44 protein-coding genes, 1 tRNA gene and 2 pseudogenes are annotated in these 49,202 nt (G+C 59.6%); 11 read left to right on the top strand and 36 right to left on the bottom strand.

The features are described 5' to 3' along the window. Positions 1-402: 402 nt before the first annotated feature. Positions 403-699, top strand: a pseudogene (locus AB9K37_RS13570) (transposase); the annotation flags it as partial. Between the two features lie 359 nt (positions 700-1,058). Here AB9K37_RS13570 and AB9K37_RS13565 read toward each other — a convergent pair. After that, a tRNA-Arg gene (locus AB9K37_RS13565) sits at positions 1,059-1,136 on the bottom strand. Between the two features lie 340 nt (positions 1,137-1,476). Between AB9K37_RS13565 and AB9K37_RS13560 the strand changes: the two genes are divergently transcribed. The 3 genes from AB9K37_RS13560 to AB9K37_RS13550 are packed head-to-tail and all read left to right on the top strand — an operon-like array spanning position 1,477 to position 4,757. Continuing rightward, complete coding sequence (locus tag AB9K37_RS13560; protein ID WP_369839744.1) at positions 1,477-2,577, top strand: sugar transferase; 1,101 nt, start codon at positions 1,477-1,479, stop codon at positions 2,575-2,577. Positions 2,578-2,592: 15 nt separating this feature from the next. Next, a complete protein-coding gene (locus tag AB9K37_RS13555) occupies positions 2,593-3,681 on the top strand; it encodes a glycosyltransferase (RefSeq protein ID WP_369839741.1) in 1,089 nt (362 codons plus the stop codon). Between the two features lie 17 nt (positions 3,682-3,698). Continuing rightward, positions 3,699-4,757 carry a GNAT family N-acetyltransferase gene (locus AB9K37_RS13550; protein WP_369839738.1) on the top strand — a complete coding sequence of 353 codons (1,059 nt, stop codon included), beginning with the start codon at positions 3,699-3,701 and terminating at the stop codon, positions 4,755-4,757. Here the strand turns inward: AB9K37_RS13550 and AB9K37_RS13545 are convergent. The 16 genes from AB9K37_RS13545 to AB9K37_RS13470 all read right to left on the bottom strand — a co-directional run bounded on the left by AB9K37_RS13545 (position 4,754) and on the right by AB9K37_RS13470 (position 22,496). Further along, a complete protein-coding gene (locus AB9K37_RS13545; RefSeq protein WP_369839735.1) occupies positions 4,754-5,659 on the bottom strand; it encodes a sulfotransferase in 906 nt (301 codons plus the stop codon). The two genes, AB9K37_RS13550 and AB9K37_RS13545, sit on opposite strands and share 4 nt — an antisense overlap. Positions 5,660-5,663: 4 nt before the next feature. Then, complete coding sequence (locus AB9K37_RS13540) at positions 5,664-6,809, bottom strand: glycosyltransferase family 2 protein (RefSeq protein WP_369839732.1); 1,146 nt, start codon at positions 6,807-6,809, stop codon at positions 5,664-5,666. A 3-nt stretch (positions 6,810-6,812) separates the two neighbouring features. Then, positions 6,813-8,021 (bottom strand): glycosyltransferase family 4 protein, encoded by a 1,209-nt coding sequence (locus tag AB9K37_RS13535; protein WP_369839729.1) that lies wholly within the window; start codon positions 8,019-8,021, stop codon positions 6,813-6,815. After that, positions 8,018-9,409 (bottom strand): O-antigen ligase family protein, encoded by a 1,392-nt coding sequence (locus tag AB9K37_RS13530; protein WP_369839726.1) that lies wholly within the window; start codon positions 9,407-9,409, stop codon positions 8,018-8,020. The genes AB9K37_RS13535 and AB9K37_RS13530 overlap by 4 nt, the downstream gene beginning before the upstream one ends. Continuing rightward, complete coding sequence (locus AB9K37_RS13525; protein ID WP_369839723.1) at positions 9,406-10,593, bottom strand: polysaccharide deacetylase family protein; 1,188 nt, start codon at positions 10,591-10,593, stop codon at positions 9,406-9,408. Before AB9K37_RS13525 ends, AB9K37_RS13530 begins: the two co-directional genes overlap by 4 nt. A gap of 7 nt (positions 10,594-10,600) precedes the next feature. Next, positions 10,601-12,259, bottom strand: a complete 1,659-nt coding sequence (locus AB9K37_RS13520; protein ID WP_369839720.1) for a GumC family protein — start codon at positions 12,257-12,259, stop codon at positions 10,601-10,603. A 36-nt stretch (positions 12,260-12,295) separates the two neighbouring features. Continuing rightward, positions 12,296-13,630 carry a hypothetical protein gene (locus AB9K37_RS13515; RefSeq protein WP_369839717.1) on the bottom strand — a complete coding sequence of 445 codons (1,335 nt, stop codon included), beginning with the start codon at positions 13,628-13,630 and terminating at the stop codon, positions 12,296-12,298. 11 nt (positions 13,631-13,641) lie between these two features. Further along, complete coding sequence (locus AB9K37_RS13510; protein ID WP_369839714.1) at positions 13,642-15,078, bottom strand: hypothetical protein; 1,437 nt, start codon at positions 15,076-15,078, stop codon at positions 13,642-13,644. Between the two features lie 141 nt (positions 15,079-15,219). Next, the gene (locus tag AB9K37_RS13505; protein WP_369839711.1) at positions 15,220-16,767 is read right to left on the bottom strand and encodes a hypothetical protein; all 1,548 of its coding nucleotides are present in this window, start codon (positions 16,765-16,767) and stop codon (positions 15,220-15,222) included. Positions 16,768-16,941: 174 nt separating this feature from the next. Beyond that, positions 16,942-18,588 carry a BCCT family transporter gene (locus AB9K37_RS13500; protein ID WP_369839708.1) on the bottom strand — a complete coding sequence of 549 codons (1,647 nt, stop codon included), beginning with the start codon at positions 18,586-18,588 and terminating at the stop codon, positions 16,942-16,944. Between the two features lie 213 nt (positions 18,589-18,801). Then, positions 18,802-19,266 (bottom strand): preQ(1) synthase, encoded by a 465-nt coding sequence (gene queF, locus AB9K37_RS13495; protein ID WP_072707715.1) that lies wholly within the window; start codon positions 19,264-19,266, stop codon positions 18,802-18,804. A gap of 15 nt (positions 19,267-19,281) precedes the next feature. Next, the gene (gene queE / locus AB9K37_RS13490) at positions 19,282-19,989 is read right to left on the bottom strand and encodes a 7-carboxy-7-deazaguanine synthase QueE (RefSeq protein WP_369839706.1); all 708 of its coding nucleotides are present in this window, start codon (positions 19,987-19,989) and stop codon (positions 19,282-19,284) included. Beyond that, positions 19,986-20,339: a 6-carboxytetrahydropterin synthase QueD gene (gene queD, locus AB9K37_RS13485; protein ID WP_369839703.1), complete on the bottom strand. Its 354-nt coding sequence runs from the start codon at positions 20,337-20,339 to the stop codon at positions 19,986-19,988. The genes queE and queD overlap by 4 nt, the downstream gene beginning before the upstream one ends. Then, positions 20,339-21,040: a 7-cyano-7-deazaguanine synthase QueC gene (queC, locus tag AB9K37_RS13480; protein ID WP_369839700.1), complete on the bottom strand. Its 702-nt coding sequence runs from the start codon at positions 21,038-21,040 to the stop codon at positions 20,339-20,341. Before queC ends, queD begins: the two co-directional genes overlap by 1 nt. Positions 21,041-21,122: 82 nt before the next feature. After that, positions 21,123-21,542 carry a PaaI family thioesterase gene (locus tag AB9K37_RS13475; protein ID WP_369839697.1) on the bottom strand — a complete coding sequence of 140 codons (420 nt, stop codon included), beginning with the start codon at positions 21,540-21,542 and terminating at the stop codon, positions 21,123-21,125. 63 nt (positions 21,543-21,605) lie between these two features. After that, positions 21,606-22,496, bottom strand: coding sequence for a LysR family transcriptional regulator ArgP (locus tag AB9K37_RS13470; RefSeq protein WP_369839694.1), 891 nt, complete (start codon positions 22,494-22,496; stop codon positions 21,606-21,608). Between the two features lie 85 nt (positions 22,497-22,581). Between AB9K37_RS13470 and AB9K37_RS13465 the strand changes: the two genes are divergently transcribed. Then, entirely contained in the window at positions 22,582-23,181 is a 600-nt protein-coding gene (locus AB9K37_RS13465; protein ID WP_369839691.1) for a LysE/ArgO family amino acid transporter, read from the top strand. On the opposite strand, the gene gph is transcribed toward AB9K37_RS13465, so the two are convergent. From gph to AB9K37_RS13405, 12 genes and pseudogenes are all read right to left on the bottom strand, one after another. Further along, positions 23,173-23,838, bottom strand: coding sequence for a phosphoglycolate phosphatase (gph, locus tag AB9K37_RS13460; protein WP_369839688.1), 666 nt, complete (start codon positions 23,836-23,838; stop codon positions 23,173-23,175). The two genes, AB9K37_RS13465 and gph, sit on opposite strands and share 9 nt — an antisense overlap. Then, positions 23,838-24,392: a thioredoxin family protein gene (locus AB9K37_RS13455; protein WP_369839685.1), complete on the bottom strand. Its 555-nt coding sequence runs from the start codon at positions 24,390-24,392 to the stop codon at positions 23,838-23,840. Before AB9K37_RS13455 ends, gph begins: the two co-directional genes overlap by 1 nt. A 12-nt stretch (positions 24,393-24,404) precedes the next feature. Then, positions 24,405-25,082 (bottom strand): ribulose-phosphate 3-epimerase, encoded by a 678-nt coding sequence (gene rpe / locus AB9K37_RS13450; RefSeq protein WP_369839682.1) that lies wholly within the window; start codon positions 25,080-25,082, stop codon positions 24,405-24,407. Then, a complete protein-coding gene (gene cbbX / locus AB9K37_RS13445) occupies positions 25,079-25,996 on the bottom strand; it encodes a CbbX protein (protein ID WP_369839680.1) in 918 nt (305 codons plus the stop codon). The genes rpe and cbbX overlap by 4 nt, the downstream gene beginning before the upstream one ends. Before the next feature lie 89 nt (positions 25,997-26,085). Further along, on the bottom strand, positions 26,086-26,475 hold the full coding sequence (locus AB9K37_RS13440; protein ID WP_369839677.1) for a ribulose bisphosphate carboxylase small subunit: 390 nt from the start codon (positions 26,473-26,475) through the stop codon (positions 26,086-26,088). A 57-nt stretch (positions 26,476-26,532) separates the two neighbouring features. Then, the gene (locus AB9K37_RS13435) at positions 26,533-28,002 is read right to left on the bottom strand and encodes a form I ribulose bisphosphate carboxylase large subunit (RefSeq protein ID WP_369839674.1); all 1,470 of its coding nucleotides are present in this window, start codon (positions 28,000-28,002) and stop codon (positions 26,533-26,535) included. Positions 28,003-28,030: 28 nt separating this feature from the next. After that, the gene (fba, locus tag AB9K37_RS13430; RefSeq protein WP_369839671.1) at positions 28,031-29,110 is read right to left on the bottom strand and encodes a class II fructose-bisphosphate aldolase; all 1,080 of its coding nucleotides are present in this window, start codon (positions 29,108-29,110) and stop codon (positions 28,031-28,033) included. Between the two features lie 16 nt (positions 29,111-29,126). After that, entirely contained in the window at positions 29,127-30,332 is a 1,206-nt protein-coding gene (pgk, locus tag AB9K37_RS13425) for a phosphoglycerate kinase (protein WP_369839747.1), read from the bottom strand. Further along, positions 30,332-31,333 carry a type I glyceraldehyde-3-phosphate dehydrogenase gene (gene gap, locus AB9K37_RS13420; protein WP_369839668.1) on the bottom strand — a complete coding sequence of 334 codons (1,002 nt, stop codon included), beginning with the start codon at positions 31,331-31,333 and terminating at the stop codon, positions 30,332-30,334. Before gap ends, pgk begins: the two co-directional genes overlap by 1 nt. 7 nt (positions 31,334-31,340) lie before the next feature. Next, positions 31,341-33,335 carry a transketolase gene (gene tkt / locus AB9K37_RS13415; RefSeq protein ID WP_369839666.1) on the bottom strand — a complete coding sequence of 665 codons (1,995 nt, stop codon included), beginning with the start codon at positions 33,333-33,335 and terminating at the stop codon, positions 31,341-31,343. Positions 33,336-33,345: 10 nt separating this feature from the next. Next, positions 33,346-34,218: a phosphoribulokinase gene (locus tag AB9K37_RS13410; RefSeq protein ID WP_369839664.1), complete on the bottom strand. Its 873-nt coding sequence runs from the start codon at positions 34,216-34,218 to the stop codon at positions 33,346-33,348. An 18-nt stretch (positions 34,219-34,236) separates the two neighbouring features. After that, positions 34,237-35,235 (bottom strand): annotated as a pseudogene (locus AB9K37_RS13405) (class 1 fructose-bisphosphatase). Positions 35,236-35,339: 104 nt separating this feature from the next. On the opposite strand from AB9K37_RS13405, the gene AB9K37_RS13400 reads away from it, so the two are divergent. Both AB9K37_RS13400 and AB9K37_RS13395 read left to right on the top strand, forming a co-directional pair. After that, positions 35,340-36,272: a LysR family transcriptional regulator gene (locus AB9K37_RS13400; protein WP_369839661.1), complete on the top strand. Its 933-nt coding sequence runs from the start codon at positions 35,340-35,342 to the stop codon at positions 36,270-36,272. 42 nt (positions 36,273-36,314) lie between these two features. Further along, positions 36,315-36,824, top strand: coding sequence for a DUF1697 domain-containing protein (locus tag AB9K37_RS13395; protein WP_369839658.1), 510 nt, complete (start codon positions 36,315-36,317; stop codon positions 36,822-36,824). Between the two features lie 57 nt (positions 36,825-36,881). On the opposite strand, the gene gltX is transcribed toward AB9K37_RS13395, so the two are convergent. The 3 genes from gltX to AB9K37_RS13380 all read right to left on the bottom strand — a co-directional run bounded on the left by gltX (position 36,882) and on the right by AB9K37_RS13380 (position 39,714). Then, entirely contained in the window at positions 36,882-38,216 is a 1,335-nt protein-coding gene (gene gltX, locus AB9K37_RS13390; RefSeq protein WP_369839655.1) for a glutamate--tRNA ligase, read from the bottom strand. A 99-nt stretch (positions 38,217-38,315) separates the two neighbouring features. Continuing rightward, positions 38,316-39,098: an SseB family protein gene (locus AB9K37_RS13385; RefSeq protein WP_369839652.1), complete on the bottom strand. Its 783-nt coding sequence runs from the start codon at positions 39,096-39,098 to the stop codon at positions 38,316-38,318. Continuing rightward, positions 39,091-39,714, bottom strand: coding sequence for a uracil-DNA glycosylase family protein (locus AB9K37_RS13380; RefSeq protein WP_369839649.1), 624 nt, complete (start codon positions 39,712-39,714; stop codon positions 39,091-39,093). The genes AB9K37_RS13385 and AB9K37_RS13380 overlap by 8 nt, the downstream gene beginning before the upstream one ends. A gap of 80 nt (positions 39,715-39,794) precedes the next feature. Between AB9K37_RS13380 and AB9K37_RS13375 the strand changes: the two genes are divergently transcribed. The 3 genes from AB9K37_RS13375 (at position 39,795) to AB9K37_RS13365 (ending at position 43,625) form a co-directional block, all read left to right on the top strand. Beyond that, entirely contained in the window at positions 39,795-40,454 is a 660-nt protein-coding gene (locus AB9K37_RS13375) for an ABC transporter ATP-binding protein (protein WP_072707764.1), read from the top strand. After that, complete coding sequence (locus tag AB9K37_RS13370; RefSeq protein ID WP_369839646.1) at positions 40,432-42,024, top strand: capsule biosynthesis protein; 1,593 nt, start codon at positions 40,432-40,434, stop codon at positions 42,022-42,024. The genes AB9K37_RS13375 and AB9K37_RS13370 overlap by 23 nt, the downstream gene beginning before the upstream one ends. A gap of 104 nt (positions 42,025-42,128) precedes the next feature. After that, positions 42,129-43,625, top strand: a complete 1,497-nt coding sequence (locus AB9K37_RS13365; protein WP_369839643.1) for a phosphomannomutase/phosphoglucomutase — start codon at positions 42,129-42,131, stop codon at positions 43,623-43,625. A 63-nt stretch (positions 43,626-43,688) separates the two neighbouring features. Here AB9K37_RS13365 and AB9K37_RS13360 read toward each other — a convergent pair whose 3' ends face one another. Genes AB9K37_RS13360 through dut form a run of 3 tightly spaced genes read right to left on the bottom strand, consistent with a single transcriptional unit; the run spans position 43,689 to position 47,246 of the window. Further along, positions 43,689-45,698: a M3 family metallopeptidase gene (locus tag AB9K37_RS13360; protein WP_369839640.1), complete on the bottom strand. Its 2,010-nt coding sequence runs from the start codon at positions 45,696-45,698 to the stop codon at positions 43,689-43,691. A gap of 3 nt (positions 45,699-45,701) precedes the next feature. After that, entirely contained in the window at positions 45,702-46,754 is a 1,053-nt protein-coding gene (locus AB9K37_RS13355) for a ThiF family adenylyltransferase (protein ID WP_369839638.1), read from the bottom strand. Positions 46,755-46,763: 9 nt separating this feature from the next. After that, positions 46,764-47,246: a dUTP diphosphatase gene (gene dut, locus AB9K37_RS13350; protein ID WP_369839635.1), complete on the bottom strand. Its 483-nt coding sequence runs from the start codon at positions 47,244-47,246 to the stop codon at positions 46,764-46,766. Between the two features lie 246 nt (positions 47,247-47,492). Between dut and AB9K37_RS13345 the strand changes: the two genes are divergently transcribed. Beyond that, the gene (locus tag AB9K37_RS13345) at positions 47,493-48,380 is read left to right on the top strand and encodes a LysR family transcriptional regulator (RefSeq protein ID WP_369839632.1); all 888 of its coding nucleotides are present in this window, start codon (positions 47,493-47,495) and stop codon (positions 48,378-48,380) included. On the opposite strand, the gene AB9K37_RS13340 is transcribed toward AB9K37_RS13345, so the two are convergent. Further along, positions 48,381-48,797, bottom strand: coding sequence for a hypothetical protein (locus tag AB9K37_RS13340; RefSeq protein ID WP_369839629.1), 417 nt, complete (start codon positions 48,795-48,797; stop codon positions 48,381-48,383). It lies immediately after the preceding gene. Between the last annotated feature and the right edge of the window lie 405 nt (positions 48,798-49,202).

Raw genomic sequence — 49,202 nt, 5'->3', positions numbered from 1 at the left:
AAACCGCCAGCCGCTACATGATGGTCGAGGCATTCGCTCAGATCGACAACGAGGAGACAGACCCAATTCTCAGCATAAAAGCCGCCTGATCATGACCTCAGGCCACCCGACAAATTACACCACCTTGACGGACGTGACCCCGGAAAGGATCAACAAATGGCCGAAACCCCAGAAACATCGCACGTCGTCGGAGGCGCAGATACCCACAAGGATTTACATGTTGCAGCTGTCGTAGACCAGTACGACCGTGTGCTCGGCATCGAGAGCTTTCCCACGACCCGTCACGGCTATCGCTTGATGTTGACCTGGATGAGGTCTTTCGGGGATCTGCAACGCGTCGGCATTGAATGCTCCGGTAGCTACGACGCAGGGTTACTACGCTATTCGCAGACAGCTGGCGTCGAAGGTTCGCAATTCACCAGCACCGATTTCACAGACGTGTTGCGCGATGCGAAGGTCAAAATCTCGATGGATGGTCGGGGGCGCTGGATCGACAACCGAATGATCGAGCGGCTGTGGCGATCACTCAAATACGAATGCATCTACCTGAATGCTTTCGAAACCGGCTCCGAAGCCCGGAACGGGATCGGCAACTGGATCACTTACTACAACGAAAGACGTCCGCACTCATCACATGGGATCATGACGCCGGACGAGGCCTATGATAGACGATCTCCGGACTTGAAGGTTGCCGCCTGAAATGAAACCAATGCTATAGCTTAGCACGGCGGCAAACTGGTCGAATTTCCAGGACCACCTCTGTTCACCCTCCGAAAATGCTGCGTGAAGGACGAGTGGCCGGTCTGGTGAAGCTGCACCGCGGAGATCGGCCAAGGCTGAAAGGCAGGTCTGGGCCGGAAGTACCGATGCGGCAACCCGCGGCTTTCACAGACAGATATCTGGCAAACGCGCAAACCTGATTGTTCTCGAAGCACCAACCGCCCTTGCCACCGTAAATAACCACAAAACACGCGTAGATTTCTCTTGACAGGCTTTGCGCACGCTTTTGGTTTCGTTTGCGCATTCATCTGGTTTTTCTGACTACAACTTGATGAATGTGGCGAGCCGTGGAGGACTCGAACCCCCGACCTGAGAATTAGAAGTTCCCTGCTCTAATCCAGCTGAGCTAACGGCCCTCACGGTTGGCTGTATCGGATAAGTCGTCCTCTAATGTCAACAGAGCAACAATTCGGGAATCGCACCTTCGCAGTTTTGTGGATTGCAACTCTGAGACACCGGACAGGATGAATAAATCTCCCGAGAGCGGCCATCTTGACGGCGCATTCCCGTCACAATTCCAAGATCTCAGCGCGCCCCTAAGGCAAAACCACCAAGAATATTGGAATTTCGGGGCGCAAACCGATGGGCTCCGAAAACTCACGCTTAGGCGCAATCTGTCCCAAGTAAAGCCAGATTTGTTAACCATAGTTACAAAAAAGCGGCGAAGACCGTGTGTACGAGTTTTGGAGAGCGATGATGAGTTTCCTTGCCCATGGGCGTGCCTTTGGCACTGCGTCCAGGCCGGTAGTGGCCCTACCCTTATCTGAAGATGCCCCGATGCGCCGCGGGATCACGACCGGTTTTGCGCCGCGCAACCCTCGGATTCACCGTGTTTACAATGCCTCGCTGGTTATGGTCGTCATACTCGTCTTTCTACCGCTCATGGCGATGATCGCCGCGGCGCTGTTTGTGACGCAAGGCCCGAGGATCATTTATTCCGGCAAGCGCATCGGCAAAGATCAGAAACCCTTCAACATTCTGAAGTTCCGTACTTTGGATGACAAAAAGGCGGCGGAACTCACCGCCAATCAGGTTTTGCCAGCCGGAAGCAACATCGAGACACCTCTTGGCCGTTTCTTGCGGGCATCCCGGTTGGACGAACTGCCCCAGCTTTTCAACGTGCTGCGCGGCGATATGAATCTGGTGGGCCCCCGCCCTGTCCGCGAGGCAATCGCGCAAATCGAGCGCGAGCGGGTTCCTGACTATGATCGGAAGTTCGCAGTGAAGCCCGGGCTTGTGGGGCATTCTCAGGCCTACATGACTCACGGCACCACCAAGCGGATTCGGTCGCGCTACAACAACATGCTGATTGATGCGCCGGTGAATTATCGCGCCGAGGTCGTCCTCTTTGGTAAAGTTGGTCTCAACGTTCTGCGCCGTGCAATTCAAGAAACTCGCAAGCGCTTGACCGGCAAACGTTCGGATCAACTGGCAAATGAGCGCGCGTCTCGGATGGGGTTGCGGCTGCTGGATCGCCGTACGGGGCTCTCGCAATCCGTCGCAGCTCTTGATGGTCGGACTATCGTTCTGGCGCGGCCCATCGCGCTGCCCTTCACACACGATCTGCAAGTTCGGATTATCCTTGGGAATGGCCGCATTCGGAATGCGCGGGTCGCGCTGACCCCCCTCGACGAAATCGGTGCGCGTTTCGCCTACGACTGCAAGACCGATGCAGGCCAGTACACCATCGAACGCTATGTCCTCGATTTGGCGGTCGTTGGCCCGGCATGCCCGCCCCAACGCCAAAAGCCAGCCCTGATCGAAGGGCAGCCCATTTCGCCTCGCGCGTTAGCCTAAGTCCGGTAGATCGACATGGTACAACGTATTGCATTCATTCTGCCTCACTTCCAGATGGGCGGCGCCGAGCAGGTCATCTTGCGCCTTCTCACCTCTCTGGACCGGAACCGCTTTCAGCCCACCCTGATCTTGCAAAGGCGTGAGGGCACCTTGCTAGACCAGATCCCCACAGACGTCCGCGTTCTGGATCTGGCGGGCGCACGGGCCAGCCGCGCAATCTTTGGCCTTGCCCGTCTGCTGCGTCGCGAGCGGTTCGACCTGACGTATACCGCGACAAACGCGGGTAACCTGTTGGCTCTGGCCGCGCTCCGCTTGTCAGGCACCAAGACTCGTGCCGTGATTTCCGAGCACACACCCTTGAACGGGTTTTTGGCTCAGGTGGGGGCACGCAATCTTCGGGTCGCCCTAATGCGGGCGCTTTACCCCTCGGCTACTGCACTGGTGGCCCCCCTCCCCCAGATCGGCGAGGAACACCGCACACTGCTGGGTGCAAAGGTTCCGCGTTTCACCTGCTTACCAAACCCTGTGGTGGATGCATTGGCAGATCTGACTGCCCCCAAAGGCCGCCTGACCCGCTTGGTGAGTGTCGGACGCCTTGCGCCTGAAAAACGCTTCGACCTAATGATCGACGGGTTCTCTCTGGCACATGCCCGCAACCCCGATTTGCGTCTGACGATTCACGGCGAAGGGCCATGCCGCGAGGCACTTGAGGCGCAGGTGTCGGCATATGGCCTCAGCGGGGCCGTCTCTCTGCCCGGATTGAACCGCGACATTCCGGCCGCCTTGGCAGATTCAGACATGTTCCTGTGCACATCTCAGCTCGAAGGGTTGGGCAACGCAATTATCGAAGCAATGGCTGCCGGTCTGCCGGTCCTAAGCGTCGATTGCCCCTACGGCCCACCGCATCTGCTGGAAAATGGCCAGAGCGGCGCTCTTGTGCGCTCTGACGCGCCCGAGGATATCGCTGCTGAAATTCTGGCCATGACAGCCGATCCTGTCCGTCGCCAAACCTACCGTCAACGCGGACAAGCGATGGCGGCGCGTTATCAACTCGGGGCGTCGATCCGCGCCCACGAGACCCTGTTTTCACTTGCATGCCAGTGACCGAAGGAGGAGCCCGCATGTCCCGCCCTGCAATGTTCGAATTCGACAACACCCGTCGCGATGACTTCGTCACCCTAATGCGAGACGTCTTTTCCGCAGAAAGCGCGGCCCGAAAAGCCGTCGCATGGGAATGGCTATTCAAAAAGCCAGATGCGAGCGGCGCGCGCACCTTTGGCCGCGGCACCCAAAAAGACGGCGCAATGGTCGGTGCCTGCCTGATCCTGCCCCACACCCTGTGGATCGAGGGCAAGGAATCGCAGTCATGGTGGCCTGTGGCCGTCGGCGTCGATCCGCGCCACCGCGGCGCTGGCCTGCCGATTGTTCGGAGTTTCTTTAACAATGGGCCCTACTACGGTGGGATGCCCGCAAACGATGAGATCGCCAACCTGTATCGCAAGCTAGGCATGACAGGCGAAGTCATGCTGCGGAACTACTTTGCGCCTTTGCGTCCAGGTCGGATGCTGTCTCGCCGCAAAGGTCTGCCCGCGCCGATGGGCAGCGCATTCGACGGCTCGTTCCGGATTGCTCGTAACATTTCACAACGCAGTGCCCCCTCCCTTCGCGAAGACGAGCGGATCACCAATGTCCTGCATTTCGGCGCTGCCTTTAACGACCTGTGGAGTCGCGCCAAATACGGATACCGCATGACTCTGGCGCGCGACGCGGACTACCTGAACTGGCGCTTCCATCAGTTCCCGCTTCATGATTACGACACGCTCGCTCTGTGGCAGGGCGAGACCCTGCGCGGCTATGTCGTCACGCGTCTCGAAGAAAAAGAAGACCGGACCAACGGCCTGGTCGTCGACATCTTTACCGAGAGCGGAGATTCACGCTCTTATGCGTTGCTCTTGCGCGCTGCGAACCAGTTGATGGAACGTCAGGGCGCGGAACAATCGATCCTTCAGCTGCCCGAATGTGCATGGCCAGTGTCAATGCTCAAAGGCCTTGGTTTCTTGCACAGCAAGCCGATGACGCTGCTCCAGCTCCACGCCGAAGACACAAAGATGAATGCGCAGATGCCCTCGCTTCATCGGCATTGGTATTTCACACGCGCCGACAGCGATCAGGACTACTAAGGGCGCGTCACCCCGGCGTCTTGTACATCGGGGTGAAAACCGGTTCGTTTCCAACACCAGTCGGGCCAGACAATCCCGCGCACCGCACCGCGAAGACGGTGCGCCAGCACCAAAAGTGTCAGTGGCATCAAGTACGCCAAAATCCCAGCGACGACCATGACCGTTAGATCCTTTTGGCTCAGAGGTTTGCGCGGCGCACGGTCGAAACTGGTGTTGGCCTCATACTGACTCTCCATCTCGTCGACACTGCCAGACACGCCTAGGAACCGCAGAAGGGATGCTCGGAGGCGCCCGTCATCTTTGTGCAGATCCTCGTACCGCAGATAGAAACAGTCCCTGCGCCGCGACAGCCGCTTCAGATATCGACCATACAGCGTGTTCACGACACTGGCTCGAGCGATATCTGCATAGCGCCGGAAACCCTCGGTCGGGGTCCGGCCAAAACCCGACAAGCGTGACAGGATCATCCCTTCGGTCCGGCGGTGCACCAGTACGAACTTCGCATCGGGAAACGCGCGCTTCAGCCGTCGATACATCATCGTGTGGTGCGGAGATTTCTCGACCCATGCCTCGGCACTCTGCGCCCGCGCATGACGGTCCATTACGATCCGAAACAGGTCGGCATAGCTCTTGGCTTCGCGCATATCGACCGCCAAAAGCTCTGGCGTCAGCCCCAAGAGCTGCCCGTAATCAGACAGTACAAAAGCCTGCGCGAAGCGCACGCGGCTCTCTAAGCGGGACCAAGGGCCGAACGCTTTGGCGAAGTGCGAAAAATAAATGCTTTCGTGAACACCGCGATGCTCGGGGGCCTCAACAGCGGCGACCGACGGCAAGGCCGCCAACTGGTTCGCCATCCAAGTGGTACCAGAGCGCTGCAGGCCCAGAACAAAGATCGGTGTCACAGTGTCAGCCCTCTCTTACAGGTGTCCAAAGCGAGCTTTCCCGCCCACGCCAGTACCGAACCAGCCCGAGAAACATGGCCAGATTGCCCATCACAAAGAACATGGCTGCGCCCACCAGCGGCAGTTTGCGCAACGCAGGTATGGCCCAAGCCAACGCAACCAGCACGTATCCAGCGATCTGTCCCAGTCCCGTCAGAGCATAAAACCATCCCTGACCGATCAAGAAAAGGTTAGATAGGAACACAAGAGCCAAGGCAAAGGGCGCCATGCGGCGCATCCCTTTGTGGGACAAAAGCTGCCACCCATACCATCCGGTCCGCAGCGGGTTCATCAACGCACGATATCTCATCAGTGCCCGCCACCCCATTTCGGTTGATCGAACTCTTCGGCCCATCTCTTTGGTGGCCTTTTCCGTGACCACTTCCTCAGTCAAGGCATTGGGTGCAAAGGCCAAACGGTATCCGGCTTCGACAGCCGCGACCGAGATATAGAAATCATCAGCAGCGCCGGGCGGCACATCGGGAACCAACTCCCGACGCATCGCATAGATCGAGCCTTGCGCCGAGCACACGCCGCCCAAGCGGGCTTCGGCGGCTTTCATCGCCTGATCGTACCGCCAGAACAGCGACTCGGCCCGGCCAATCTGACCAGCGGTTTTCGCATTCACGCTGATCTGCCCGCAGACACCCCCCACTTCGGGGTCGGCAAAGGGTGCAACCAAGGCCTCTAGTGTTTCGGGCAGAAGCATTGCATTTGCGTCCGTGAAAATCACAATGTCTCCGCTGAGCTGCGGGACGACCAGATTCATCGCGGCCAGCTTGCCCAACCGTCCCGGCGTTTCGATCAACTCTACCTGAGGAAGCGCCAGCCTGCGAACAATCTCTGCAGTGCCATCGGTCGATCCGTCATCGATGACAATGATGCGCACCAGATGATCCTGCGGGTTGTTCAAATCCAGCGTATTGCGCAGCTTTTCCGCGATGCAGGCGGACTCGTTGTGGGCAGGGATCAGAATATCGACCCGCTGCGAGTTCGCAGAGTTCGTGGCTGGCCTTGCAGACGCGAGTCGCGAGAAGCCCAGCAACAGAAGCCCGTAGCCAAAGATCACATAGGCCAGAAACACAACGGCGGCCCAGAACACAAAAACCATTCCCTAGTCCCCTTCGATCAAGGCCAGCAATTCCGCCGCGTTTTGCTCTATGTTGTAGTGCGCCCGAACGCGGGCCTGCCCGGCGGCAGCCAAACCCAAAGAACCTTGGTAATTCCCAAAAACCTGTTCGATCCGGGTCGCCAAGACCCGTGCATCTCCGGGGAGCACCAGCCAACCGGTCAGTCCCTCTTCGACCAGTTCCGGGATCCCCGACAGCCGCGACGCAATCACCGGCCGCCCCTGCGCCATCGCTTCCATCAGAACAACCGGGATTCCTTCGCTTCGGCCTCCCTCGCCTTCGATCGATGGCACAACCACAAGATGCGCCTCTGCCATCGTCTGCTGCACCTGATCCGAGGGCAGCGCGCCAAGGAAATCCACGCACCCATCGGGCAAATCCTCAGCCGCGACGCGCAAAGATGCCTCCTGAGAGCCACCGCCAACAATGGTCAGTCGCCAGTTCAGCGTTTTGGGTAGATGGCTGAGCGCTTTAAGCAGAACATCTACACCTTTTCGCGGCAGCAAAGCGCCGACGAACACGATGTGGAACGGCTCTCCTTCTGTTGGCGCGACGGGCAAGGCGCTTTGCGTGCGCTCTGGTGCAACACCGCACCGGATCACATGGATTTTGTCCTGTGAAACGCATGCCTTCTGCACCAGAAACCGGCGATTGAAATCTGAAATCGTCCGCACAAAACTTGCGGCGCGGGCCTTCACGTCCAGCAGTCCTTGGGTAATGAAAATGTCATGGGCATGTGCCGAGAAGCCAAAGGGAATCCCGCTGGTGCGCGAGGCAATCCAGGCCACCGTCGCCGGATACCCCGCGAATTCAGCATAGAGCCGGTCCACCCCGCTGCGACGTGCAAGTTGCCCTAGCGCCAGCCCCTGAGGCAGCAGCATAAGCGAGATACCAAGGTGCCGCGGCTCTGCACGAAAGGCCCCGACAATTCGCCGGATCACCCGTGCGGTACGCAATGGGCTGCGGATGGCGGCCAGCGCAGCCAGCAACACCGTGCGCGGCGCGGCATACCCCAGATGCAACGCATCATCGACGATGCCACGCGCCTCGGGATGCACAATTTCCGCTGAGCGGAACGGCTTTATATGAAACACATCCGCCTTGTGCCCCGCATTGCGAAACGCCTGTACATTGGCGAGCGCAAAAGTCTCGGTCACTTTGGGGAAGTCGCTGACAATGGCCCAGATCTTCATAGGACCTCCTTGCGGTTCACGCGCGGCAGGGCGGCCCCGAGGCCGAGCATGATCCATGTGTATTTGTTGTACTCATTCGGGACAAAGACGCTGACCAGCATATAGGCCGTAAGGGCATAGAAATACGCCGTCGCCAGATGGCCGATGTCATTGTCCGCCGGTGCGCGCATGACCTCTCTCGCGCCGCGAAATGCCGCGATGACCATCCCGTAAAAGAAGGTCGCGCCGATCAGGCCGTATTCGACCATGATTGATAGGTGCATATTATGCAATTGGCGCCCATACATCGTCCGACCCGGCAGATAACGATAGGCGCTGTCCACGAAGTGCTTTTTGAAGTTGCCGGGGCCGACACCGAACAACGGGTTCTCTGTCAGCAGGTTCACCCCGATCACATTATAGGTCATGCGCCGCCCAAGGGTCCAATCCCCTCCGCCCCCGCCGAAAATCGAAGCGATCCGCTCGTAATAGCTGGCTGGTAGAAACGGCAGCATCATCAGCGCAAACATCCCGCCAATCACCAAGACCGGAATGATCAGGCGATGTTGCCGGTAGCGATAGAAGAGAAAGATCGCCGTGATTGTATAAACAAGAAACGATGACCGCGCGAAGCTGAAGATCAGCGCAAGCGTACCGATCCCCGCCGCGGCCATGTAGAACCGTTTGTAGCGATCTTGCTCGATGTACATGACGACAGCGATGATCACGCCCGTCAGCATCATCGTGGCCGCCGTGGTCGGGTTATATTGCGATGCCCCCGACGACCGCTCGAACCCTTCGGCTGTTCGCGCCGTTGTTGCCGCATCAGACGTCGAAATCAGCGTCATTCCAAGCTTTACGTCAAGGATCAGAATGACGCCCGAGATCAAAGACGTCAGCGCGAGGATCATCATCGCCCGCTCGAACCGCGCCCGCGTGTTCACCAAAATGATGATCAAATACATAAAGATGATCATGGCCAGCAGGCGGCGCAGGCTGTTGGCGGCCATATATTTGCTCTCGGCCCCAAATGCGCTGACGATCATCGACAGTCCCAAGAGCATGCCCATGATCGCGATGGGCTGCATCAGCGCTTCGCGCACCATCCCGCGCTGACGGAACGCCGTCACCATCACGCCGACCATCGTGCCCAAAGTCATCAACTTGAACCCGTCGCCGGGAAAGATCTTGTCCTGAATGCCATCAAGTTGCGCAAAGAAGAGCAGTGCGCTGATCCCCACAAACGGATGCGCGGCAAAGGCCAGTCCGATCACCGCGGCGACAGGCAGGATCAGCGCCAATTCGGGATGCCCTAAAATAGTAAAGGCAAGCGCCAGAATGGCCGCTGCACACCCCGCTGCCAAACCAATCGCGAAGTCGCTCCAGAGCGAGCGCGTCCGGATGATCATGCGCCTGGTCCCTTGGGAGAGGGCAAAAATCTGGCCCGCCGCCGCCGCGCCAGAGCCGTCACAGGCATCCACCAGTAATGTCCGGCTGCGACGCCAAGTTTGGCGCGGAATACCAGTTCCTCGACCCAGAGAGAGCCCGGACCCGCCGCGAAATCATTGATGTGCGTGCGCGACAGCAGGCAGGGGTCCTCTCCCTCTCGGTTTTCGCCTCGTCCGCCGGTCAACGTCTCGAAGCCGACTTCTCGGGCAATCAAGGCCGAGGCGTTCGTCACGCGATCATAGGGCCAACACAGGAAATCGATGTCGCGGCCCAGAACATCTTTCAGCAGATGACGCGCACGGATCAGGCTGGCGCGAACGCGTGCTTCGAAAACCGCTTTGGTCTCGATGCCCGCTTCAGTCCAAGAAGGTGACGTCAACGCGGAGTCATTTTGGCGAACCAAATTACCATAGGGGAGTGCGGGCTCAGTTGCCTCGAACCAGCGGGATTTGTCTTCTGAATTGTTCCAGAACAATGGTGCGTGTTGCCGCCAGTTGGCCTCACTCAGCGTGTCGACAATGTCAGAAGACACCGCAACCCTTGCATGGTCCGCCCCATGACACGCGATCTCGATCAAAGGATCGGCATCCAGAGCGCGAAGTTCGGCGGCGTTCATGTACCCACGCCAATCAGTTGGTGTTTCGTCGATCGTGGGACGACGCGATTGGGATGCGTCGATAAAATCGGACGACACAAAGATGGTCGCGGGTGCACCGTATTTCCGCAGGATTGGAACTGCCGCGACCCAGTTGTCCAGATAACCATCATCGAAATGGATCATCACACTTTTGGCGGGCAGCCGAAGACCTCGCGCTCTTGCTCCTTGGAAGGCCTCGCGGCTGAGCACGGTCCATCCCATGCGCGCCAGCACGGTCATATGCCGCTCGAACACCTCTGGCCTGACCGAGGTGTTCTGACTCCACGGCAGCCAGCCTGCGTCCGGTGAAATGCTGTGATAAACAATCACAGGGACGGCACCCGCGCGGTGCAGCGCAATGCCAGCCCCCCACACCATTGCGACCAGTGGCAGCATAGCAAACCACCCGGCACCAAACGACGCCATCGCAGCCGCAAGCGCCATGCCGACCAGCAGCGCAAGGCCTGCACGTTTCCAAGCGCGCTGGCGATGGATCTGACGGTCCACCACGGCGTTAGTTCCAGATCAGCATAAAGGGTTTACGGGGATTGTCTTGCCCCACGGCCTGCAATTCGCGAATTTCCAGCGCATCGACCTGCGCAGGCGGCACGCCTAGGATAATCGGGCCATCGGGAAGTTCGTCCCAGTCCTGCACAGAGGCAACCGGTGCAATCGCTGTAATCACATACGGCATATCGCCGCTACGGCGGGGATTCGAATGTTCGACCGCCATCGCAACCACATCGCGCAGGCGCTTGATCTCTTCATAAGGCAGGAAGCCGGTGACAAAGATATGCTCTTTGGTCCAATGGTCTTCCTTGCTCATCCGTCGGCCGAACTGTTCCGAGAAGTTCCGGAACTCGCGGCTCAGGCCAGACATCCGGCCTCTGCGCCACCGCGCCAGTCCCGGACGTTCCATGCCTTTGCGGGCGGACGGTAGCGCGTGCCCACCTAAGATGGCCTGCAAATCAGAGTAGGTCCGCACGCGCATCCCAACCACATCGATCAGGATCACCGGCATCACAACGGCCAGAGCTCCAACAATTGTGGCCATAATCGTGTTTACAAAGACCTTGGGGAAAGACGGATAGAGCGCAGGTGTCGCTGGGTTGATCACCTGCACCTGAGACAAGATCGTCGCTTCGCTCATTTCTAGGTTCACCAGACGATCGCGCAACTCGTCCAAGTCCATTTCGACGGCTTGGTAGCGCGCTTCCAACTGCTTAAGACTGCGCTCTTTTTCTGCCTGCTCAGACAGTTCTTTGTCAGTCCGCGCCAGAGCCTGTCGGCGCAGCACCAACCGCGCCTCGCGTTGGCGGATTTCTTCTTCGAGGCGCGCCACCGGCTGCGAGGCACGCCCACCGTCCAGCTGTTCCTTGAGCTTGGCCAACTCGTTCTTGCGCAGTTCCAGATCAATGACGTCTTCGTCGATGTCCTGCTGCGTCGCGCTACGGGACAGAAGCAGGACATCCGCCTCTTGCCACAGATCGTTAATGCTTAGCTCTTCACGCACCTGCTCGCGTTCGACCAGAAGGCCGCGCAATTCCTGTTCACGCTCGTTCTTGAGGTTCCGGACCAGGTCCGCCAGTTTGGTTGCCCCGTTCGAAAACTCCTGCCGCGTGAGGTCCACGTAGGCCTGTGCATAGGCGTTCGCCATGCGGGCCGCCAGCATCGGAAACTCGGACTGTGCCGTCAGGTTCAAAATATAGGACCCCTCCACAAACTCGACCTGGACAGACTCTCGCAGCAGATTGATCATCTGAAGGCGCTCGGACGCCTCAACGAATTTGCCGTAATTGAGGCGTGCATAGCTTCGCCACAGAAAGCCTTTGAACTGGTCAAAGATGCCTGCCTCGGGCATCTCGTTCTCGCTATCGGCTTGTTCCAGCAGAATATCGAGCGTCCGCTCGGCCACCGGTCGGCTCAGGAGAACCTCGATGTGGGTCTGCGTGATGATCGTTGCTGGATTGAACTGACTGACCCCCATAAAGGTCCGGTTAAACGCCAGTTCCTCTTCCGAGGGCTGCATGTTCAACGTCACCGTCGATTTATAGGCAGGTGATGTTTTCAGCAAAATGGTGCTGCCTGTCCAAGCAAGGACAGCCGCGCAAAACATGCTAATCAGTATGGTCCGCTTGTACAGGCGGAACAGATCCCGGTAGTGGTCCAGCATTGGCTGCTCTCCAGCTGGTCTATGGGCTTTGCCCTTTTATTTTGTCAGAGCATTTCTAACCAGATCGCCTTTCAAAACAAGCATTGCGTTAGCACAACTTTCATAATCCGTTGCGGGCAAGACACGATCTAGCGCCTTTTCCAGCACGCAATGGCTGATCGCGCCAGCGCCCGCACCTCCCTTGCGCAACAGTTGCAGGCTGCGCCCATCAGCAATGGTGATTTGCCATCCGTTTTCAATCAGTGAAACGCGAGCACCTTTGGGCAGCATTCGCGCAAGCAAGCGGTAGGCGTAGACCCCCGGTTTCGGCTGACGTTGCAGATCATAGAGCGGCACCCGGGCGTTCCCGACAGTGGTCTGCATCTCTTCGCCAAGGCCGAACCACAGGCACGCTTGTCCGCCCTGAGCAAACACATTCAGATTGCGGCTAATCACTACCATGAAATGCGCCTTGGGGCTGTACTCTGCCCCGTAGTCCAAATTCGGGCCACCGCACTCTGTCGAGACCACAGGGCGGCCACCGGACCACGCTTTCAGCGCTTCGATCCGCTTGGGGTCGCGCTCTTCGGGGCCATACAAGTGAATGTCGGCAACATCATAACGTGCCTGCGACAGTACGAATTTGAGCCGGCCCTCGACCATCGCGGTTACCCTGTCCGACTTTGATGTTTTGGGCGAGTAAACCAACTCGGACCCATCATTCCAGAACTGGCGCACGGTCCAGTCCGCATGGCCTTGATTGACCAAGGCGACATCCATCACAAAAGCTGCGGTTCCCCCCAAGACAAAGGTCGCTTTGGGATCAGCCGATTTAACGGCGTCATGCGCTGCGTTGATATAAGCCAGCAAAGCTGCATTGCCCGCCGCCCATCCGCCAGAAGCATTTGTGTCGCTCACATACTCGTTCGCGGCCTGCCAATAGCGCAGAGGCGCCCGCAAACCCGGCATGTCCCCCTGACCATCTCCATCGTAGCGCTCTACCACTGTGGTCACAAATCGCTGCCACGCCCCTAGATCCAACGGCGCTGCATTCTTGACCCTGTGGGTTGCGGGGTCGGTTGCCCAATCGGCATCGCTTTCGAATGTCACGAACGGGATTAGTCCGTTCGCCTGCAATCCGGCAATGCGCCTATCAATCTCTGTGAAGTCAAACGATCCGTCTGGCTTGCCAATTGCCTGCCAAGAGGCACTGATCCGCGCCCAACTCATACCCGCGTCTGCGAGCAATCCGTAAAACTCAGGCTTATTTCCAGGAAAGGCCAAGCCAAGCATCGGGGATTGCGCTGGTGCTGGAGCGGTTAGGTCCACCCCCTCTGCCAAGGCAGGCGAGGCCATTGCGACCATAATCATTGCACAAAGACGCCCGGTCATCCTGCACCTCCTCAAAACTTGAAAACCCACAGAGCATTGCGCCACCAAATCCACAGGACAGTGACGGCCATCCCAATCACGCCACTTACAGCGATTAGAACAAGTGTGGGCACAGCCTGTGTCGACCCGAGCCAAGGCACCACGACGGCGAGTACAATCCCAGACCCCACCACTGCCAGCAGACCCAATCCGGCCCCCAGCAGAGGCGCCAGCGAAAGGCGTGCTGCACGCAAATCAGCTTTGTTCTGCGCCCAAAGCAGCAGCGCCACCGCACTCGGCCCCAGAACCATCCCAAGCGCAACTGCACCCACACCCAAGCTCGGCAACAGCCAGACTCCGACACCAGCGCGTACCGCCAGATCAATCAGCACCGCCAGTGCAACAATCCCGAGCGCGTTTTTTCCCTGTCGTGTCAACACCCAGATCAAAAAGGCCCGCGACAGGAAGGTAGCGAAAGGCGCAAATCCCATGACGATCAGGATCGGTGTCAGCTCGGCTTGCGCAGCGGCCCCGAGCGCCCCCTGCCCCAAGATGTGATCAACAATCTTTGGCGCGTTGTAGATCACTGTCCCCTGCACGAGGATCAAGACCGTCAAGCCACCTGCCACAGTTCGCCAGAAGTTCAGAGGGGTGCGCAGTTTCGGGGATCCTGTCCACTTGGCAAAAACCGGCACCAACACCGCCAAGGCCAGCGTGTTTCCGAGCAATGCTCCGACCCGCTGCGCCATTTCCAATAGAGCAACCCCGCCAACGCCCGTACGCGCAGCCAACGCCGACTCGAACCAGAGCGCCGCCTGCGCTCCGACAACCAACAATAGGGCTGCTCCAATTTGGGGACGCGCGCTCGGAACAACCGGCCCAGAGCGCACGAAAGGCACCATAAGCAAGAGCGCGACCGCATTGCCCCCGACAAAAGCGAACGCAGCCCACGTCACGCTGGCTTGTGCGCCAAGGGCCAGCAGAAAGACCGTCAACACCAGCACGCGGGGCAACAGACGTAGGATCGCGGGCCACGCAAACCAGCCAGCCAAATTCAACGCCGACCCCGCGAGAACACCCAGCAGAGCAAGGGGAAGTGATGCTGAGAGAACGATTATGACCCGCTCGGCCAAGACAGCTGCGTCCCCTGTCAACGTCGGAGCAATCGCAGCAACGACAAAATGTGCACTGAGAGCAAAGACCAATGCGATCGCAATCCCGCCAAGCGCGACCCACATCGCAAGTTTGGCAACGCCGCGCGAGCTGGCCTGCATGGCGACCATTGGCAAAAAGACCAATGACAGCACTTGCACTAGGATCTCCTGAAGACCGGTGACCAATCGCCGCCCCAGATAGAAGGCGTCAGCCTCGGGAGAGGCTCCGAGGCGATGGCTGATGACAACAGAAATCCCGACCGCTAGCGCCAAACCGACCAGCTGCGCCAACGCTTGCACGGCCCCTGCTCTCATCGAGAGCCTCGGTCATGGACAAGAAAAGTCGGGGGATATGCGCGCCAAACCTGTTTCACCAACACCCTTCAAATCGACACAATGATTTACACGTTAACCATTTCCTAAATACGCAAATTGGGCCGATTTTGTGGCGATTGTTCAGAATTCGAAACTAAACGCATATTCGTATGTGGGTTTGGAGCGGTCGTTCATACCAAGGCTCGTGCGCACATGTCCTCCTGCCGAGTCCAGCGCGACTGTCCTGGACACTGTCACACCGCGCCACCGGCTGGTCCGGTCTGCCTGCGCGTCGAGCCCCAAACTGTAACGTGTCTGGGAAACGGTGTGCGCGGCATCAAACTGCATCTTCAATCCGCTATCACAGTTCAGATCCCCTTGGACGACATCGGACAAACACCCCAGACGGGGCGCAACCCAGATCGCGCGATCCCACCCAACGGACGCGAGCGAGGGGTGATCGAATTCAAACCCGAGCTCCAACCCGCTGCGCAATCCCTGATAGGCAGGCATATCCAAGTTTCCAAAACTCTGGGTTGGCCCTTGTGTCGCGCGAACCCGACTGGTGGATGCTTCTCCGTAGGTCAGGCGGAGGTCTGCCTTGGGGTGCAAAACAAATGGGCCAGCGGAGCGCTGACCAGACAGCCCGATACCCGCGAGGGCAGCCGCATAGTCGTAGGTGCCGCTTGCGTCGATCGCGCCACCGCTGTCAGGGAATTGCAGATCATAGGAGTGGTGCCCCAGAACCGCAGAGGCAAAGTAGGACAACAGCAGGATCTTTCGGAACCGCTGGACTCCGTATAGCCCGGCATGGGTGCCTGCCCCCGAAATCGTCCCCATAGCGAGCTTTTCGACGGCTGCCTCACTCCCGTAGCCGCCGACAAAGCGCCCCTTCAGCGCTCGGGGAGAGTGGGTTTCGACCATATGCGTGTAGCTCAGCAACGACTGGCGCCCCAATGTATCAGACTCGGACAAGGCAAACCGCCCTGAGCCGATCTGGCGCCGCGCCCCGTGGCAGGCCACAGTCTCTTCGCCGAAGGTGCCGCGCACTGCACGCGAGGTCTTCTTGATTTCAACGTGACCAGAAATGTCAAAGGGCTCTACCACGCCGCATTTGAGGCCGTAGTAGCCTCGGGTCAATCGGCGCGTTGCATCTGTCATGATGCCCGAGATGATCGCCTGTTGTTGCACAAGCGTGCTTGAGAAGTCTTTGCGCAGGATCGTCTCTAGTCGCTCGGAAACGGCGTCGACTGGGGCGTCCTTAATCGCAACCGATGGAAGCGTTGCGGCAATGGCTTTGTAGGTCCGGTCCTCTGTTTCGATGCTGATCCGGGGCTGACAACGGTGAAGCCCTTCGGCCGCGGCGTCAGGTATTGCAAGAACAGAAAGGGTCTGCGCGAGATCCCAATTCGAAGAGCGGTAGGTTAGTTTATTCGGAGAGACACGGCATTCTTTGTCCCCTTGCAGGTTCAACGTCACCACAGCATCCGGCTGCTGCGAAAGTGACAGCCTTATCACCGCTGGGTCACCAGTCTCGGAGGCCTGAAGATCATCAGCAGAGATCAGAATTTCTGGCAGCAGCGGCACGGCACTTTGCGCGGCAAAGCCCAATGACGGCATGGTCAGGAGTGCACAAAGGCCGACTGCCTTGCACAACGAAACTGACCGCTGCTTTGTTTGATCTGCCATATGCCTGCCCTGTTCGATTTCGACGCGGGCATACTCTCATTTTGAGCCAAGGCATCTCAGCTATCCATGGGGTCAATTCAGGCAGACTTTTTGCTAGAATGACGACAATCCGGAAACGCAAAGGCCCCGACCGGAAACGATCGGGGCCAAGAGATGTTTGAAGAGAGCGAGCCCTTATTCGGCAGGCTGCGAGGCAGCATTCCCCACGCTCGGCTCTGCGCCATAAAGCTCACCGGGGAGTTCGGGGGGCATGGCGTGGTCAGCCTCCTCATCGTTCCGGTACTGCTGATTGTGGCGATAGATAATGAGCGTGTCCCAACGCAGGGCTTTGACCAGACCGATCAGGATCAGCATACACACCACCGCAAAAGGGAAGCCCGCCACGACCGCCGCCGCTTGTAGCGCGTTCAGACCGCCTGCGACCAGCAGAACCGATGCGACGGCACCTTCGGTTACGGCCCAGAAGATGCGCTGAACCTTGGGTGGGTTCGGATCGCCACCGGCAGTCAGCATATCGATCACAAAGGAACCCGAATCCGACGACGTAACGAACCACAGGACGATCAGAATGATGGTCAGACCCGACAGGATCTCGGTCCCCGGCAAATACTGCAGCAGGGCGAACATCGCATCGCCATAGCTGTTGCGGGTCGCTTCGACCAACGCGGGGTCACCACCCAGCGAGATGTTCAGCGCTGTGCCGCCAAAGGCCGCAAACCAGAAGAACATGATCGAGGTCGGCAGCAGCATCACACCCAGCAGGAATTCACGGATGGTGCGGCCACGCGAGATACGGGCAACAAACACACCGACAAAGGGGCTCCAGCTGATCCACCATGCCCAGTAGAAGATGGTCCAGCCGTTCTGCCAGGTGCCTTCCTCGGTATATGCCTCGGTCCAAGTCGCCCAAGAGATGAAGTTCGCCAGATAGTCGCCATAGCTTTGAACAAACAGATCAAAGATGAAGACGGTGGGGCCAACGATCAGCAGGAAGAGCAGGAACAGCAGGCTGAAGCTGACGTTCAGGTTCGACAGACGCTTGATGCCCCCGTCCAGACCCGCCACAACCGAAATCGTCGCGGCCAGAGTGATCAGCGCAATGATGATGATCTGGACAGTGGTCGACTGACCGATGCCAAAGACTTCACCCAGACCAGAGTTGATCTGCATCGCACCAAGTCCCAGCGACGTCACGATACCAAACATGGTACCAAAGACCGCCAGAATATCGATCGCATCACCCCATGGGCCGTAAATCTTGTCACCCAGCAGCGGGTACAGCGCGGACCGGATGGTCAGCGGCAAGCCCTTGCGGAAGTGGAAATAGGCCAGCGCCAGCGCAACAATCGCGTAGATCGCCCAACCGTGGAAACCCCAGTGCAGGAACGAAATGACCATGGCCTGCTTGGCTGCGGCCTCGGTTTCGGGATCGCCCATGGGCGGCGCGAAATAGTGATAGAGCGGCTCGGCCACCCCCCAATAGATCAGACCAATCCCGATGCCCGCCGAAAACAGCATAGCCGTCCAGCTAAACAAATCATACGCCGGTTTTTCGGTCATCCGCCCGAGGCGAATATCCCCGAACTTGCCGAACGCCAAATAGATCGTCGCGATGACAAAGATGTTCACCTCGATGATCATCGCCCACCCGAGGGTGTCTGCGAACCATGTCTGGATACCGCCGAACAGAGCATTCGCCTGCTCGTTGAAAAATGCGCCAAAAATAATGAACCCAACGATCAGCAAGGCCGAGATCGGGAACACGCGTTTGTGGACTTTGGGAAAGAAAAGCAGCTGGTGTTGCTGCATCTTGCTACTCATTGGGTTGGACCCTCCGTTTGCACGGTTACTTTCTAGTTCTAGCTCCACTAACGAGTATCAAAGGCATCGGTTCCCGCCTTTCGGACAGCAGGTTCCCGCTGATCACGATTTCCTGATTGATAACAGTTCGATAACCCCACAGAAAATTTATGCATATTCTGCGTAGCAAAAGAAAAACCCCCGCCTTTGCAGGCAGGGGTTGGGTCAATTCCCTTAGCCGCGACCGCGGTACGGGGGAACGCCTTGGTCGGGGATCCAGACGCCCTCGGGGATGGGTCCGGTCTGGTAGTGGACGTCAATCGGAATGCCCCCGCGCGGGTACCAATAGCCGCCAATCCGCAGCCATTTCGGGTCTAGGAAATCGGCCAAACGGCGCGCAATGCTGATTGTGCAATCCTCGTGGAACGCACCGTGATTGCGGAACGAGCCAAGGAACAGCTTCAGCGATTTGCTTTCGACGAGCCACTCACCGGGCACATAGTCGATCATCAGGTGCGCGAAATCGGGCTGGCCCGTCATCGGGCACAGCGAGGTGAATTCGGGCGCGGTGAAACGCACGTTGTACAGAACGTCGGCTTGGGGGTTCTGCACACGCTCCAGCTCTGCCTCTTCGGGGGACTGGGGCATGACGGTCGCGCCGCCAAGCTGCTTGAGGTTGCTGTAGATGCTGTCGGTCATGTCATTCGGTCCTGTTCAGACGCCGCGTTTGTTGCCCCAGATCAGGACATGCAGTTGCGGCAGAATGCGGGGGGCAAACCAGCGGTCCGCCGTGGTTGTCTCGGTCAGCCAAAGCAAACGGTCGGCCAGCGCCTGCGGGTCCACGGGCAGATCCGGGTCCACTTCGGGATTACCCGGTTGCAGATAGAGCGGCAGATCGGGATGTCTTGCGTGCGCGTCCTTGGCCCAAGCGTAGTCTGCATCGTCAAAGATGACGATCTTCATCACGGTCTGGCCCGCGCCCTGCCCTGCCTCTACACAAGCGTCAAAGGCGTCCCAGTCTACAGTCTCGCCGCTGCTGGGGGGTTTGGGTGACAGAACCAGCGTGTCCAGATCCGCGAACCAAGGGCGGCTGATCGACCCTTGGGTTTCACAGGCAAAGCGATAGCCTTCGGCCTTGCCCATCGCGATGACGGGGGCAAAGTCCTGAATCGCCGGATTGCCTCCACTGATGCTGATGGTCAGAGGCTGGCCGCCGGACAGCTCTTCGACCTGCGCGAACACCTGTTCGGCAGACATCGGTTTCCACGTGTCGCGATAGGCGCTGTCCACCGCGTGCAGACTGTCACACCAGCTACACCGGTAGTCACACCCGCCCGCGCGAACGAATACCGTCGGCTCCCCGATCAAGGCGCCTTCGCCTTGGATCGTTGGGCCGAAAATTTCGACAATGCGCAGGGTCATGGCCGATATTCAGCCCAAGTCTTCGGCGTCTCGCTGACTTTGACTGCAGTCACTTCGGGCCAGCAGGCCTTGCACCAGTCGTAGAAGTGCTTGGACATATTCTCGGCGGTCGAAGGCACGTCCATCACGTCATTCAAGTGACGGTGGTCGAACACATCATCGATGTACGTCTTGAGCGGCTTGAGCTCGTGGTAATCGCGGACGAAGCCATCGCTGTTCAGCTCTGCCGCCGACAGTTCGACAACCACGATGTAGTTGTGACCGTGCAGACGCGCGCACTGATGATCATCAGGCAGATGCGTCAACTGGTGCGAAGCCGAGAAGTGGAATTCTTTGCTGATACGGAACATCACTCGCCCTCGTGTGCTGAAATAGCGGCCTGCCAGAAATCGGGATCGTCATAGACCGTGGGGTCCGCAATGCCCGCCAAATGGAAAGCCTCGCGACGTTCAACGCAGGTGCCGCAGCGCCCGCAGTGAAGTTCGCCGCCCTTGTAGCATGACCATGTCTCGGCAAATGGGGTGTTGTGCTTGGCGCCTTCGGTCACGATATCGGCCTTGGTCCGGTGCACAAACGGCGTGTACAGCGACACGTCCGCATACCCGTCCAGCGCGGCCTTTTGCATGGTATTGAACGCCTCGGTAAAAGCGGGGCGGCAATCGGGGTAGATAAAGTGGTCCCCGCCGTGCACCGCTGTGGCCACGGCCTGATCCCCATTCGCCGCCGCCACGCCAAAGGCGATGGTCAGCATGATCGCGTTGCGGTTCGGGACCACGGTGATCTTCATGGTTTCTTCGGCATAGTGACCATCGGGCACGTCGATATCATCGGTCAGGGCCGATCCTGTCAGCGCCGCGCCAATGGTCCTCATATCGATGATGTCATGGGGCACCCCAAGCCGTGTCGCGGCTATGGCAGCATAGTCCAGTTCTTTGCGGTGGCGTTGACCATAGTCGAACGACACCAGTCGCGTCAGCTCGTGCTGATCGGCGACCATGTGGGCGAGAGATACGGAATCCAGTCCGCCCGAGCAGATTACAATCGTTTTCATCAGTGTCCCTTGTTTTGATGTACCGGGTAGGCTGCGACCGGTTGGGCGTGCGTCTACGACTGATCGCCCATTTTGGCAAGCCTTACGCCCCGACAGGGATCATCGTGCCCTGCAAGATCGCCACGTGCCTGCGTTTGCCATTGTCCACGGACCAGACATCCGCCGCCACGACCACCAGCCTGCGGCCAGGTTTGATCACACGTCCAATGGCCTCGAGCTGGCCCGATCCGGGGGCCAAGAAGTTGATCTTCACCTCGGCCGACATGACCTCTGCATCCTCTGGCAACACGGTCAAAGCGGCATAACCCGCCGCGCTGTCCGCAATGCTGAACAGCATCCCGCCGTGGGCAAAACCCTGTTGCTGCTGGACCCCTTCGGACACAGGGGCCGTGATTGTTACGCTGCCCTCTGTGATCTCGGCCAAATCCGCGCCAATGGTCTGCATCATTGACTGCTGCGCAAAGCTGGCCCTGATGCGTGCCTCGGTTTTTGTGAAATCCATGTCGCTCTCCCCTCTGCCCGATTACGCAGCTCGGTTCGGGGTTTCGCAACTGTGACGTCCCGTTCAGTCGGGCGGCAAAAGCACCTGAGCTGCAGCCGCACGCACAGCGGCTGTCATCGGGGCCAAAGCCTCTGCGGTCAGCCGGTTGAACTGCCAAAAGAGCGGGGCATCGTGGGGTGCATCGACATACAGATGCAGCAGCCGGCCCGCCGTCAAATGATCGGCGACCAGATATTCTGGGTTCAGCGCCCACCCCAAGCCCAAAATACACGCCTCGACAAAGGCTTGGCTGGAGCCGATGCGGTGACAGGGCAGCCCGCGCGGGCGCACCGCATTGCCAAAGTTTTGCGCCACCCACTTTTCCTGCAGCTTATCCTTGTCCGAGAACATCAGCGCGGGCGCTTCGGCCAAGGCTTGTGCGGTCAGCCCGTCTGGCATCCAGCGGCGCATGTAGTCAGGGCTGGCCGTCGCGACATACCGCAGATGGCCAAGTGACACACTCTCGCAGCCCTGCAAAGGTTTGGCGTGGGCCGTCACAACAGCGGCAACTTCGCCCCGCTTCAGCCAGTCTTGCGAGACATCCTCATCATCAATGACGATGTCGAACAGGACACCTTCAACCGCTTGCAAGGCAGGCAGGAACCAAGTCGCCAGACTGTCCGCGTTGACGGCGATCCGAAGGGTGCTTGGCCCCTGTGACCCCTGCCCCAAATCCCGCCGCACGGCCGTCTCCATCAACATCAGCCGATCGAAATGCCCGATGATGGTTTGCCCCGCCTGCGTGGCAAAACAAGGCGTCCCGCGCACCAGAAGCACGCTTCCAATCTGGTCCTCAAGCGCCTTGATCCGCTGGGATACCGCCGATTGGGTCAGATGCAGTTCCGCCGCCGCTCCACCAAAGGAACCGCGCCGATGGACCGCCGCAAGCGCCTGAAGGTGCAGTGGATCTATCATTAGAAACTCTAATCAAGATGAAATTCTTTGAATTAGACTAATGCGACAGCGCCCCATAAGCAACGGGCGAACCAAAGGAGAGCCCATGACCGCCCTGATCCACGGATACCTTGTGTCCCTTAGTCTGATTGCCGCCATCGGCTCGCAAAACGCCTTCGTCCTGCGCCAAGGGCTGCGACGCGAACACGTGGCCGCTGTGGTCGCCGTCTGCGCACTGTCGGATGCGGTACTGATCACGGCGGGCATCGCGGGGATGGGCACGCTGATCGCCTCGATCCCGTGGCTGGGGCCTGCAATTCGCTGGTTCGGCGCGGCGTTTCTGCTGGTCTACGGCGCGCTCCGGTTTCGCGCGGCACTCCAAGGCGGCGAAGCCTTGCTGCCCGCGAACAAACCCTCTGTCCCGCTGATCAAGGTCCTGCTGATCTGCCTGACCCTGACTTGGGCAAATCCCCACGTCTACTTGGACACAGTGCTGTTGATCGGATCAATCGGCAGCCAATACGCGCCCGATCACTGGAGCTTTGCCGTCGGCGCCATCCTTGGATCGCTGTCCTTTTTCGTGGCCCTAGGGTTCGGCGCGCGCCTGTTGTCTGGCCTGTTTGAAAATCCCAAAGCGTGGGTCGTGCTAGAAATTATTGTCGGCTGCACCATGTGGGCGATTGCCGCGTCCCTGCTGCTAGGATGACTTCGCGGCCTCGGCCAACAGCGCATCAATAATCGCGCCAAGATCGTCGAAATGGCTGAATTGGGCTGCATGGGGGATCAACGCGCTGGCTGTTTTTCGGTAGCCCTCGGTGAACAGAACAAACGGGACCAAGGCGCGCTGCGCCGTTTCGGCATCAACTTCGCTATCGCCCACGTATATCTCTGGACCGCGCCCCAGTTCGGCAAAGGCTTTGTCCAAGGGACGCGGGTCCGGCTTGTGCACCGGCAGGCTGTCCCCGCCGATGACGACGTCAAAGTATCCATCCAGTCCGGTCGCGCGCAAAACAGCCTGTGTGGCCGCAAAGGGCTTGTTCGTGCACACACCCAAACTGTGACCCGCTGCCTTCAACTGCCCCAGCACCTCTTCAACCGCAGGATAAGGATGCGTCAGATCGGTGGCTGTCAGATAGCGGCCCGTGAAGTCAGCCAGCAAACGCTCTTGCTCACTATCCGCGATGCCCCGCGCCGCACGCATTTTCGCGACAAAGACACCGGCACCGTTCCCGATGAACTCGCGGGCTTGGGCCAAGGTGATAGGCTCTGCCCCTTCGCCCGCCAGCACCGCGTTGGCAATTCCGTGAATGTCGGGCGCGCTGTCGATCAGTGTCCCGTCCAGATCAAAAACAATCCGCGCCATTATCCTGTCTTCCACTTGATCGAACACCCCATAGAAGGGGTCTGGTCCGCTGGCCCCTGCCCCGTTTCGGCCACCTGCTTCATCGCTTCGAACAGATCTCGGCGCAGGTCCGCTGGCCCAGCAGCCTTGGTCGAGGCATCAAGCCGCCCGCGATATTGCAGCCCGCCATCAGCATCAAAGCCATAGAAATCCGGCGTGCAGGCCGCATCATAGGCCCGCGCCACCGCTTGGGTTTCGTCATACAGATAGGGGAATGGAAAGCCCCGCGCCTCGGCCATCAGGCGCATGTTGTCAAAGCAGTCCTTGGGATAAGCCTCGGCGTCATTGGCGCTGATAGCGACCACGCCGATCCCCATTTCCATCAGCTCGGACGCATCGCGGATGATTCGATCCAGAACCGCCAGCACATAGGGGCAATGGTTGCAGATAAACATGACCAGAGTGCCCTTGGTCCCCGCCACATCGCCAAGGCTGACCTGACGACCATCCGTACTTGGCAAAGTGAAATCAGGTGCTTTCCAACCGAAATCGCAAACGGGGGGTGTGACGGCCATGGCAGGTCTCCTTCAGGAACAGGCGTTGCGGATTGCCGCGATATTAGCGGCATAAACCTCTGGGATGTCCACCGACCCGCCGCGAAACACCGCACTTCCGGCAACCAGCACATCGGCGCCCGCCGCTGCGACCAAAGGCGCCGTGGTCGGGTCCACCCCGCCGTCAATCTCGATATGGATGGGCCGGTCGCCGATCATCTCGCGTAGCCTTCGGATTTTGGCGGTCATATCAATGAACTTCTGGCCACCAAAGCCGGGGTTCACCGTCATCACACAGACCACGTCCGTCAGGTCCAGCAGATGCGCGACCGCTTCGGCAGGCGTGCCGGGGTTTAGCGCGATCCCCGCCTTCATCCCCGCCCCGCGAATGGCCTGAAGCGTCCGGTGACTGTGCGGCCCCGCTTCGATATGGGCGGTCAGAACATCGGCCCCCGCGTCGGCATAGGCCTCGATATACGGGTCCACCGGCGCGATCATCAAATGCACGTCCATGACGGTTTTCACATGGGGCCGAAACGCCTTCACCGCAGGCGGCCCAAAGGTCAGGTTCGGCACGAAATGCCCGTCCATCACATCCACATGCACCCAATCCGCACCCTGCGCTTCAATCGCCTGAATCTCCTGACCGAAATTCGCAAAATCCGCCGACAAAATGGACGGAGCAATCTTTACCGACCGATCAAAACTCATTCCGCAGCCTCCCGCATCCGGTCCACATCCAGACCGCCCTGAAACACGCGGCTGGCCCGCAAATCCGCCGCAGTAATAGTCGACAACGCCATCGCATCCAGCGGCCCCTTACTCTCTGAAAACAACCTGTTCGCCTGCCGCAAGCGCGCACGGTCCAAAGCATTCCGGATCGACCGCGCATTGGCGAAATGGGGCTGCATCCGGCGCATCGAAATATACTCTGCCATCGCCGCCTCGGCTTCGGGATCAAAGACATAGCTCTGCCCCTCCAGCATGGATTGGGAAATCCGCAGCAGTTCATCGTCCGAATAATCGGGGAAATCGATGTGATGGCCGATCCGCGACCGGAAACCGGGATTGGCGGCAAAGAACCGATCCATCCGGTCCGCATACCCCGCCATGATCACCACCAGATCGTCGCGATTGTTCTCCATCCCCTGCAGCAGGATCTCGATCGCCTCTTGGCCATAATCCCGCTCGTTATCAGGCTTATATAGATAGTAGGCCTCGTCGATGAACAGCACGCCGCCCATGGCCCGCTTCAGAACCTCTTTGGTCTTGGGCGCCGTGTGGCCGATATACTGGCCCACCAGATCATCCCGCGTCACCGACACCAGATGCCCCTTGCGCACATAGCCCAAGCGGTGCAGCAGCCCCGCCATCATCCGCGCCACAGTGGTCTTGCCCGTCCCCGGATTGCCCGTGAACGACATGTGCAGGGTCGGCGTCTCCTGCGACAGCCCCATCTCGCGCCGCGCCTTGTCGACCAGCAGCAAAGCCGCCGTCTCGCGAATGCGCTGCTTCACCGGAGCCAAGCCGATCAATTCGCGATCCAGCTCCTCCAGCACCTCGCGCACGCCCGAGGCCTCATATTCCGCCGCCAGATCGACAGTCTGTACAGTGCCCTCAACCATCACCCTGCTTCTTTCATCTTTGCCAAAATACTCCGGGGGTCCGGGGGCAGCGCCCCCGGCCTCTCAAACCAGCCCGAAGGCCAGCCAGTTCAGCGCCGCGCGTCCCACGCATAGCGCTGAGACCGTCCGTCCACGTCGGTGCGCTGCATGTGGAATGTCGGCTCGACCTCGGGGCGATTGACGATAAAGCTCATCATCACGGTCTCGAAGCCGCGCGTGTTGTCGAACGCTTGAATCCGGATGTAGGTGTCGGGGTTCGCCTTCCGGCACTCGTCCAGCTCCATCATCACGCCCTTGGCGTCGCGCAGGTCGAACATGGGGTGGCCCCACATCTCCCAGTAAGTATTCCGGGGGTGCGGATCGTCTGTGTATTCCAGACTGACCGCCCACTCTTTGCCCAGAATGTATTCGACCTGTTTGGTGATCTGATCGTCATTCAGATCGGGAAGAAAGCTGAAGCAGCCTTGTGTGATACGCATGGTAAAATCTCCTGAATGTCGGGGGCCGCGCGCGCATCCGGCGCGCGACCAAATGGCTTACATCGCGGGAACAGCCGTCGGCACAAAGTCCGAGGTATCCGTCGAGGTGTAGTTGAAAGTGATGTTGCCCCAAGTATCGAGCGCCGCTTCCAGCGGTTTGCACCACTTGGCCGCTTCACGCAGGATTTCGGGACCTTCGACAGCGATCTCGCGGCCTTCGTTGCGGGCCAGGATCATCGCTTCCAGCGCCACACGGTTCGCTGTTGCGCCCGCCTGAATGCCCATCGGGTGACCGATGGTGCCGCCACCGAACTGTAGCACCACATCGTCGCCGAACAAATCGATCAACTGGTGCATCTGCCCTGCGTGAATACCGCCCGACGCCACAGGCATCACCTTCTTGATGTCGCCCCAATCCTGCTCAAAGAAGATCCCGCGCTGCAGATCGACCCCGTTATGGGTCTCGCGGCAGACGTTGTAATAGCCCTGAACAGTCATGGGGTCGCCTTCCAGCTTGCCCACTGCGGTGCCGCAGTGCAGGTGGTCAACGCCAGCCAGACGCAGCCACTTGGCGATCACGCGGAAGCTGATGCCGTGGTTCTTCTGGCGGGTGTATGTCCCGTGACCAGCGCGGTGCATGTGCAGGATCATATCGTTGGCACGGCACCATTCGCTGATCGACTGGATCGCGGTCCAACCCACAATCAGATCGACCATGACGATAACCGACCCGAGCTGCTTGGCGAACTCGGCGCGGGCGTACATCTCTTCCATCGTGCCCGCAGTGATGTTCAGGTAGTGACCTTTGACCTCGCCGGTTTCGGCGGTCGCTTTGTTCACGGCCTCCATGCAGTAGAGGAAGCGGTCACGCCAGTGCATGAAGGGCTGCGAGTTGATGTTCTCGTCATCCTTCATGAAGTCGAGGCCACCCTTCAGACCTTCGTAAACCACGCGGCCATAGTTCTTGCCCGACAGACCCAGCTTTGGCTTGGTGGTCGCGCCCAGCAGGGGCTTGCCGAACTTGTCCAGACGCTCACGCTCGACCACCAGACCGGTGGGCGGCCCTTTAAAGGTTTTGACGTAAGCGACGGGAAAGCGCATGTCCTCCAGACGTGCCGCCATTAGGGGTTTAAAGCTGAACACGTTGCCGATGATGGATGCGGTCAGGTTCGCGATTGATCCCTCTTCGAACAGGATCAGGTCATAGGCCACATAGGCAAAGTACTGGCCGGGCTGGCCGGGCACGGGGTCAACGCGATAGGCCTTGGCGCGGTACTGGTCCGCAGCGGTCAAACGGTCGGTCCAGACCACGGTCCACGTTGCGGTAGAGGATTCCCCCGCCACAGCGGCCGCGGCCTCGATAGGGTCCACACCCTCCTGCGGGGTGATGCGGAACAGGGCCAGCACATCGGTGTCCTTGGGCTGGTAGTCGCCGTCCCAGTACCCCATCTGCGCGTACTTCAGGACCCCTGCGGCATAGCGCTTTTTCTTGTCCTTGATTTCGGTGGGATTGCTCATGTCGTTCATGTCGTGGCCTCCTCCTGCCGTGACGGGTTCACGCTGCGCGGGCAGCTGCGATTTGGGGATCAAGCGCGCCGCTCTCGTAGCGACGAGCCATGTCATCCATGGAAATGGGTTTGATACGGTCCGACTGACCGGCAGTGCCAAAGCGTTCAAAGCGGTCGCGGCACAGATCCTCGAGCTCTTTCATCGCGGGGATCAGGAACTTGCGCGGGTCGAATTCGGCAGGCTTGTCCGTCGCGATCTTGCGGAACTGGCCGGTCATGGCCATGCGGCAGTCGGTGTCGATATTGACTTTGCGCACGCCCATCTTGATGCCGCGCTCGATCTCTTCGACCGGCACGCCATAGGTCTGGGGCATCTCGCCGCCATTGGCGTTGATCAGGTCTTGGAGCGCCTGAGGCACCGACGAAGAGCCGTGCATCACCAGATGGGTGTTGGGCAGCTTTTCGTTGATCCGGCGGATGGTCTCCATCGACAGGATGTCGCCATCGGGCTTGCGGCTGAACTTGTAGGCCCCGTGGGAGGTGCCGCAGGCAATCGCCAGCGCATCGCAGCGTGTGACCATCACGAACTCGACCGCCTGATCGGGGTCTGTCAGCAGCTGGTCGTGGGACAGCTTGCCCACCGCGCCAGAGCCATCCTCTTCGCCCGCCTCGCCGGTTTCGAGCGAGCCCAGAACACCCAGCTCCCCCTCGACCGAGGCACCGACCGCATGGGCGGCCTTGGTGACACGCGCGGTGATCTCGACGTTGTAGTCGAAGTCGGCGGGGGTCTTCATGTCCTCGTGCAGCGAGCCGTCCATCATCACCGATGTGAACCCGTGGCGAATCGCAGACAGGCAGGTGGCATCGTTGTTGCCGTGGTCCTGATGCAGCACGATGTGGTTGTCTGGGTACATCTCGGACAGGGCCACGACCATGTGGCGCAGCATGATGTCACCGGCATAAGACCGCGCCCCACGGCTGGCCTGAAGGATCACGGGCGAGCCTGTCGCCTTGGCGGCCTGCATGATCGCCAGACCCTGCTCCATGTTGTTGATGTTAAAGGCCGGAACGCCGTAGCCATGCTCGGCCGCGTGATCCAGCAGTTGTCTCAAGGTAATCAGTGCCATGTTGGTCTCCTCCCCCTCAGGCTGCCTTGGCTGCCCCTTGCAGGGCCGCGATACCGGGAAGGGTCTTGCCCTCCAGCCATTCCAGAAATGCGCCACCGGCGGTGGACACGTAGGTAAAGTCTTGGGTCACAGCGGCGCCGTTCAGGGCGGCCACCGTATCGCCCCCGCCCGCGACGCTGGTCGCACGGCCCTGCCGCGTCAGAGCGGCGGCGGTGCGGGCCAGTTGGTTCGTGGCGTGGTCAAAGGGCGGGATTTCGAACGCACCCAAAGGCCCGTTCCACAGGATCGTGCGGCATTCGCTCAGAACCCGTTGGAAGTTCGAGAGCGCGCGCGGGCCGGCATCCAAAATCATTGCACCGGCCGTACATTCATGCGCCCCGACAACACGGTTCTCGGCGCCGGCCTTGAACTCGGTCGCGATGACCAAATCCTCGGGCAGATGGATCTGGCAGCCGGATTTTTCGGCCAGCTTGCGGATTTCCTGCACGGTCTCGACCTGATCGGCCTCGTGCAAGGACCGCCCCATCGGCGCACCGTCCGCATAGAGGAAGGTGTTCGCCATACCCCCGCCGATGATCACATGATCCAGCTTCATCACCAGGTTCTTCAACACAGCGATCTTGCTAGACACTTTGGCGCCGCCGACGATGGCCACAGCAGGCTGTTGCGGCGCTTCCAACGCGGAGGTCAGCGCCTCCATCTCTTCGATCAGCAACGGTCCGGCATAGGCGGGCAACATGCGCGCCAGCGCCTCGGTCGAGGCATGGCTGCGGTGCGCGCAGCTAAAAGCGTCATTCACATAGACATCCCCCAGCTGCGCCAGCGCGGCTGCGAACGCAGGGTCGTTCGCGGTCTCGCCCGGGTTGTAGCGTAGGTTCTCGCAGAGCAGGACGTCGCCGTCCTTTAACCGCTTGCTCAGGAGCACGGCAGACTCTTCGCCGCAGACATCGGAAAACACGACCGACGTCCCCAGCGCCTGCGCCAAAGCGGGGCGCAGCTTGTCCACCGAATAGGCCGGGTTCATCTCGTTCACCTTGGGACGGCCAAAGTGGGTCAGGATCACCAACCGCGCGCCGCGTTCCAGTAGAGGCTTCATCCCCGCCGCAAAGCGGTTGATGCGGGTGGCATCGGTCACGACGCCTTCGTCCACTGGCACGTTCAGGTCGGCGCGCACCAACACGCGCTTGCCCCGCACATCCACATCCATGATCGAAGGCAGCATCAGATCAGCCTCCCCATGGCGCAGGCGGTGTCCGCCATCCGGTTCGAGAAGCCCCACTCGTTGTCGTACCAACTCAGGATGCGGACCATGCGGCCGTCCATGACTTTGGTCTGGTCCATGTGGAAGATCGACGAATGCGGATCGTGGTTGAAATCCATCGAGACGTTGGCCGTATCGGTGTAGCCAAGGATGCCCTTCAGATCGCTGTCAGCGGCAGCACGGATGGCGGCGTTCACCTCGTCTACCGTGGTGTCGCGGCTAGCCATAAAGGTCAGGTCGACGACCGACACATTCGGGGTCGGTACGCGGATTGCCACACCGTCTAGCTTGCCGTTCAGCTCGGGCAGAACCAGACCCACGGCCTTGGCCGCGCCGGTAGATGTCGGGATCATCGACAGGGCGGCCGCACGAGCGCGGTACATGTCCTTGTGCATCGTATCCAGCGTGGGCTGATCGCCCGTGTAGCTGTGGATGGTGGTCATGAAGCCTTTTTCGATCCCGACCGCCTCGTGCAGCACCTTTGCCACAGGGGAGAGACAGTTCGTCGTGCACGAGGCGTTCGAGACAATGATATCGCTGCCAGTCAGATCGCGATGGTTGACGCCGAACACCACGGTGCGGTCCACACCAGTCGCAGGGGCCGAAACCAGCACACGTTTGGACCCGTTCTCTAAATGCAGGGCGGCTTTGTTGCGGTCGGTAAAGATGCCGGTGCATTCCAACGCCACGTCCACCCCGCCCCAAGGCAAATCTTTGGGATCGCGGATCGCAGTGACTTCGATAGGACCACGGCCGATATCGATGGCGTTTCCAGCGGTTTTGACTTCACCGGGATAACGGCCATGTACGCTGTCGAATTGCAGCAAATGGGCGTTCATTTCCACGGGCCCCAGATCGTTGATCGCGACCACTTCGATGTCATTGCGGCCCGACTCTGCGATCGCGCGAAGCACATTTCTCCCGATACGGCCGAAGCCGTTGATGGCAACCTTGGTTGTCATGACACTGTTATCCCTTGTTGATTTGCTTCTTGGCCGAAGCGGCGATGGCCTCGGCAGTGATGTTAAAGTGGCGGTACAGCTCGTCCGCAGGCGCGCTGGCGCCAAAGCCGGTCATCCCGACAAAGCCGTCGCTGCGTTCCAAGAACAGCTCCCATCCCTGACGGATCGCAGCCTCGACCCCCACGCGGGGGGCGGTGCCACGGACCAGCACGCGGTAGGCGGCGGGTTGGGCCGCGAACAGCTCGAAGCTGGGGGCAGAGACCACGGCGGCGCAGATGCCATCGGCGGCCAGCAGGTCTGCAGCCTTTAGGGCGATCTCGACTTCGGACCCTGTGGCGATCAGCGTCACATCCCTTGCCCCCGCCGTTTCCCGCAGCACATAGGCTCCGCGGGCGGTCAGGTTGCTGTCGGTGTGCGTGGTGCGCAGGGTCGGCAGGTTCTGACGCGACAGGCATAGCAGGGTCGGCGTGGCCTCGGACGTGGCGCTCAGCTCCCATGCTTCAGCAGTTTCCACGGCGTCTGCGGGACGGAACACGGTCAGGTTCGGCATGGCCCGCAGGGATGCGATGGTTTCCACCGGCTGGTGGGTCGGCCCGTCCTCTCCCAGACCAATCGAGTCGTGGGTCATCACATAGGCGAGCGGCACCCCCATCAGCGCAGACAGACGGATCGACGGGCGGCAGTAGTCGGCAAAAGCCAGAAACGTGCCGCCATAGGTAAAGAAACCGCCGTGCAGCGCGATCCCGTTCATCGCAGCGGCCATGCCGTGCTCGCGGATGCCATAGTGGATGTAGTCGCCACTGTAGTCGTTGCGGTTCACAGGCTTCATCGCGCTGGTACGGGTGTTGTTCGATCCAGTCAGATCAGCAGACCCGCCCACGGAGTTGGGCAGCGTGGCATTCACCACCTCCAGCGCCATTTCCGAGGCTTTGCGCGTGGCGACCTTGGGCTGGTCCTTGGACAAGCGGCGCTTGTAGGCGGTGATCGCGGCGTTCAGACCCTGCGCGTCCGGAGCGGCGAGCGAACGGTCAAAGTCTGCGGCCAGCGGGCTGGCGTCCTTGCGGGCGGTCCAGTTGGCGCGAGCGTTGGCACCACGGGCAGCGATGGCTTCCCAAGCGGCCTTCACCTCGGTCGGGACCACGAACGGATCGTGCGGCCAATTCAAAGCGTCGCGGGTCGCTGCGATTTCGTCTGCACCAAGGGGCGATCCGTGCACCTTGTGGCTGCCCTGCATGTTGGGCGCACCCTTGCCAATGGTCGTTCGGCAAGCAATCAGCGACGGGCGCAGATCTTTGCGGGCGTTTTCAATGACACGGGCGATGGCTTCGGGGTTGTGACCATCCACAGCCTGCACGTGCCAGCCTGCGGCCTCGAAGCGTGCGCGCTGGTCCATGCTGGTGGACAGGTCGGTTGGCCCGTCAATGGTGATGCGGTTGTCGTCCCAGAAGACGACCAGACGCCCCAAGCCCAGATGGCCAGCCAAGTCGATGGCCTCGTGGCTGATCCCTTCCATGAGGCAGCCGTCACCGGCCAGCACATAGGTAAAGTGATCGACCAAGTCATCGCCGAAGCGCGCATTGTGCATCCGCTCGGCCAAAGCCATGCCGACGGCTGTCGAAATTCCCTGCCCCAGCGGGCCGGTGGTAGTCTCGATCCCCATGGCGTGGCCATATTCGGGGTGGCCTGCAGTGCGCGAGCCCATCTGGCGGAAGTTCCGCAACTGGTCCGAGTCCATGTCCGCATAGCCCAGCAGATGGTTGATCGCATAGACCAGCATCGATCCATGCCCCGCGCTCATCACAAAGCGGTCACGGTCAGGCCATTTGTGGTCGGCGGGGTCCACTTTGACAAAGCGGTTGAACAGAACCGTCGCTACATCGGCCAGCCCCATGGGCGCGCCGGGGTGGCCCGAGTTTGCGGCCTGCACCGCGTCCATGGTCAGGGCGCGGATGGCGTTGGCCATTGTGGTTTCGTCGACTTGAACAGGTGTTTGCACAGTCATGGCAGCCTCCTCAGCTCCGCTTGGATTCTTGGACAAGGCGCAGGATCATCGGGGTAAAGATCAGCTGCATCGCCAGATCCATCTTGCCCCCCGGGATCACGAGCGAGTTCGCGCGGGTCATCCAGCTGTCGTGGATCATCGACATCAGGTATGGGAAATCGATGCCGCGCGGGTTCTTGAATCGGATCACCACAAGGCTCTCGTCCGCCGTGGGAATCCACCGCGCGATGAACGGGTTCGAGGTGTCGACCACAGGCACCCGCTGGAAGTTGATGTCGGTCTCTGAAAACTGCGGGCAGATGCAGTGCACATAGGCGTGCATCCGGCGCAGGATGGTGTCGGTCACCGCCTCGGTCGTGTAGCCGCGCTTGGAGCTGTCGCGGTGGATCTTCTGGATCCACTCAAGGTTAATCACGGGCACCACGCCAACCTTCAGGTCCGCCAGAGCCGCAAGGTTCACCTCGTCATTGACCACGGCGCCGTGCAGACCCTCGTAGAACAGCAGGTCGCTGCCATCCTCGAACGGAGCCCAGTCGGTAAAGGTGCCGGGCCCGCTGCCATAACGTGCGGCCTCGTCGTCATCGTGAACATAGTGGCGGGTTTCGCCAGCGCCGGTTTCGCCATAGCTGCGGAAGACGCTTTCCAGTTTCGCCAGTTCATTGGCGTCATAGGAAAAGTGGCTAAACCCCTGATCCCCTTCGGCGGTCCGGCGCTCCAACTCGGCCTTCATCGCGGCGCGGTCGTAGCGGTGGAACGCGTCGCCCTCGATCGAGACGGTGCTGACCCCCTCGCGGCGGAAAATCTGGTCAAAGGTACTTTTGACAGTGGTGGTTCCAGCACCAGAGGAGCCGGTCACCGAAATAATCGGATGCTTTTTGGACATAGTATTTTCCAGTTAGGGTCAGGCGCGGAACAGGCCGCGGTTGCCGAACAAGGCAGAGACTTCGGTCTCGGGCAGATCGTGATAGGTGCTGACGCGGTCGACCTTGTCCGCGGTGCCAAAAACCATAGGCGTTCGGGCATGCAGGCTGGTCGGGATCTGGCTCAGGACACGCGCGGTGCCGGTGGTCGCCTTGCCGCCCGCTTGTTCGACCAAGAAGGCGATTGGCGCGCATTAATAGACCAGACGCAGGCGGCCATTCTCGTAGCCCTTGCGTTCATCACCGGGGTACAAGAAGATTCCGCCGCGGCACATGATTCGGTGGGTTTCGGCCACCAAAGACGCCACCCAACGCATGTTGAAATTCTTGCCGCGCGGCCCTTCGGATCCGGCCAGACAGTCGTCGATATAGGCCCGCACAGGCTTGGCCCAGTGGCGGTAGTTCGAGGCGTTGATCGCAAACTCGCTGGCCTCTGGCGGGATCATAGTGGTCTCGGTCTCGAAAAAGGCGCCCTCGGTCCGATCCAGAATGTACTGACGCACACCATCGCCAAATGTCACAACCAAAGCGGTATGAGGCCCGTAGATAAAGTAGCCCGACGCCAGTAGATGGCTGCCATCCCGCAGAAACGTCTCGGTCCCGTCATCCAACGCTGGCTGGATCGAAAAGATGGTCCCGATCGACACATTGCAGTTGATGTTCGACGAGCCATCCAGCGGATCGATTGCCAGCGCCAAAGCACCGTTTACGTCGATCTCGTTGACCGTCTCGCGCTCTTCCGAGGCGTACCAGCGGACGCCGGTGCCCTGCATGGCATGGGCGAATGCGTCGTCGGCCAGCACATCCAGCGCCTTTTGCTGATCGCCATCGGTGTTGTGGCCGATGTTCGCGGCCAGTTGTCCCGCCAGCGGTCCGCGCCCCACAGCGTCCGACAAGCCGGCCGCCACATCGCACAAAGCATTCATAACCTGCCAAAGCGGGGCTGGAACGCCCCCTCTGGGAATTCGTATCTCTTGCATCACGTTTAGGGCCTCCCCTCCCTGAACCGAAGCTGAGATTGATAATCCTCAGGTTGAATGATAATAAAATTTCAAATTTCTGTACGAAGTGTCAGGAAAATTGAATGCCGCGTTTGGACCAGATCACCCTCAAGCAACTCCGCGCTCTGACTGCGGTGGTCGAAGAAAGCACCATTCTCGCAGCCGCAGAAAGGCTGAATTTAACCGGCCCAGCCGTCCATAACCAATTGAAAACCCTAGAATCGATAGTGGGCTCGCCACTGCTGTCCCGCGCAGGTGCAGAACGCAACACACCAACCGCCCAAGGGCGTGCCCTGCTACGCGCTGCGGCAGAGATCGAAACCTCTTTGGATCGGGCAGTGCGACAAATTGGTGCGCTGGGTCAGGGGCTATCGGGGCGCGTGGTTCTGGGGGTTGTGAGTACGGGCAAGTATTTCGCTCCTCGAATCGTGGCTCTTTTGCAGCGGGAAATGCCGGATGTGCAGGTCGCTCTGCGCGTCGGCAACCGAGAGGAAATCGTCGAAGCGATGGAGCGTGCGGAATTGGATCTGTGCATTATGGGCCGTCCGCCCCGCACCTTTCTGACCGAGGCCATGCCCCTGTTCGATCATCCCCACATTATCATTGCCAATCAGGACCACCCGCTCGCGCGCGACCCCATGGTCCCGCGCGAGGCGCTACTGCGCGAACGCTTTGTCATGCGCGAGGCGGGCTCTGGCACCCGCATTCTGGCCACCCGCTTTCTGGACGAGATCGGTCATGACCAAGTCGCTGGTATCACCGAGATGTCCTCGAACGAGACGATCAAGCAGGCCGTGATACACGGGCTGGGGATCGCTATGATCTCGGCTCATACAGTGGCGGATGAACTGGCGTCGGGGCGGTTGGTGCGATTGCGCGTCCAAGGTTTGCCCATCTATCGCAAATGGTATCTGCTGCCCCAGCCGCGCGCGGACAAAGCCGCCGCTGTCACTGCGGTCGAACGCTGGATTTTGGACCACGCGGACGTCATCGAGCCCAGTCTTGACCTGAGCTAATCCTGACTTGGTGCGCGCGGTGGAACCTGCCACACTCCGCGCATGAGCATCTACATCGCCTTTCTCAGATCAGTGAACGTTGGCGGCACGGGCAAGCTGCCCATGTCTGACTTGGCGCGGATGTGTCGGGATATCGGTTTTGAGGACGTGCAAACCTATATCGCCAGCGGAAACGTCATCTTTTCCACGGACATGACACCCGAAGGCGCACGCGTCTCGCTCGAGGCGCGCCTATTTGAATACTGCGGCAAGACGATCCGGGTGCATATTCGCACGCCCAAAGAAATCTCGCAGATCGTCCAGACGAACCCTTTCCCCAAGGCCGCAGGAAATCAGATAGGGGTGCTCCTCCTTGACGGTCCACCTGATCTGAGCGCGCCCCTCCAAGGGCAACAGGATGAACAGGTCGTGGCCGGTACACGAGAGATTTACGCCCATTACCCCTCGGGCATAGGGCGATCCAAGCTTGTCTTGCCGGGCACTTCCACGGGCACGACACGAAATATGAATACGCTGGTTAAGATGCTGGGTCTGGCGCACAAACTGGCCTGACCACGAAAAAAAGGGGCGCTAAACGCGCCCCCAATGTCTGAGTGCTTTTCAGTCGGCTTAGGCTTTGAAACCGCGTGCCTTGACGACCTGAAGCAAGGGCATGACGTCCGACATATCGGGGCCACGGTCCTGACCGGTTACAGCGCGGCGCAGAGGCATAAACAGGCCCTTGCCTTTGCGGCCAGTCGCCTCTTTCACCGCAGAAGTCCAGTTGCCCCAAGTGTCGCCGTCAAACGGACCTTCGGGCAGCAGCGTCATCGCTTGCTCGATCATTTCGCGGTCTTCGTCAGCGACTTTGGGCTCTGCGCCGTCACGGAACAGTTCCCACCAGCCTTTCAGATCGTCCAGTACGGTGATGTTCTCGCGGCTAACAGTCCAAAACTGTTCGGCCAACTCGGCAGGAACGCCAAGCTCTGCGATCAGAGGTGCGACTTCCGAATAAGGCTTCGCCGCGTTGATGCGCGCGGTCAGCGGGTACAGGTCATTGCTGTCGAACTTCGTCGGGGCCGAGCCGAACTGGCCGATGTCGAAGCCTTCGATCAGCTCTTCCATCGAGGTCCGAAGTTCCACCGGCTGCGAAGAGCCCAGACGCGCCATCAGCGACAGCAGCGCCATCGGCTGCACGCCAGCAGCACGCAGATCGCGCAGCGACAGGGTGCCCAGACGCTTGGACAGTGCCTCGCCTTGCGGGCCGGTCAGCAGCGAATGGTGGGCGAACGCGGGGTGGTCATAGCCCAAAGCGCGCATGATCTGGATTTGCGTGGCGGTGTTGGTCACGTGGTCAGAGCCGCGCACAACGTGGGTCACGCCCATATCGGTGTCGTCAACAACCGAGGCCAGCGTGTACAGCATCTGGCCATCCGCACGGATCAGCACGGGGTCAGAGACCGAGGCCGCGTCGATCGACAGATCTCCAAGGATGCCGTCGGTCCACTCGATCCGCTCGTGATCCAATTTGAAGCGCCAGACGCCAGCGCCACGCTCTGCGCGCAGCTTTTCCTTTTCCTCGTCCGACAGGGCCAAGGCAGCCCGGTCATAGACGGGGGGCTTGCCCATGTTCAGCTGTTTCTTGCGCTTCAGGTCCAGCTCGGTCGGAGTCTCGAAGCATTCGTAGAAACGGCCCATCTCGCGCAGTTTGTTCGCCGCATCCTCGTAGCGATCCAGACGCTCGGACTGACGCTCGACCTGATCCCACTGGATGCCGAGCCATTCCAGATCCTGCTTGATGGCATCGACATACTCTTCTTTCGACCGCTCGGGGTCGGTGTCGTCGATGCGCAGGATAAATTTGCCGCCCTCTTTGCGGGCGATCAGGTAGTTCATCAGCGCGGTGCGTAGGTTGCCAACGTGGATATAACCGGTCGGCGAAGGGGCAAAGCGGGTGGTCGTCATAGCGTTCTCCTGTTGGGCGTTCATGTCCCACACAGTCAGGGAAATGTCCACAATCGGCTGCGGCGGGACGGCTGTGCGCCCACCGCATGGCATCAGGGCCTAGCGCAGTTTCGGCGGATTGTTCGGATCACGGCCGGGGGCTTTGGGGCCCTCTTTCTGCTCGGGTTGGGGCAGATCGAACCGCAGACCGACCTTGGCGAGCGCCGCAGACATCGGATCGGACGCGCGAAAGAAGGACACGTCGATGCTACCCGCCTCGATCCCCGAGAAGGTCAGCGCGGCGTGAACCGCCCGCGCGATCGACGGCTCTGCCCCCGGAACAGGGTCCACAACCCCCAACATGTGGCCCATCGCGCCGCCTTCGTAGCGGACACCCACCAGATAGGCGAACCGCGCCAAACCGGCGGCCGATGCCAGTCGGCTGTCCAGCGACACCAGCAGAGAGTCCGGCAATCCGCGCGGGGACAGGAATTCCTCGATTTTCGCCTCGCCCTCTTCGGGGGCAGACGACAGTGTATCGGTGATCCAACTGATAGCTTCGGGGGGCAGCAACATCTCTGACGGTGCGACTGTTAGATTGACGCCAAGGCCAATCCCCTGCCCGTTCAGCATCTCTGCCAAGACACGGCCGGGGATCGCGGCATAGGGCGCTTCGCCCTCGGCGAACTGAGCGAGTCGCGCTTCGGTGTCGAACACCACGGCGAACTCAGTGCCATCGACGGGAAAGAGCCGCGGCTTGATCGTCTCGCCTTCGGACTCTTCTTCGAGCAGCAGGAAGAGTTCCGATCCGGACAGCACATCATAGAACCGCAGGCGCGCGGCCTCGCTCTCGGGGGCGGCGTCCATGGCGGCGTGGGCTTGATCCAGCAGTGTCTCAGTCATCTAGCACCTCTTTGACCTTGGCCCGCAGCACCGGCAGCAATTCCGCCTCGAACCACGGGTTTTTCTTGAGCCATGCGGTATTGCGCCACGACGGATGAGGCAAGGGCAGGACGCCGTTTTCCAGATGATCGCGCCATTCCATCACTGTCTGAGTGACAGATGTGCGCCCGCCGATGTGCCATTTCTGGGCATATCCCCCAACCGCAAGCGTGAGCCGGACCGTTCCGAGCGCCTGGATCAAGGGACCGCGCCATGTTTGCGCGCAGACGGGCGGCGGCGGCAGGTCCGCGCCTTTGGCATCGTAGCCCGGAAAGCAGAAGGCCATCGGCAGGATCGCCACGCGCGATCGGTCATAGAACTGCTCTGGTGTCGCACCCATCCAGTCGCGCAGACGGTCGCCCGAGGGGTCTGTGAACGGCTGGCCACTGTGGTGCACCCGCATCCCCGGCGCTTGCCCCGCGATCAGCAACCGCGCTCCAGAGCCGACCCAGACCACCGGTCGCGGGCTATGACCCGTCGCCGTCTGCGCAAATCGTTGCGCACAGATACCGCATATCGATAGTTCCGCTTTGAGAGCTTCTAACGCGGGTTGTCCTACATCGCGTTTTTTTGACATAGTTCCTGCAAAGTTTGCGCTTAGTTAACCGTTAATCTACCTAAGAATAAGAACCGCCGAACATGGCACCGAGGCAAGGCATGCTGGAATTCAGAAATGTCAGCAAGTCGTTCTGGACCGGAACGCAGCACAAAGTGATCTTGGATCGCGCGTCTTTTCGTGTCGATTTGGGAGAGTCTATGGGCATCCTCGCGCCGAACGGCACGGGCAAGACCACGGTCGTTAACATGATGGCCGGTCTGGAAAAACCCGACGAAGGCGAGATCATCCGCGGGTGCAAAATCTCTTTTCCGCTGGGGTTCATGGGCGGCGTCATCTCGAAGCTGTCGGCGATGGAAAACGCCCGCTACATCGCGCGCCTCTACGGTCTGGACCCCGACTACGTCGAAGCGTTCTGCCGCTGGCTGTGTGGACTCGAAGAATATTTCGACCAGCCGCTCGGCACATATTCGGCGGGCATGAAATCCAGATTTACGTTTGCCCTAATGCTGGCCTTGGACTTCGACATCTACCTGATCGACGAAGGGATGCCGTCTACAACGGATGTAGAATTTAACAAAAAGGCGGCCGACCTCTTGCGGGAACGGTTGCGCACAACGACGATCGTGATCGTGTCACACCAGCCGGAGACGCTGGAAAAATACTGTCGTAAAGCCGCTGTCCTAATGCACGGGCAACTGCACATGTTCGACAGCCTTGAGGAAGCGAAGCAGCTGTATGACTACGAAACCAAAAGCTAGAAAATTCCGCATCAGCCGAGAGCCGCTTGCCAAGGCGGTAGCAGAGACGGAACACACGCATCCCGAAGACACGCCGAAGACCACTGAGGCGACGACGATGGCGGGCGCAGTGTCCTCTCGGGCCGAGGTAGAATCAGAGGATGACATCGACGCGATCCGCAAAGAGGGTCTGACTGGTCGCCAGTTGCGTCTCGCGCGGAGGTTGGCACAGAAACACGATGTTCCCGCGACCTCTGACTTTGATGCCGTACGCCAGCTGCGCAAGCGCGGAATCGATCCCTTCCAACGTTCGGCATCTTTGGACCTCGTGGTATCCGACCCCGAAGAAACAAAGCTGACCCAGCTGCCGCAAACTGTTCCCGAGCGCAAACCCGAAACACTTCCAAGCACCGAAGTCAGCGATGGTGAGAGCCCAGCCGAGCGCCGCGCGCGTGAAATCGGGCGCATCCAAGCCGAGATCAGCAAGCGCCGCCGCAAGAAAACCGGCTTGCTGGCTCTACGCCTGCTCTTCTTTGTCTTCTTGCCCACCGCTATTTGCGGCTGGTTTTTCTATTTCGAGGCAACACCGCAATACGCGACCACCTCGGACTTCATTATTCAAACCTCGGACCAGTCCAGTGGCGCGGGCGGCCTAGGGGGTCTGCTTCCGTCGCAGATGAACACCAACCAAGAGGCCGTCGCGATCCAGCGCTACCTGCAATCCCGCGAGGCAATGCTGCGCCTGAACGAAGAACTCGGCTTCAAAGCGCATTTCCAGCAGGACTGGATTGATCCGATTTTGCGTCTATCGCCTGATGCTACAAACGAGGAAGCCTACAAGCTCTACAAGCGCAAAGTGCAGATCGGATACGACCCGACCGAAGGCGTCATGGGCCTCGAGGTGATCGCCGTCGCGCCTGAAGCCAGCAAAGCCTTTTCGGATGCGCTGATCCGCTACGCCGAAGAACGCGTCGATAGCCAGACCCTGCGCAAACGCGAGGACCAGTTGAGCGAGTCGCGCAAATCCTTGGCCGAGGCCGAGCGTCTGCGCCGCGAAGCGCAAGAAGCCTTGGTCGCACTCCAGCAAGAGGCGGCAATCGTCGATCCCGAGGGCGTCATCGGCGCGCTCCGACAGCAAATCACCCAGCGCCAAATCGAACTGCAAGAAAAGCAATTGCAGCTTCAGGCCTTGCTCGACAACGCGCGGCCGAACCAAAGCCGTGTCGACGGCGTTCAAGGTGACATTCGCCGCCTGCAATCTGCGATCGCTCAACTGGAGACTCGCATGAACGAAGCGACCCAAGGAGAGGACTCTCTGGCCGCGATTTCTGCCAAGATTTCGCTGGCCCAAGCCGACGTCGCAACTCGTGACCTGCTCTTACAATCTGCTCTCCAGAACCTAGAGGCTGCCCAGATCGAAGCCAGCCGTCAGACCCGCTATCTGTCCCGCGGCGTAGAACCTGTGGTGCCAGATCAGGCGACATACCCCAAGGCATTCGAGAACACTGTGGTCAGTTTTTTGATTTTTGCCGGAATTTACCTCATGATCTCGCTCACAGCGTCGATCCTTCGTGAACAAGTCACAAGCTAGGGGTAAAAGAGGGTTGCAGATTAGATTCGAGCGCTAATTACTAGTGCAAAGTAACGAGTGCGTTCCTGCTCCAATTTTGAACTACAGAAAAGAGTGTTTTTCATATGACCAAGCCGATTGCCGACGTAACACCCAACACTTGGGATTTCTTGCTGCGTCCGATGATCAAGCCCACCGGCTTTCGCGAATACGACGCCCGCTGGAAATACCCCGAGGAAATCAACCTACCCGGCATGACCGCTCTGGGTCTGGGCCTTGGTACCCAGATGCGCAAGCGCGGGATCGAGCCCGTGATCGCGGTCGGCAATGACTATCGCGACTACTCGCTAGCGATCAAAAACGCGCTGATCCTCGGCCTGATGCAGGCCGGTATTCAGGTCAAGGACATCGGCCCCGCCCTGTCCCCCATGGCCTACTTCAGCCAGTTCCATCTTGACGTGCCCGCTGTGGCCATGGTCACCGCATCGCACAACCCCAACGGTTGGACCGGTGTGAAGATGGGCTTTGACCGCCCGCTGACCCACGGCCCCGACGAGATGGGCGAACTGCGCGACATCGTTCTGGGTGGTCTGGGTGAAGCCCACGAAGGCGGTTCGTACGAACTGGTCGAGGGCGTCAAGGAAGCCTACATCCAAGACCTGATCGGTGACTTCAAAATGTCCCGCCCTCTCAAAGTCGTCTGCGCGACCGGCAACGGCACCGCGTCGGCTCTGGCACCCGAGATTCTGGAGCGTATCGGCGTAGAAGTCGTTCCCTCGCACAACGAGTTGGACTACACCTTCCCGAACTACAATCCGAACCCCGAAGCCATGGAAATGCTGCACGACATGTCCGACACGCTGAAAGCGTCGGGGGCAGACATCGCGCTGGGTTTTGACGGTGACGGCGACCGCTGCGGCGTTGTCGATGACGAAGGCGAAGAGATTTTCGCAGACAAGGTCGGCGTGATCATGGCCCGCGACCTGTCGAAGCTGTACCCCAACTCGACCTTTGTGGCGGACGTGAAATCCACCGGCCTGTTCGCGTCGGATCCTGAACTTCAGGAACGTGGCGTAAAAGCCGACTACTGGAAGACAGGCCACAGCCACATGAAGCGCCGCGTCAAGGAAATCGGCGCTCTGGCAGGCTTTGAAAAGTCTGGCCACTACTTCCTGGCCGAGCCTGTGGGTCGCGGCTACGATTGCGGCATGCGCGTCGCGGTCGAGATCTGCAAACTGATGGACCGCAACCCCGACATGTCCATGTCGGACCTGCGCAAGGCTCTGCCCAAGACCTACTCGACCCCGACCATGTCGCCCTACTGCGCCGATACTGAAAAGTACGACGTACTGGATCGAATCGTCGAGAAGCTGGTTGCCAAGGCAGATGCAGGCGACACCTTTGCTGGCAAAGCTGTCAAAGAGGTTGTCACCGTGAACGGCGCCCGCGTCATTTTGGAAAACGGCAGCTGGGGTCTGGTGCGCGCTTCGTCGAACACCCCGAACCTGGTTGTGGTTTGCGAAAGCTCGGAAAGCGACGAGGAACTGCGCGCGATCTTCAAAGAGATCGACGACGTGATCCGCACCGAGCCTGCGGTCGGCGAGTACGACCAGAAAATCTAAGTCCGGTTCCTTCGGACAAATGAAAGCCCCCGCGATTTGCGGGGGCTTTTTTGGTTCAGCGGATCAGGCGACCAGCCCGCGTCCGCGCAGCAGCGCATCGACACCGGGCATGCGGCCACGGAATGCGGTGTAGAGATCTTCGGCCGGTTTCGATCCACCCATGGATAGGATGTTGGACTTCAGGCTGTCGGCGGTCTTTTCGTCGAATGCGCCGCCAGCCTCTTTGAACGCATCGAACGCATCGGCGTCCATGACCTCGGACCACATGTAGCTGTAGTAGCCGCTGGAATAACCGTCACCCGAAAATACGTGGGCGAACTGGGGCGTCGCGTGGCGCATCCCGATAGCTTTTGGCATGTCGATGCCCGCCAGAACCTCTGCCTGCTTGGCCATCGCATCTTCTGGCGCAGCACCACGATGGAAGGCCAGATCGACAAGCGCCGAGCCCAGGTATTCGACGGTCTGGAAGCCCATGTCATAGGTCGCAGCACCAAGAACCGCATCAGCCATCGCCTGCGGCATAGGCTCTCCGGTTTCCGCATGGACTGCGAATTTCGCCAGCACTTCGGGGACCTCAAGCCAGTGCTCGTATAGCTGGCTCGGCAGTTCGACAAAGTCCCGCGCGACCGAGGTACCGGACATGGAACTATAACGCACATCCGACAGCATTTGGTGCAGGGCGTGGCCGAATTCATGGAACAGGGTACGCGCGTCGTCATACGAGAGAAGCGCGGGCTGCCCTTCGTCCGGTTGCGCAAAGTTGCAGACGTTCACGACGATCGGGGCCTGCGCTTCGGGCCAGCCAGCTTGGGATTGGAACGCGCTGCACCATGCGCCGGACCGCTTGGAAGGACGGGCGAAGTAGTCACCGATGAACACCGCCACGTGCTGACCATCGCGGGTGACGCGCCATGCGCGGGCATCAATGTGGTAGAGCGGGACGTCTAGAGGCTCGAACTGCAGACCGAACAGGCGGGTCGAGCAGTCAAAGGCCGCTTCGATCATTTTATCCAGTTGGAAGTAGGGCTTCAGCTTGGCTTCATCGAGATCATGCTCGGCTTGGCGGCGCTTTTCTGAATAGTAGCGCCAATCCCATGCCTGCAGCTCCCCGTTGATGCCGTCCTCGCGCATCATCTGGGTCAGCTTGGCAGCATCCGCATCGGCCTGCGCCTTGGCCGGGGTCCAGACCTGCATCAGCAACTCCTCGACCCGTTCGGGCGAGCCAGCCATCTCGGTTTCCAACTTAAAGGCCGCGAAGTTGTCATAGCCCAGCAGTTTGGCACGCTCTTCGCGCAGTTTCAGGGTCTCGGTCGCGATGCCGCGGTTGTCGGTCTCGCCGCCATTCGCACCGCGGGCAGCCCACGCGGTGTAGGCTTTTTCACGCAGCGCGCGATCGGGACAGAACTGCAGGAACGGCACAATCAGGGACCGCGACAAGGTGATGACCGGCTTGCCATTGCCAGCGCGGCGCGCTGCAGAAATCAGGAAGTCCGGCAGACCGTCCAGCTGATCCTCGGCCAGTTCCATCTGCCAGCTAGATTCATCTTTCAGCAAGTTCTGGGTGAATTGCGTGCCCAGAGACGACAGTCGCGACATAACCTCACGCATACGGTCGGCCTGTTTGCCAGTCAGCGCCGCACCAGAGCGCACAAAACCACGGCGGGTCAGATACAAAAGCCGCGCGTCCTGCTCGTCCAGACCCAATTCGTCGCGCTGTGCCCACAGGGTTTCGACACGATCAAACAGGGCACGGTTATTGTTGATGTCACTGTAGTGGGCGGACAATTGCGGCGCGAAATCCCGCTGCAGCGCTTGGCGCGCGTCGTTCGAGTCGCTGCCCGCCAAGTTGTAAAAAACCGACAGAACCCGATCGAGCGCAAAGCCCGACCCTTCGAGCGCCAGCACAGTGTTGGCAAAGGTGGGCGCTTCGGGGTTGTCCGCAATGGCGTCGATCTCGGCCTTGTGCTCGGCCAGAGCGGCCGCGAAGGCGGGGGCAAAATCGTCGTCGGAAATGGCTTCGAAGCGGGGCAGACCGTAGGGGCCATCCCAAGGCTGCATCAATGCATCAGTCATAGTTCAATCCTTGTGCTGTCCGCAGACAGGGCAATCGCCCCGTGGCTGCAGGGTAATGCTGCGGGTCTCGGCGTACAGGGCGTCATGGATCACCATACGTCCGCGCAGGGTCTGACCCGCGCCGGTGATCGCTTTGACAGCCTCATTCGCCATCATCGTCCCAATAATCCCCGGCAATGGTCCAGCCACACCAGCGAGCGCACAGGGCGGCGCCAGATGCGGCGCGGGCGCCTCGGGGAAGATACACTGGTAACATGGGGTCCCGTTCGCCGGATCAAAGAGGCTGAGCTGCCCTTCCCACTGGGTCAGAGCGCCGGACACCAAAGGTTTACCAAGCTTCACGCAGATCCGGTTCACCAGATAGCGGGTTTCGAAATTGTCTGTCCCGTCGAGCACCAGATCGTATTCGCCGATCAACTCTTCAGCCTCGTCTTCGGTCAGGCGGCGGTTGTACGGCTTGACTGTCAGGAAGGGGTTCAGAGCCAGCATGTGGTCCTGAGCGCTGAACACCTTGGGCCGGCCAATGTCCGCATCCGCATGGATCACCTGCCGCTGCAGGTTGCCGTTATCCACCACATCCTCGTCGATGACGCCGATAGTCCCGACGCCAGAGGCCGCCAAGTAGAGCAGCACCGGACTGCCCAAACCCCCTGCCCCAACGACCAGAACCTTGGACTGCTTCAGCGCCTTTTGCCCCGGCCCACCGATTTCGCGCAGGACGATGTGGCGGGCGTAACGCTCTAGCTCAACTGGTTCAAACGTCTGCTTCGGGGCCTCATCCACCGCAGGTGCATCTCTCTCGGCGACCTTGGCGCGGATGGCGCGCAAGCCGAAACGGTAGCCCAGCGCCAGACCCAGCAGCGCGCCAACGATCAGCCAAGGCTCAATGCTGCCGCCGAGCGACAATCGCAGGGGCGCGCCGTCAGGCAAGACCAGATGGGCGCCCAAGACAGCCACATACAGGATCAGGATCATCCCCCATCGCGCAGATTTCGGAGTCTTCATCAGCGCACCGATCCCCCAGAGCGCGCCCGCCATCGCTAAAAACAGTAGCATGTCAGCCCCTTACTTCGATCCGGTCGAGCCGAAACCGCCGCCGCCCCGCGCGGTCTCGCCCGAGAATTCCTCGACCACGGACAAGTTAGGGCGAATGACCGGCAAGAACATCATCTGCGCAATCCGCTCGCCGGGATTAATCGTGATCGGATCGCCCGAGGGGTTCCGGTTCCAGACGCTGACGAAAATCTGCGCGGTGTAATCAGGGTCGATCAGACCTGTGCCATTTCCCAGCACCAAGCCATGCTTGTGGCCCATGCCGGAGCGCGGCAAGATCACCGCCGCCACATGCGGATTGTTCATATACAGCGCCAGGCCAGAGGGTATCAAAACGGCCTTTTCCTGCGGGGCAATCTCCATCGGGGCTTCGATACATGCGTGTAGGTCGATCGCGGCGGCCATGTCGCTCTGGTATGTGGGCAATCCCCATTCATTTAACCGAGCATCCAGTACTTTGACCTCGATTTCGGGGGTGAAAGACGGGCTGCTCATAGGCTCTCCTCGGGTGCTAAACGCGTTGCGGATACTAAGTCCTTTCAGCCAGCGAGATGCAAGTCGATGCTCCGTGCATTGTCTACACTCCTGGCTGCGTACTGACACATCTTCACCCCGAAGACGGGAAAGAGTTTACAGACTGCAACTGGGTGAACTAACGTGAAATCTCCCAAACCTGTATTTTGCGATCTTTGCCTTGTTGGCGTCCCTGTTGGAAAGCTGGCGTGATGCCCGCAGAAACGAATGAGATTCATGCATAACTGGGACGATCTGAAATATTGTCTGGCACTCAAACGCTACGGAACAATGTCCGGTGCTGCGCAAGCTCTTAAAACCAACGTCGCAACAGTATCGCGGCGCATCCATGGGCTTTCGGATGAATTGGGAATTCAGCTTTTCGTCAAGGACGGACAAAAGTGGAAGCCTACCCAGTTCGCAGAGTCTCTTGCTTCTTTGGCGGAAACGACGAATGCAGAGCTTGAGCGGATCCAGCTGGAAGAGGATTCCGAAACGGCTCCAAAAGAAGTTCGCATCAACTACGACGACATGATCCGCCAGTCGCGCCTGATGGGCGCGGTGTCCGATCTGTTCGAGACGATCCCGACAATCACCTTTAAATTGCGCTTTGGGCCCGCCAGCCTCGGTTTTGGTGAAACAGACATCTTCCTATCCACGACCCCGATGGAAGAAGGTAACCTGATTCAAAAGCGCGTGGGCACTTTACGCTCTGCGGTTTGGTGCGGCTCTGCGTTTCAAGGCAAACTGCAATCTTGGATTCGGCTCGAAAGCAACCGAACGATGGAGGATCATCACGCACGGCTGAAAGAAGCGATGGGCGTTGAGCACATGATGCTGAACGACGGCCTTCTTTGCGCCGAAGTCATCCAGAGGGCACCCTTTGCCGCAGCCTTGGTCGAGGATTATGCGATCCGCCAACGCGGTCTGCGCTACTTACCTGAGTTTGAGCAGATAGAGCACCCTGTCTGGGCCTATTTCCACGCCACGCGCAAACAGGACAAAATCATCCATGTCGCGCTAGACTGGATCCAAACGGCCTTCAAGACCCCCTTGGACGGCCTTGCGATTCCAGCGAAGGGCGGCACCAAAGCGACCCTCCCCATCAATCTATGATCATTTCTTGAGAGCGGACAGTTCTTGTCGGCGCTTCGACGATTGCATCGCCAAGGACGCCACCATGGTCAAACGCTCTCGGGACAGATCGTCCTTGAGCACGAAACCGTCGACGTCCAGACCCTCTAGGATTCTGGAGAACTCCACAATATCAACGCCTGAAATCAGTACGACCCCAATGTCGGCGCGTTCATCACCAAGCGACCGAAGGTCACGAACAAACTCGTTTGCGGTCCCATCACTCAGGTAATAGTCGACCAAGACGACATCAGGCACACTGTTGCCCAACTCTGTCATGGATGAGAGGAACTCTGTGGCGGTGTGAAAGCGGTTGAATTGGACCCGAGCATCCCGCCCCATCCAACGGCCCACGACCTCGGCATGAAGATCATCATCTTCAATCAGTGCTAAGCGCATCTAAATATGACCTCCCGAATGTTGCCACAGCAGCGCCACGCGCCGCCGAAACCTCCGCTTCATTTACAAACGACTATTCTAACGGCATTTCCAATGGCCGATTTTGAACAACATATCACAGAAACTGGTGCTCTGTTATTCTCACAGAAAAATCTTCTAATGCAAAGGATTTAGCACCTACGAAGACCATAGTTTTCTTCGCGAAAACAAGAAAGGCAGGATATCCTTGCTTTTCTGCAAAATCATGAACCGCAGAGATTGCGGTGGTCACGTCCGTCAAGGTGGTGTAATTTGTCGGGTGGCCTGAGGTCATGATCAGGCGGCTTTTATGCTGAGAATTGGGTCTGTCTCCTCGTTGTCGATCTGAGCGAATGCCTCGACCATCATGTAGCGGCTGGCGGTTTG

Origin of the sequence: Donghicola sp. XS_ASV15 (genome assembly GCF_041224595.1) — a bacterium.
Lineage (GTDB): Bacteria > Pseudomonadota > Alphaproteobacteria > Rhodobacterales > Rhodobacteraceae > Donghicola.
The sequence above is the reverse complement of the archived record's forward strand: the minus strand, read 5'-3'. Positions and strand labels throughout refer to the sequence as shown.

Coding starts and splice junctions, on each gene's coding strand:
- AB9K37_RS13560 (WP_369839744.1), top strand. CDS start 1,477: ATGAGTTTCCTTGCCCATGGGCGTGCCTTTGGCACTGCGTCCAGGCCG.
- AB9K37_RS13555 (WP_369839741.1), top strand. CDS start 2,593: ATGGTACAACGTATTGCATTCATTCTGCCTCACTTCCAGATGGGCGGC.
- AB9K37_RS13550 (WP_369839738.1), top strand. CDS start 3,699: ATGTCCCGCCCTGCAATGTTCGAATTCGACAACACCCGTCGCGATGAC.
- AB9K37_RS13540 (WP_369839732.1), bottom strand. CDS start 6,809: ATGGTTTTTGTGTTCTGGGCCGCCGTTGTGTTTCTGGCCTATGTGATC.
- AB9K37_RS13535 (WP_369839729.1), bottom strand. CDS start 8,021: ATGAAGATCTGGGCCATTGTCAGCGACTTCCCCAAAGTGACCGAGACT.
- AB9K37_RS13530 (WP_369839726.1), bottom strand. CDS start 9,409: ATGATCATCCGGACGCGCTCGCTCTGGAGCGACTTCGCGATTGGTTTG.
- AB9K37_RS13520 (WP_369839720.1), bottom strand. CDS start 12,259: ATGCTGGACCACTACCGGGATCTGTTCCGCCTGTACAAGCGGACCATA.
- AB9K37_RS13515 (WP_369839717.1), bottom strand. CDS start 13,630: ATGACCGGGCGTCTTTGTGCAATGATTATGGTCGCAATGGCCTCGCCT.
- AB9K37_RS13510 (WP_369839714.1), bottom strand. CDS start 15,078: ATGAGAGCAGGGGCCGTGCAAGCGTTGGCGCAGCTGGTCGGTTTGGCG.
- AB9K37_RS13505 (WP_369839711.1), bottom strand. CDS start 16,767: ATGGCAGATCAAACAAAGCAGCGGTCAGTTTCGTTGTGCAAGGCAGTC.
- AB9K37_RS13500 (WP_369839708.1), bottom strand. CDS start 18,588: ATGAGTAGCAAGATGCAGCAACACCAGCTGCTTTTCTTTCCCAAAGTC.
- queF (WP_072707715.1), bottom strand. CDS start 19,266: ATGACCGACAGCATCTACAGCAACCTCAAGCAGCTTGGCGGCGCGACC.
- queE (WP_369839706.1), bottom strand. CDS start 19,989: ATGACCCTGCGCATTGTCGAAATTTTCGGCCCAACGATCCAAGGCGAA.
- queD (WP_369839703.1), bottom strand. CDS start 20,339: ATGTTCCGTATCAGCAAAGAATTCCACTTCTCGGCTTCGCACCAGTTG.
- queC (WP_369839700.1), bottom strand. CDS start 21,040: ATGAAAACGATTGTAATCTGCTCGGGCGGACTGGATTCCGTATCTCTC.
- AB9K37_RS13475 (WP_369839697.1), bottom strand. CDS start 21,542: ATGGATTTCACAAAAACCGAGGCACGCATCAGGGCCAGCTTTGCGCAG.
- AB9K37_RS13470 (WP_369839694.1), bottom strand. CDS start 22,496: ATGATAGATCCACTGCACCTTCAGGCGCTTGCGGCGGTCCATCGGCGC.
- AB9K37_RS13465 (WP_369839691.1), top strand. CDS start 22,582: ATGACCGCCCTGATCCACGGATACCTTGTGTCCCTTAGTCTGATTGCC.
- gph (WP_369839688.1), bottom strand. CDS start 23,838: ATGGCGCGGATTGTTTTTGATCTGGACGGGACACTGATCGACAGCGCG.
- AB9K37_RS13455 (WP_369839685.1), bottom strand. CDS start 24,392: ATGGCCGTCACACCCCCCGTTTGCGATTTCGGTTGGAAAGCACCTGAT.
- rpe (WP_369839682.1), bottom strand. CDS start 25,082: ATGAGTTTTGATCGGTCGGTAAAGATTGCTCCGTCCATTTTGTCGGCG.
- cbbX (WP_369839680.1), bottom strand. CDS start 25,996: ATGGTTGAGGGCACTGTACAGACTGTCGATCTGGCGGCGGAATATGAG.
- AB9K37_RS13440 (WP_369839677.1), bottom strand. CDS start 26,475: ATGCGTATCACACAAGGCTGCTTCAGCTTTCTTCCCGATCTGAATGAC.
- AB9K37_RS13435 (WP_369839674.1), bottom strand. CDS start 28,002: ATGAACGACATGAGCAATCCCACCGAAATCAAGGACAAGAAAAAGCGC.
- fba (WP_369839671.1), bottom strand. CDS start 29,110: ATGGCACTGATTACCTTGAGACAACTGCTGGATCACGCGGCCGAGCAT.
- pgk (WP_369839747.1), bottom strand. CDS start 30,332: ATGCTGCCTTCGATCATGGATGTGGATGTGCGGGGCAAGCGCGTGTTG.
- gap (WP_369839668.1), bottom strand. CDS start 31,333: ATGACAACCAAGGTTGCCATCAACGGCTTCGGCCGTATCGGGAGAAAT.
- tkt (WP_369839666.1), bottom strand. CDS start 33,335: ATGACTGTGCAAACACCTGTTCAAGTCGACGAAACCACAATGGCCAAC.
- AB9K37_RS13410 (WP_369839664.1), bottom strand. CDS start 34,218: ATGTCCAAAAAGCATCCGATTATTTCGGTGACCGGCTCCTCTGGTGCT.
- AB9K37_RS13400 (WP_369839661.1), top strand. CDS start 35,340: ATGCCGCGTTTGGACCAGATCACCCTCAAGCAACTCCGCGCTCTGACT.
- AB9K37_RS13395 (WP_369839658.1), top strand. CDS start 36,315: ATGAGCATCTACATCGCCTTTCTCAGATCAGTGAACGTTGGCGGCACG.
- gltX (WP_369839655.1), bottom strand. CDS start 38,216: ATGACGACCACCCGCTTTGCCCCTTCGCCGACCGGTTATATCCACGTT.
- AB9K37_RS13385 (WP_369839652.1), bottom strand. CDS start 39,098: ATGACTGAGACACTGCTGGATCAAGCCCACGCCGCCATGGACGCCGCC.
- AB9K37_RS13380 (WP_369839649.1), bottom strand. CDS start 39,714: ATGTCAAAAAAACGCGATGTAGGACAACCCGCGTTAGAAGCTCTCAAA.
- AB9K37_RS13375 (WP_072707764.1), top strand. CDS start 39,795: ATGCTGGAATTCAGAAATGTCAGCAAGTCGTTCTGGACCGGAACGCAG.
- AB9K37_RS13370 (WP_369839646.1), top strand. CDS start 40,432: ATGACTACGAAACCAAAAGCTAGAAAATTCCGCATCAGCCGAGAGCCG.
- AB9K37_RS13365 (WP_369839643.1), top strand. CDS start 42,129: ATGACCAAGCCGATTGCCGACGTAACACCCAACACTTGGGATTTCTTG.
- AB9K37_RS13360 (WP_369839640.1), bottom strand. CDS start 45,698: ATGACTGATGCATTGATGCAGCCTTGGGATGGCCCCTACGGTCTGCCC.
- AB9K37_RS13355 (WP_369839638.1), bottom strand. CDS start 46,754: ATGCTACTGTTTTTAGCGATGGCGGGCGCGCTCTGGGGGATCGGTGCG.
- dut (WP_369839635.1), bottom strand. CDS start 47,246: ATGAGCAGCCCGTCTTTCACCCCCGAAATCGAGGTCAAAGTACTGGAT.
- AB9K37_RS13345 (WP_369839632.1), top strand. CDS start 47,493: ATGAGATTCATGCATAACTGGGACGATCTGAAATATTGTCTGGCACTC.
- AB9K37_RS13340 (WP_369839629.1), bottom strand. CDS start 48,797: ATGCGCTTAGCACTGATTGAAGATGATGATCTTCATGCCGAGGTCGTG.